Raw genomic sequence first — 44,062 nt, forward strand, 5'->3', positions numbered from 1 at the left:
ACGACAGATTGCGCGCAAATACGTCACTTGACGACTCAGTTCTGTATCGCATTCAGGGATTATTTCAAGGATTAAAACATAAATTATCTCTTCAGAATGAGAAATATACTTCCGCACCGAAATAGTCAGTAAGCTGGTCAGAATCGGAGTGCTCACTAATATTTCAGCACAAGATCCAACTCGATTCGCCGAGAAATCGGGATTTCGGCAGGTGTATCAAACTATCTATGAAAAACCTTCCAAGCGGAGGGGCGATCCCGACCCCCTTGCTCAACTATTGATATTCTGTGTAACAACGCCGGGGTGATGGCAATCCCACGGCAGGAGACTGAAGACGGCTTCGAGAAACAGCTTGGAGTGGATCACCTCGGCCATTTTGCACTGACCGGTCACTTGCTGGAGCTGCTCGTTAATAACGACGACAAAAGCTGTATTGTCACCCACTCCAGTGGCGCACCTGAGGCCGGCGAAATAGATTTTGATAATCTCCACGGTAAAGAATCACAGTAAGTGGGCGGCCTATGGGCAGAGTAAACTGGCTAACCTACTGTCTGCCTACGAATTACAGCGACGGTTTGAGCCAGCAGATATTACCGATATCATTAGTGTTGCCTGCCATCTCGGCTACGCGGCCACGAACCTGCAGTATCGTGGTTCGGAGCAATCGGGCTCACGACTTCGGTTGGCGATAATAAGGATCGCCAACGCTGTCGTCGCTCAGTCACCCGCAAAGGGTGTGTTGCCACTACTGTATTCAGCGACAGCTGCCGAGGTAACCGGTAGAGAGTACTACGGTTCGGACGGGTTCAAGAATATACGAGGCTATCCTACCGAGCAGACTTCTAACGATGCTTCATATGACGAAAAAACGCCGAAACGTTGTGGGAGACCAGTGTGGAATTGACTGACGTGAGCTACGCAAACACGCTTTGAGGTTTGCACCGAAGTCGGCGAGCGGACAACGATGCTGGTGGTATCTCGATGATCGATTAGCTTGCTTTCTTTGACTGATCGTCACATTGAGTCAGCCGGGATTATAGAATGGCAAGGTGAGTACACCCGGTTTTCGGTGAGGAACGAGTGTTCCGGGCGGTTCGGTCGGAATCGGGTGACGAACACGTAAATGATGAAACCGACATGGACGAGTGCATTCACGACACAATAGCATGGCCAGATATTCAACGTACTGGTGGGTTTCCGCTCCTCGACGTGGACGATGAACGAATGCTGTGTTTCTGCTTACTGGAGTACCGAACCCCATTGGCGGTGTTGTGGTCGGCGTTCACTTCATATCTATATTTCTATTAAGATGTAGTAGGACTGCTTCACTATCTTCGGCAAGTCTGAAGGAGATAACAGAGATGTCGCTCGGAAGTGTTTTTTATATCAGTGGCTTCATCATTCATATGTCATCCTCCATTGTTGCTGACCTACATTCACATACCACAGCCTCTGATGGTGCGCTCACAATTGAGGAAATCCCTACGGCTGCCACTGAGGCAGGCGTCAGCTGGGTTGCTACCACTGATCATGATTGTATCCACTCTGGAGTGGACAGCCCAATCACGACTATTGAGGGGGTCACTATCATCCGAGGGATCGAACTTCGTGTCCAGACGGATACCCAGCAAATCGACCTCTTGGGATATCGTGTTGAATCTACAGAAGAGCTCACAAACGAGATCGCGCGACTGCAAGAAAACCGAGTTAACCGTGCTCGAAAGATAATCACCCGTGTCGAGGCAGAGATTGAACTTTCGCTAGATATCGACCCAAGCTCTGGAATTGGACGACCGCACATTGCAACTGCCATTGCTGAAAGCGATGCGCCATACGATTACACAACGGCATTTGAGGAGCTCATTGGCGATGATTGCGACTGCTATTTTGCTAGAGATGTCACCGCGGTTGATCAGGGCATCAGACTCCTCAAAGACGCTTGTCCTGTCGTTGGATTAGCGCACCCGTTGCGGTACGATGATCCTGAATCCGCACTTGCGGTTACGGACAAACTTGATGCAGTCGAACGATACTATCCATACGGAACCGAGGTTAATACAAGCATAGTTGATCGTGCCATCGAGCGTAATAATCTACTCGTAACCGGTGGCAGTGATGCACACAACAAACGTCTTGGACAAGCTGGGCTATCCGAGTCACAGTTTGAGGAATTCAAGACGGAGCTCTACTCATGATCAACGCTGTTTGAACCCAGAGTGTCACAGCGCGTTCTGCTCTCGGTTCCCCCGGCCACAACGCTACACGATCAAAGCCAGCGGGAGGGTGTTTCGAGACAGTCGTACAGGCCGACGGTCTCGGTGAAATCGGTGACAGCTGAGATAGCGGGTTCGGACGGTCGCCGTTGGGGAAGTTCTGAAACAGCCGGGTTACACGCGAATACCCGTATGAACATTAAACACAGTCGTTCATAATACCGTTCATAGAAAGCGATTTACCACGCGAGTGAAACCCACAACTGTATGCCCCGCAACAGGCGATCGGCGAATCGGCGAACATTTGTTAAAACAGCGGGAGCGGCTGGCATCGTTGGCCTCGCAGGGTGTATGGGCGATAGCGAGGGCGGAGACGGCTCCAGTAATGATGTGGACGGCAACGGCGGGACGGTAGGCGATTCGGACGGCGGTCCGACCGAGGTCAGTTGGGTTATGAACCCCGCCGAAGAGGAGATCGATATTCAGGTTCAGTATCAGCCCCTCTTCGAGTACATCGAGTCCGAAGTCGATGTGGAGATCGTCGGTCAGCCGACAGCGAGCTATTCTGCGACGGTACAGGAGCTCCGGCGCGCGGCGGAAGGCGACCGGGTTCTCGCTGACACCTCCCCGGGCGCAGTAGCACAAATCGGCGACGAGATCGATGTCACCGGAATGCGGGTCGCGTTCGGCGCCGAGCAGTACTTCTCGCTCATCACTACAACGCCGGACAGTGAGATTGAGTCGCTGAGCGACCTCAAAGACGAGACTATCGCCTCCGGCGCGCCAACGTCCGTTTCGGGAACGTTGTTCCCGCTGTTGATGCTCAGAAATGCCGGCCTCGATATCGGTGGCGCACCAGGTACCAGTCCGGAGGACTTCGATCTCCGAACGTCTGACCATACGACCGCACGCGAACAGATGATCGGAAACGACTTGATCGCCGCGGCAGCGACCGGCGCGTTCTCGACAGCGGCACATGTTCCCCAAGAACAGTTCGACGAGATGTCACAGGACTTCGTTGATATTTCGGCGGAGTACGCTGGGGCCGGCGAGCGCGACCCTGAGCTCCAACTGCTCAGTGTTTCCAATCCGATCCCACGTGCCCCGATCGTGGACAACGCAGACTGGGACGAACCACTCAAAACGGAGATACGCGAGACAATAATCAACGCGCCTGACGAGGCGTACGCGTACGAATCCGAGGCCGACATTGCGGAGGCGCTCAACATCGATCCGGAGCTACTTGAGCGGGACGAGGAGAACCTCTCCGACAGCGAGCTCTCAGATGTCCAGCTGGTTCAGGATCACGGCCTCTGGTTCAGTGGCGTTGTTGAGGCGACCCGCGAGGACTACGACCCCGTGGTTGAGCTCGGTCAGGCACTTGGACTCGACTGGGGCGACCTGTAAGCGGCTTCGGTCCTTCGTTACTCCTCATGAGCTATCTCAAAGTAGACGGTATTACGAAGCGATTCGGCGATGTTGTCGCGCTAAACGACGTGTCATTCGAGGTTCCAGCCGGTGAGTTCGTCATCGTCCTCGGCGTCTCTGGCTCCGGGAAGTCGACGCTTCTCCGGACGATGAGCGGACTGCTCTCGCCGACGGAGGGAGAAATTCAGATCGACGGCCAGCCGATGATCACACCCCGACCGGAAGTGGCGATGATCTTTCAACAACACAACATCATCGACGACATGTCCGCGTATTCGAACGCCCTCTCGGGCGGCATCAACGAGTTTGGATTCCTCTCAAGCGTGCTCCAGCTACAGGACGAATCCGAGAAACATCGCGCCCTCGACGCGTTGGACACGGTTGGACTGCTCAGCGAAGCCGAACAGAAGGCTCGCCGAATGAGCGGCGGGCAACAGCAGCGCGTCGGGATTGCCCGCGCGTTAGTTCAGCGACCGAACGTGCTTCTCGCCGACGAGCCGGTCGCAAGCCTTGACCCGGGAAGCGCACAGGACGTGATGGGATATCTCCGTAGCGCATCCAAGGAACGCGATCTGACGACATTTTGTAGCCTCCATCAAGTGAACATCGCACGAAAGTTCGGACACCGATTTATCGGGCTGAGAAACGGAAAAAAGGTGTTCGACGGCTACCGGGACGAACTGACGATCGATGTGATCGACGACCTCTACGGCGACATCGATACCGAGGGGATGTTTGTGAGCGGCAGCGGCGACACCAGAGGCACGGTCGACGATGCGCCGACAACCCAACCCGAACAGAGCTGATCTATACGTGACAACAGACACGACTGAATCCGACAAAACACGTGGTTCTGATCCGGCCCCTGAAGTAACTAATGTTTCGGATCGAATCGTCGAACAGTTCGAGAGCATCAAGCGAACGCGGCGACGACGAGCATTGGGGTGGACCGGCCTCCTCGGTTTCATCATATTTGTGACGATCCAGGCGTTCGCCGCAACCGAGCTTCTCGACCCTGACGCGCGGATCGGGACGCTTCTTGCGTCGCTAAACGAGTTCTTCCCGATCACGTACTATTTTGATGTCATCCCGTTTCTTGACTTCGGACGGTACATCTCGTTCATCCGCGACGCGAACCTGCTGTACGACCCCGAGATCGGCAGGCTTCTCTTCCAGTTGCCGCCGAGCGCGACCGACGTGTACGCGTTCTTCTTTACCGAGTTCGGGATCTTTCAGATCTTCGGCGAGGCGGGTATAACGCTCGCGATGGGGTTTGTCGGAACCGTCGTCGGTTTCCCGTTCGCGCTGGTGTTTGGTACCCTCGGCTCGGGACGCGTCACCCCGTTCCCGTTCAATTTTATTTTCCGCGGGACGATGTCGTTCATCCGAGCGGTTCCGGCGATCGTCTGGACGCTTATTTTCATCCCGTTTCTCGGGCTCGGTCCCGCCTCCGCGGCGCTGGCGATCGCGTTTGACACGATAGGAAACCTTGGGCGGTTGTTCGTCGACGAGCTTGAAGAAATTGAAGAGGGTCCGGTGGAGGCGATACGGACGACCGGTGCGAACAAACCGCAGATCGTGTTCTTCGGCATGTTGAGTCAGGTCCGAACCGCGTTCATCGGCTGGACGCTGTACGTTCTTGAGATTAATGTCCGAATCGCCGTCACCGTCGGGGTCATCGGCGCAGGTGGGCTTGGGTTTGTTGTGACCGCTCAACAAAATCTGCTTCAATTCACAAATATGATGGCGACGCTCATATCTATTTTCCTCCTCATCATCTCCGTTGAACTGTTCAGCCAGCGGCTCCGGTCGCGGCTCCGTTCCGACGACGTGAAGATGGGACTCTGGGAACTCATCACCGGGTTCCCGCGCCGCATGGCCACATCCGCGTTAAAATAGTGGTGTTGACCGCTGGAAACAGGCAAACGGACAAACAACCCAGAGTTCACCTCGGGGAGTATAGTCTATCACAGGGGGAGTACCACGTTCTACCGGAACAAAATCTCGCTTCCAACGGTCAACGGACAAGTTGAATGTGATCGTGAACGTCCAGCAGACAGTCCAACGCCATACGAGGAATCCGTTCTTCTGTGCGCCCACGAGTTTTGAACGAGTACACTCCAGTACGACCACGCAATCGGCGAGTTCTGCGTCCACCTCAAAACACCGAAAGAATGCATAGCCGGTGAAGCTGTTGGAATCGAAGGTTTAGATCACACCGAATACCAGACGCTCTTCGGGATCAACCTCGGTGTGAACGGTCTTGCCGTTTCGGCAACGGGCACGTTCTGGAGTGGCGACGAGTGCGGCCACCGGATCTATGAGTTCGAGAAGCGTCAGATGGGGATACAACAGCGTGGCACACAAGCCGCTGATAATGCTGTGTTTCGACCTCGGAAATAAAAACGAGCACGGCGAAAACAGTATCTCCACACAGTCGCCAGCGAGACCGCTGGGGGGTGGCTGCCCACAAATGCGACGTGACTGTATTCAAAGATTCAGTCGATCACATCGAGAGGTCGTAGTTGGAAAGCAGGTTGCTAATCACCAGACAGCGGAGGGTTGGACATTATGTGTCAGATATCATAGTTGGTCGAATGTAAGATAGTATTTCCCATATCGTGTTTAAATTGAACAAACTACAATTTAGACGGTATAATTACACCTCAGAGATTGTGATTTAAACTTCGAATTAATTTATATAATTTGTCGTATGAAAAATGTCGGAGTAGAGTGATTCAGACTGCTGTTTTCGAATGAGAGAACTGCTATCCAACTACGGAGAGGTCCACCACTGTCGATAGCGGATGTTGAATCGGTGGGTTCGGTGACTATCTGATCGTCGGGATGTCGTGAACAAGATCTTTTATCCTCGACAGTCGCTGTCGGCGGCGATCTGCCGCCGACGCGACAGTGTCGCCACTCAATAGGGTCGCCGATTCTGGCGACAGCTATCGGAAGAACCGCTCGTCCAGTGCTTGATTCGCTGGAACGGATCGACGAGCGCCAAGCACTGTCCACGCTGCGCGGAGTACCATCTCGCAGAATTCGATGAACGACCACTCCCAGAGGTGGCGGCCGCCGCGTCGCGGCGCCGCCACGTACTTCCAGTGAAGATATCGCCAGCTGTTCTGATAATGTCTAAGATAAATCTTTACCGGTTAAATACGTCCAGATATTCGGTTCGTCAATTGTAGCTAACCCACGTCGGAGATAATCTTTCAGCGTAGAAGTAGTTGGATAGCAGGTTACTAATCGCCAGACAGCGAAGGGACACATTTTATTTGTCAGATATCATAGCTGGCCGAATGTAAGATAGTATTACCAATATTGAGTTAAGATTGAACGAACATCAATTTAGGTGGTATAATTACACCTCAGAGATCATGATTTAAACAACGAATATAGTTATATAATTTATCGAATGAAAAATGCCGAACTAGAGCGGCTCAAGCTGCTGTTTTCGAATGAGAGAACTGCTATCCAACTACCAGCGTAGAAAGGTCAGGGACAAGACGGTACTTGAACCACTCAAGCAGTTGATCCCAGCAACCCTCAACGGCGTTTAATTCGGGAAGCTTTGGCGGAAAATACCAAACTTCGACTTCATCTCCATGGACACACGAGACCGAACTGTCTCCGACAGTTTCGGTCTCTCTTGTACCACTGACGTGTTCCCAGAGATCCTTCGTGTAGAAGTAGGTTGCTCGATCCAGAAACACGACTAATTCCTCGCCAAAACGTTCCTTCAACGCTTCTAACAATCGAATACCGTGATCCGCGTTAAGATTTTCCTCTGTCCAGCAAAAGAAGCTGTCACCGTCGTTGGTGACAGCACCCAGTACTGTCACAGACTTCCAAGATGTGCTGACCTCAATTGTCGGATTTGAGCCAATCGGATACCACCCATTGCGCTGTACGGTTCCAACGCGCTTTGTAAACTGATCGACGACAGCAACGGTCTTTTCACTCAATTCAGGGTGTTTTTTTCGACTGTGTTTTCAAATTCAGCCTTCTTTTCTGGATCAGCTTCATGATGTTGCGGCCGTGCTGTCCGCAAGGACAGCCCGGCCTGTTTTAGCAGCTCGTACGCGTACATTTCGTGGTACTCAACGCCATATTCTTCTTTGATATGATGGAGCAGCAATTTGCGTGACCATGCTTGATGATCATAACCGAGTTCAGTCGGTGCTTGCTGCAGTTCTTCAAACAGCTGCTCACGCTCTTCACCCCCAATTTTTGCTGGGCCTCCTGGTCGAGGTTCGTCGTAAGGTGCCTCGTGTAACGGCTGTTCTTTGAACCGATCTAGCCAATTGCGGATCGTTTTCTCAACGACACCGTGCCGAGAGGCGAGCGTATGCAGGTAATCGCCCTGCCTGCGACCAATTGCCGCGAGAACGCGTTCTCGCGGCTTCCCATCGGCCGTTTGCTCCTTCAATTCGTGGAGCTCGTCAAGCGTGATACCATCAAGCCGACCCATGGCCTATGTAACGCCATTTATTGGTAAATAACTTGCTTAAACATTATGAAGGACGAGACTCACAACAAACAGCAGCAGCCGCAACCCAGCGTCACGAGAACTGGTCATAGCGAGGCTCTGCTTGGCTAATCGATAGCTCGATTCGATGCCAAACCGCTTGCTGTAGTGGTGTCTGGCATCGCGTGGTGTATCGATGAACGGCGCGTCAGCGGCGTAGCCGTGACGCGCCACTCCATTTTCGTCGTATCGTCCTCGCTGGTAGACACAGTCAATGAACACAGGGAACGTTACCTTCCCGGTGAGTCCGTGCTCAATCTCACGGCTCCAGCCGCTGTTAAGCTCATCTTGAATCGTTTCGCCCCACTTGATGATCGGAACGACATAGGCGTAGTTGTAGGCGTACAGCAGATTGAGACAAGTGCTGTTGTAGAAGCCCCGGTCGAGATAGACGGCCTTGACGCTGAGGTCAAGGCCATCAAGCAGTTCAAGGAACTCACCGAGTGCATCACCGGTGGTTTCGCCAGCGGTCAGCTGGCGAACCGCCAGGGTATAGCGTTTGTTTCGAACTCGGACGTAGAGGGTCGCATAGGCGTGAAATGACGTGGTACCGCGTTTCGCTTGTGAGGAGTACAGCGTCTCTGTTTCCTCCTCGTTACCGTAGTAGGGATCAAGGTGGAGGTCGGCACAGACCTCCACCGGTCGATCAGGCAGCGTCTCAACCGTATCTCGCTGGAGGAGTGTATCTCCAACCGATTCAACAGCGTTAAGATCGAATTGATCGGTGAGATATCCACGGACGGTATTGGCGTGGGGCGATTCATCGGTCTTCTCGCAGATGTGGTTGATCGAGGTTCCGCCGGTGCTGGCGCCGGCGAGAACCTCGTAGAGTTCCTCCGTCGTGGTATCAACGTTCTCTCCGAGATCAATCGGAAGTTCCTCTTCGAGGTTGTTGATCATAAAATTAAGCAGATGTTCTTCCTTTAGCTCGTTGTCAGCTCGGGGTGTTTGCACAGCTTCTCCGAGCGGACACTTCTACTAACCCGATGTGATCGACTGAGATTTGATTACCATCCGAGAGCGGCTATCCCACGCTGACTGGGCTCATATCCGGGCACTTTGCCGTCTTGTCGAGTACGTCAGATCCAAACGACCAGATCATAATGTAACTACTGAACAGGTTGCCCCCGGCTACACCAGCCAGCGGTGTTCTCACATTGACTGTTGATTTAGACACGAAAACAACCGGGATAGCGAGCAGTTCCGGTGTCCCAACTGTAGGTATGAGGTGCACGCGAAGCACAGTAGCGGAAAAACGTTGGATTACGGACGTACACAAGGAGAAACCCTCGCGCTTTAGCGCGGGGAAAGTCTCAACGTACCTGTGACGGCGATAACACAGCCTGTGTTCCTTGTCCACGTCTGGGAGCGCAAACGCACCAGTAAGCGTGAATATAACTGGTGGAATGCTGAACGGCGACCGCTGTCGGCCACCTCTGGAGAACCGATCACCTGTAGTCTGGGTTTGCTGACGGCTGATTGAATCAAGTTAGGATCAGGGAGGACACACCCTAAAAAATGTAGTTATCTATCTTTAATCAAAGAAATCCGGCTAAACGGGACAAAATTGCTCTGGGGGCAACAACAAAACCGAGCCCGTGTCAGCTCCTGCAGTCGAAGTTATTTTGCCTTGGTGATCCGACGTACTGACAGGTCCCAGTGGGCCGGAACCAAGCATGACTGGAGATCACGGCGACATCGACAGGCGAGACCAGCCGGTCATGACCGAGCGGGCCGACGCCACGAAAACTACCGAGCCCTGGCTGGTCGTCCTCTGTGGACTTCCGGGTGTAGGGAAATCCACCGTCGCGGAGTTCGTCGCCAAACGGTTGGGCGCAAAACGGCTTCGAACCGATGTGATCCGCAAAGATCTGTACGACGATCCCCAGTACACCGACAGAGAGATCGAACGGGTCTACCGCGAACTATTTGACCGCACTGAATCCGCGCTCAAAGCGGGTGACCCCATCGTTCTTGACGGCACGTTCGCCAAACGGGGGCACCGACGCACAGCTAAAGCGATTGCTACGGGGGTAGGTGCAGGGTTTCGCTTGCTCGAAGTCGTCTGTGAGCGCCCGGTTGCCGAAGCGCGGATCGCCGACCGCAGGGATGGAATGAGCGACGCTGACATCGAGGTCTACCGTGAGTTCCGCGAAGAGTTTCACCCGATCGAAATGTACCACGTCGCGATCGACAACTCCGGCTCGCAGGCGGAGACACGCGAACAGGTCGCACGGACGTTTTTCGATCGCTAGACGATCCCCAGCACGCCACGGGCAGCCTGCCCGACCGACTCGGTCTGTTCGTCAGGACAGTAGACGCCAAGTCGCCAGCGGGCACGTTCTGCCAGCCGGATTCCTCCAACCAGCTCGGAGGCGTCCTCGAGCCGTTGGACGCCATCCCCGGCGACGACACTGGTCGATGACTCCTTGAGCCGTGGCCGATCCGGAATGTCGACGATCACGTCGGTCGGATCAACCCCTGCCGCGTCAGCGATCTCCCGTTCCGCCCGCCGTTGTTCCTCGTAGCCCACATCGACAGTGCCCGGTGGGACATCCTCGATTCCCGTCCAGACCGCACGCTTGTACAGATCGCGGTGTTCCAAACGGTGTCCAAACACGGAGACATGCTCGGCCAGTGCAACGAGCAGGTCGTGGTCAGCCATCCGGCGGAACGACTCAATACCCACATCGGTTCGGTTCAGATATCGCTCACAGGCGCGGTCTAGCATTGCCCCGGCGATCCGGGAGACGTGGTGTCGGTAGACAACGGCGTTCATTAACGCGCGTGAGAACAGCATCGATTCAGCTGTCGCGACGTTGCCCTCACTAAGGACGAGTTGGTCGTTCTCCAGACGGAGTTCACGAATAAGCCGACTGTGATCGATCGCCCCATACGGCACGCCGGTATGATGAGCGTCGCGGGTGAGATAATCCATCCGGTCGACATCGAGTTCACCCGAGACGAGTGCGCCGAGCCGTCCCTCGCCTGCGACGAGGTCGGCGACACGCCCGGGGTCGAGTCCGAACTGTTCCAGGGTCTGACAGACTGGTCGATTGGGATCGGTCAGCAGCCAGTGGATCTCATCGTGATCGGTGCCTGTCCGCCGGTAAATCACATCCTCAGTCTGGTGGCCGTATGGCCCATGCCCAGCGTCGTGGAGGAGTGCGGCGGCCCGGAGGTGTGCCGCGGTGGAGGTGTCGATGTCGAGATGGTTGACAGCAGTGTCAGCAAGATGGTAGACGCCGAGGCTGTGTTCAAACCGGGTATGATTGGCAGCGGGGTATACCAGTCGGACTGTTGAGAGTTGTTTGACGTTGCGAAGCCGCTGGACGGTCGGTGTGTCGATCAGGGCTTCGGCAGCTCGATTAAGCGCGATGTAATCGTGAACGCTGTCCTTAATCGGTTTCATTATATCGGAGACGGCCCCCCGGCGCAACTCGGTTTCGATCGGGTTCGAGTTGTTACACTCCGGTCTGTGTTCAAGCCAACCCGTTGGTCTGGCAGTTGAGTCTACAGGCGATCAGGGGCTTTCGCCGCTAAAGCGAGTCACGTCGATATCAGTAGGAAATGAGTCAAAATATTGTCTCTGTCAGGGATAAGCGTGCCATCGGCAGGTGAACTGCCGCGGTATCGTGTTTGTGACTGATGGCAGGCTCGTTGCCGACTGGGTCACAGAGAGCGACATCCAGTTTCTTCCAGAAGCCCTTGATGGAGATTTTCGGTTCCTTCAACCAGTTCGGGCTTACGCTGCTGGGGTTCGGAAAAATGAACAGCAGGCTCAATACTGCTAGCAAGACAGTATATATCCGAATTTTACTAAATCTGCTGGTAGAGACCTTCTAATCAAGAAATGATTCAAGCAGCAGCTCGTGAATTTCGGGTATTTACCGGCTGACACGGCGAATACCACGGGGATTGACCCCGAGGCGGTTCACCACGGTCAACGTTGGCGACATGCTCACGATCGGTTCCAACGCGGAAGAGTAATTCAATTTTTGATTATATAAAATTTCATGTTCTTACATTACAGAAATATACTTGTTTCACAAGTTCCTTGGGTAAATATGGGAAATTCTAGGACAGATAGAAAAAATATTATAGAAAACATATATAATTACATCCTTGCGAATAACTGCACCACTGGTGACCAGATAATAATAAACAGTAGGGTATATCGTTGTGAGTGAGCCGTTGTTGACGATAGCGGCCGGACTACCGCTCATCGCTGCGGTGGTGCTTCTTGTTGGTGCGCTCTGGCCAGCAACAAAGGCGATGCCGGTTGTGTGGGTGATTGCTGTGGTCATAGCGGCTACAGCTTGGCAGCTTCCGGTTCGGTGGATCGCGGCAGCGACGATGTGGGGAGTGTTGCTCGCCACTGAAATACTCTGGATCGTATTCGGGGCGTTGGTGTTGCTGTATACGCTGCAACGAGCTGGCGCAATAGCACATATCGCCTCAGGGTTTGCTTCGATTAGCAGCGATCACCGCGTTCAGACGATTCTTATTGGTTTCTTTTTGACAACGTTTCTTACGGGCGTTGCCGGATTTGGTACCCCTGCAGCCATCGTTGCACCACTGCTTGTCAGTCTTGGTTTTCCGGCGCTGGCAGCTGTCATCGTTGCGCTCCTAGGACACGCGATCGCAACAACATTTGGTGCTGTCGGCGTTCCGATCCGGCCGGGGGTAGCCGACGCGATCGGGTCTATCACAGGGGTTTCTGCTACCGAGGCGACAGCATTTGCTGCCGATGTTAGCGGTCTTGCTGCCGCTTACCATCTTCTCCCGGGATTGTGTATTCCGCTTGTTACGGTCTCTATGCTCGTGTACTTTTTCGGTGATGTCACTGACCGGTCGCTTGCGGCAGTACGACCAATTATGCCGCTCGCGTTATTTGCTGGAGTAGCATTTATTATTCCGTTTGTCGCAGCGGCAGTACTCATCGGCCCGGAGTTTCCGTCTATCATTGCACCAATGATCGGCGGCGGTGTGACTGTTGCGGCGCTTAGACGTGGGATGTTCCATCCTGAAGACGAATGGCGACTTCCTGAGCCGGAGGCATGGCCAGATGCGTGGAAGACTTCAGTAGATAGCGGTCGCCCGGCTGCTTCCGGTTCAGGCGTTGCTACTGATGGCGGCGCGTCTATGTCGCTGGTGCGCGCATGGCTTCCATACCTGATCCTTGTCGTTCTTCTTATTGTAACGCGTACTTTCACTCCAATCGGAGCGATTCTTACAGATATCACACTGTTTGCGCCGGTTTGGAGTGACATATTCGGAACGACGATCACAAACGGTGTTGAGTGGGCGTTTGCTCCGGGTACATGGCTTATACTCACCGCACTCGCTGCGATTCCATTGTACGGACTCTCTGGTGGCGATGTCAGACAAGCGTTGGGCGACGCCAAGACCACCGTTGCCGACCCTGCCGTGGCACTCGTGTTTATTATCGGTACCGTTGGTATCCTGCTTCACTCAGGCCAGTATCCAGGTGCGCCCGGTGAAACAAGCATGATGCTTACTCTCGCCAACGGAATAGGAGGCACGCTCAATGGGGTATATAGCTTAGTAGTCGCGCCAATCGGCGTAATTGGAACATTTGTCACCGGTTCTGTTATGGTCTCGAACGTTACGTTCAGTGCCTTACAGTACGAGTTAGCTGGTGAACTGTCACTCAGCCAGACACACGTGATCGCCGCACAGGCTGCTGCGGGAGGCATGGGCAATGCCATTTCGGTTCACAATGTAATCGCAGCACTCGCCACTGTCGGCCTTGTTGGCGAGGAAGGGAAGGTAATTAGACTGAATCTAATCCCGGTCGTAGCATACACGCTCGTCGTTGCTATCTTACTTACAATTACTGCTACAATCGGATAACATCAGTTGTTGCTAATATAATAATTTCTATCGAAAAGCCAACTGTGACCGATCAACCGTTGCTAGTTTCGATTTCTGATAGATCATCGAAGCTGAACGCTGATGGCTCAGTTGATTGCGTTACTTCGCCGCTGGGATGCTGAGCGACAGCAATTGAGCCTGCTTCGTGAGCGAGAGCAAACCGCCGGATAGGATCGGCATCAGTGTAGTTGTCCGGAGCGTCGATATTGACACGGTCGGCCATGCTGCTGGTTTGGAGACAGACCCATCCGGCCAAAACAAGAGCTACTTTTGTGGCATGTTCATCTTAGTCGGAGGATGTCATCAGGGGCAATGGCGACCTATCGGGCGCAGAGTTCGCCGTCGACCGACGGGAATGGAACGGTTATGACTCTACAAGCTGATATTGATCGTTTTGGTCTGGGTGTAGTGGTCAACAGCCTCTTTACCGATCTCGCGACCGATCCCTGACTGTTTGTACCCACCGAACGGCTGGCCCGCAGGGAAGTCGTTGTACGTGTTGACCCAGATATGGCCCGCCTCGATATCCTTCGCACACTGATGAGCCCTCGTGAGATCCTCAGTAAGGATTCCGGCAGCAAGGCCGTAATCGACATCGTTGGCCAACTCAATCATCGTCTCGTACTCACTCCAAGTGAAGACCTCCTGAACGGGTCCAAAGATCTCCTCCTGAACCGGCTTGGAGTCGTGATCGATTTCGTCGATCAGCGTCGGCGCAACAAAACAGCCGTCCGAGAGTGCCTCGTCGTCGGGTTGACTCCCACCGGTAACGAAGGCCGCACCCTCTTGATCGGCCTCCTCAATGTAGCTCATCGTTCGTTCGACTTGTTCGGTGGTCACCTTCGGGCCGAGGTCTGTTGAGTCAAGCAGGGGGTCATCGACATTCAATGCCTCGGCTGCAGCGGCCAGTTCGTCAAGGAACTCAGCTTTGATGTCTTCGTGGACGAAGAGCCGTGATCCAGCACAACAGCACTCGCCGGTATTGAAGAAAATCGCTGTGATTGTCGTTTCGACGGCTTGTTCGAGGTTGGCGTCAGGGAACACGACAAGCGGGCTTTTACCGCCAAGTTCAAGCGTAACATCGGTAATATTGTCAGCCGCGCTTTTCATCACCTTGCTTCCAACCGCGGTCGATCCAGTAAATGCCAACTTCCGAATCTGGCCATGTTCTGACAGGGGTTCGCCAGCGTCTGAACCAAACCCGGTGACGATGTTGACGACACCATCAGGGATCACGTCGTTGGTCTCTTCCAGCAGCTTGAGAATCGACAGCGGCGTTTCCTCAGCCGGTTTGAGAACGACACTGTTTCCGGCCGACAGCGCAGGGCCAAGCTTCCATGCAGCCATCAAGAGTGGAAAGTTCCATGGAATTATCTGGCCGACGACACCGTAGGGCTCCTCGATTGTCTGGCCGTGGCGGCTGTCGTCGGTGTCGACCGTCCGACCATCATGTGAGCGGGCGATTCCCGCAAAATAACGGAAGTGGTCGATGACAAGCTCAATGTCGATACGCGCCTCAGTAATCGGTTTTCCGTTATCAAGAGATTCCAGTCGGGCAAACTCTTCATCTTTGGCCTCAATGCGGTCGGCGATGGCCTCAAGCATCGCCTGCCGTTCAGCGGCCGAGAAGCCACTATATCTCTCGTCATAGGCCTCCCACGCTGCGTCAATAGCACGATCGATATCGTCAGCGACGCCGGCCTGCACCTCAGCAAGCCTCTCACCGGTGGTTGGGTCGGTTGTCTCAAAGGTCTCACCAGAAGCACTCGGCACCCACTCGCCGCCGATATACAGTTCCCGATGTTCTGGGAGAACTTCGCTTGCAGCCTGTTCGTGCCGCTTTTTGATCGCAGATTTACGTTCGGAGGGAGTCTGTGGTGTGTCATCTACTGACATAGCAACAACTGCTACACATTAATTATGATTAAACGTTAGGATTATTCAACAGTCAGTAGCCAAGAGTATCACAGGCCAGTTGCTCGGGTCTGAATCACCCGACGAGCCTAATGGGCTTCGGTGATGTAGTTCATGATTGTAGTTCATACACCCGCACTGGCCGACCACCGTCGTCAACGGTCTGGACGCCACTGCCGTCAGGTGGAATAATCCGAGACGTGGCTAACCAACTCCCTACAGCGTACTGTAGAATTGTTGGTTAGCTCACTACAGATGGTTCTGAGTCCTCTGAGTGAGCAACTCAGCTGTCAGAGCATCGAAATTGATACTAGTTGCCATGCAAGATAGAAGGCACAGGTCGGTTACTCAACGATGGTTCGGAGCGTCTCCTCAGTTAGCAGCGTCGTAACGCTGAGTGCCTCGATTGTCATCCAGCCGAGAAAACCCACGTACATCGCGAGGAGTACGTATCCCTCCTTGGTGGAGAGTTCGAAGTCCGTCGCAGCTAAGACCACAACGACGAGGGTGGTGTAAAACAAGAATAACAACAACGGCACGGATGTTAGAAAGCCGATGGAGACACCGCCGGCGAGGATGATACCGATGGGCAATGCCGCGACAAGATTGAACGTGTTCGTCCCGAAGACGTTCGCAACCGCCGCCCGCTGGTCGCCGGCCTCACCCATCTTCACGCCGACAAGCAGGTCGGGAAACGAACTCATTGCCGACAACACAGTCACGGAGATCAGGAAGGGCGGCGCGTTGAGCGCGTCCGAGATCTGTACCGTCATACTGACCATTGACTCAACACCGACAAGCACAATCACCAACCCGGCCGCGAACAGTCCCACCTGCTTTGGAACATTTGTCGACTCTGTTTTCCTTTGCGCTGATGTGCCGCTCTTGCCACCGACCAATAAGACGACGTACACGCCGTACAACACCAGCAGGCCGACACCCATCTGCGGGGTGATCTGTGCGCGTTGCTGTCCGGCGGTTCCGAGAACGCCGAGCGCGATCACGCCGAAGAGGGCGAGAACGGCGACTGTATAGAAGATGGCGTCGCGATAGACGATCCCCTGTGTCGTCGTTGTGTCGCCGCTAGTAATAGTGACGGCACTCGGGATAACCAGGATATTGAACACCGCCGTCCCAATGAGTGCGCCGGCACCGACGCCAAAATCGTCGAGTACAAGCACTGAAATAACGATAATGGCGAGTTCAGGGAATGATGTCGCGGCCGCGACGATAAGTCCACCCTGGACGGCTTGGGAGACGCCGAGGTGGTCGCTGATCTTTGAGGTCGTCGACTCGACGATATTTGCGCCCCTCCAAGTCAGCAGGAACCCAATCGTGCCAATCACGATCCAAACGGCTAGCGACTGATCCCCGATGAGTTCCTGAACTATTGTCACGTCATGGTTCTGTGTCTGGGGGTGATTATTGCTTTCGAAGGGCGAGAGCACATCGCTGCCGATTCAGGATGCTCCGTTCTCTCATCGGAATTCATATACTAAAATTAAAACGCAAGTCTAACACATCAGGTAGCAGACTTACCGGTATTCGGCCGTTGAGTCCGTTCATAGTAATCTGCGATGAAGATCATTCCGAGCATCAAAAATCCGACTGACGTGACTATCTCTGTTGGCGAATATCCATCTATCAAAACCACCAATAGGCTCATACAGCCTGCAAATGTGTTGATAATAGCCAACGCCAATAATAGCTGGTTGGAAATCGCCATTATACTATGACTGAGAGTACAACCCCGGCATATAGAAAATTGACGTTTGTGATAGCTCAATATTAACCAATATAACCTCTGTGTCTTGCACAGGTTGATAGCATCATTTTGAGGCAGATACCCCTGTTTTACCATCCTCAGTAAGCATCGAGTTCGGTTGTCTCGACACTGTGGGCGTTGAGTTTGTTTTCGATGTGAATCTTCAATTCTACCAGAATTGAACCATTTTGACACAGTGAATTTATTCAGGCCAGAGCCGATTTACAGCCAAGTGTGGGAAAACTTGAGCGGCCAGCCGTTCGGTGGGTGATTGCGTGTGTGTTTCTTGCTGTCGAGCTGTTGCTGTTCGTTGTCATTCCTGACCCAGGGGAAGGGGGCAGATATGTGGTCACTCCCGCCACCCAAGCGATGTGGACAGTACTCTCGTTTGTATTATTCTTCGTGCTGTTGTCGGCGTTGAAAGATCTCGGCGAAAGAGACAGGCCGCTCGCCTATGCTGCCGAGCAGGTTGAGAGTACCCAGCAACGACGGGCTATGTATATTCACAAGATAGCCCAGTTGGTGCGGGTTGAGACGACTGGGCCGCTCGCATCGTGGTTCGCTGCCAGCTTCTTGATTCTTCTGGCGGTTGGGGTGGCAACAGAAAGCGTCTCCGGACAGCCAGTTCGACTCATCTGCACGACAAGCATATATGCACTGTTGGCAGCCTTTGCAGCCCCTCCTGTCCGTGGCTACATCACCCGGAAGCTGCGAGTGACGATCCCACGGCCGATTGTGGTCATCATTCTCGTTGTGGGGGCCATCCTGAACCAGGCGGCGGTAGCCCCACCACTAACGACCTAAACTAGTTAGGACTGCTTCGTTCAGGGATCAAGGTCGCTGACTACACCCTCTACACCGGTCACTTGGCGACCTATCAGCTACTGAATGGAATGATACGCCAACTGCTGAATGCAGCGCGCGTATCTCATATATGAGTATCTCTAATCTCAGTCGGGGCAACACAGCCGAACTACTCGATCACTAGTTGTACTTCTCATGATGTGTGAGCGTATACACCCACACGCAACGGAATAGATGCAAGGCACATGGATAGCAACGTAAGTGCTGTCCATGTAGGGGCGTCACCAAGCAAGACTTGGACGCCAAACATGAGTACAAAGAGTCCGGTGAATCGGATTCGAGCATCTGCCCAAAGCCGCTGGAATCGCTCACTTATGAACGAGCCATACGTCAGAGCAGTGGCGAGACTGATACCGAGAGTTGTTGGGCCAACGAGTGATTGTGGCGTAACTGAGAGGGTGAGTGAGCCCGGTTGCCAGTATATCGTTGCGCCAATCAGAAGCGATAGCAAGCCATACAAACAAACATACAGATAAACGCCTGAGCGAGAATCTGGTTCGCTCAACGTCGTTGGAAACACCTGCATATAACTGGACGACACGCTGTACAATAATAACTGTTCAACCACGATCTCAGCGCCAACAGCACTTGGAGGTTGATAGGTTGGCCGCTCTATAAGTGTAAGTATATTGCTACTCATGGTAAATCAGCCCTGTTTGCTGAATCGTTTGGGAGGTAAACTCAGCGTAAAATCGAGACGGTTGCTGTGCTGAACTGAATCTCTATATCCTTCACTCATATTCAACCATATGACATATCTGCCAGCTTTTTTCACCGGATTAGGCAAGGGCCTCAGAAAATAGCGGGCTGTTTCAGTGGGTTTAAGCCCCAATCAGGCCGGATAACTGTATGGAACGCGTAGATGTCGCCATCGTCGGTGGCGGTCCGGCTGGGGCGGCCGCGGCCCACGCTGCCGCCGACGAGAACGCCGAGGCGGTCGTCCTCGAAAAAGGCGTCCCCCGAGCCGACCGCGACGTTCTTGGCCCGGATTCGACAGATGCCGCCGGGATCCTCGACTACTGGGTTGACGTTATGGGGGTTCACCCGGATGAGTTTCCCGATGATGTCATCTGTCAGGAACTCGACCGCGCGGAGTTTGTCGGCCCGACGGAGGATTGCACGCTGACGAGTACGGGTATCGACTCCTCATATGACCATTTCGGGTACACCTTCCAGCGTGCGCGATTCGACGACTGGCTTCGGGAACGGGCTGAGGCCGCCGGTGCGAGTTATCGGGTCGGCGTGCGGGTCAGAGATGTCGAGAGCGATCTTGCGACCACCGGCGACGAGCCTCGCCACCGGGTCGTGGTCGCTGACGGTGAGGCTATCGGTGCCGATGCCGTGGTTCTCGCTGACGGGCCACAGCGAACCGTCACAAACCAGGTGCTCGACGACTACCTTCCTGAAGACACACCGGCCTCTGAGCGGTTGGCCGCTCCGAAAGCCAACCACATCGCCTACCAGGAGTACCGTCGGGTGCCCGATGCTGTCTTTGAGGAGCTCAAAACGGCGATCACCTTCTGGTGGGGGCATATGCCCGGCCACACCGCCTACCCGTGGGTGTTCCCGAACGATGACGGCGTCTGTCGGATCGGGTTGACGATGCCGATCGGGCTCGACATCGACGCGGTTGCGGATCGCGACGCCTACCCGCTGCTCGAAGCTGACGACGAGACGATCCCGAACGGGGCAACCTACATCCGCCGCCTGCTTGAACTGGAATGGGGCGATACATACGATATCGAGACGGACTTCCCGATCGTCGAGGATCGCGGCAAACGCGACGGCACCGAAACCTACAGTATCTCCTCGACGCAGCCGATCGAATCACCAGCCGACGCCGGGATCGCCGTCGTCGGCGGGGCGATGGGAACCACGTCAGCATTCCATGAGGGCGGCGACCACGTCGCCGTTCGAACCGGCGCCATCGCTGGTGAGCTGGCGGCCACCGGTGAGCTGGCGGCGTACAACGACCGCTGGCGATCGGCGATCGGCGACGAGTTGCTTCGGAATGTGACGTTTGCGGAGCTGTGTCGGGACTACGGCCCGGACGACTGGGATCGCACGTTTAAATCGGTACGAGGGATGCTTACCGCCGAGGGGGTGAATCTCTTCGAGATGAACACGCTCCGCTCCGGGCTCTCAGGAGCGAAGATCCTCTATCAGTATAAAAAACAGAAACGCCGGCTGCGGAAGCAGGGATACACGCAGTTGACCGAGAACGACTACGTCTACTGAGCGACGTGGCGACTACGGTCGCTACACGATGGGCTGTGACACGCGCTTGCGGGGACAACGTCGTCAAAAGATCCGATTAGACTTTCGCGGCTTTCTTCCGGGTGATGTAGCCGGCGACACGGTTGCGAACACCCTTTGATTCGACGGTGGTGAGCTTGCTGACGTGTTCCTTGTTCGTCTCAAAATCCGTATTGAACGCCTCCGGATAGTCCTCAAGCAGTGTGCGACCGAGCTGCTTGACGTACTTCGGTTTGATTGCCATACACGAAGTTATCCGGAACACCACTAAAACGATTCGTTCCGCGACAGTCGTCGTTCAGTCCGCATCACCGGTCAGCGACCGCCAGTCGGTCGCTTCACTAAGCGTTTCAAACGCCGCCCGCTCCCGAGGCCCCCCACATTTTTCTACCGTTTCCGCAAAGTACGTTAGTCGATCGAGCAACGTTTCGGTGTCGTAGCTCGGCACATCCAACCGCGAGGCGGCGACGGTCGCATCGATAACGGCCCCGAAGCCACGGTTGATCGTGTGTGGTCGCTCGGCGGCGACAGTCCCCGCGTCGGTTGGCCGAAGCGCCCACCGCTCCCACTCGGTGCCGCCATCCGTGCCGGTTGCGACGGATTCAACTACAACCTCTACCCATGCGTCGGCACTCGGCAATACGGGATGCTCCTCCTCCCGGATCGTCACCGCGGCGTCGACAAACGCTCGTGGATCAGGGGTGAACTGGACGACACCACCGCCCTGTCGATGAAAGTTGCGCTTGGTGCGGGTGTTGCCCCACGTTGTCGCTTCAACGGGTTCGCCCGATTTCTCGGGGGCGTGTAACCCAAGCGCAGCCATGTTCCAGCGATCGTTCGGGCCGAGGGTGGCGACGATCGACTCGGTGACGCCCCGGAGCGCAACCGGCCAATCGCTGGCGACGTCTTCGCCGGAGGGCCCGTCGTCGCTGGTCATACAGATAATCCGCGTTCAAGCGCAATAAACAGCGCGGCGGCGGCCAGATCCGCCGTCGTACCGGGGTTGTAGCCGGCATCAACGAACTCCCCGGCGAGCTCCTCGGCGGCTGTGAGGTCGCCGTCGGCAGCAATGCGCTCGGCAACTGTGGCGGCCCGTTGGGAGACCTCGCGGGCGGTAGCCGCGTCGTGGGTAGTCGCTACGAGCGTATCCGGCTGCGCAGCCAGCAAGTCGAGAAAGAGTCGCGCCGTGCGATCGCCGACCGGCCCACTGTCGGCCAGCAATTTGTCGGCTGCTGTGAACGCGCGGTCGAAGCCGGTGACCCACTCGCGGGCGTTGCCGTCAGGAACCCCCTCGGCGGGGTCGGCCGCCAGTTCCATGATCGCAGCCAGTGGTAGTTCTCGCTCCCGCAACGTCGATTCAGCCGCGGCCCCCCGGCGGACGTCAAGTGCGTCAGCATCCGGCGGCGGGTCGCCGACGGCGACATCGACGTGCTCGAAGGCGCGATAGAACTGCACCGCGTCGTCGACGGTCGTTGCCGCAACGATCTCGCTAACGCCGGCCGGTGAGAGATCATCCGTCGCAGCAGCCCGAACCAGTGGGACGAGCAACAGCAGGCAGCCAAACTGCGTGTTGCCGCCCTGTTGGGTCGCCATGCCGGCGACCGCCTCCTCGAAGGCGACGCCGACCGGATCGCCGGCTTCCGCCCGGCGGAGCCCCGCGGCCGCGCCGACCGCACCGGCCATGAAGTGCTCAAAGCGGAGCCCATCGAGATCGCGGTGGCGGTCGACATTCCCTGGCTTTGGGGTGCCACTAACTTCGAGCAGCAGGGCGAGTTGCGCGTTTTCGGCTGGGGTTCGGTCTCGATCGCTCTCAGCCGGCGGCCGGGTGTTGTCGCTCATGGGTTCGCCTCCGGGGTGTGCTGTGTAACGGCGTCGGCGACACGGCGCAATACCTGGCCGTCTGGATCGCGGCTCGGTCGCCCGACGCTGACGGCGTCGGCTCCGAGGCGACGATACTCGCGAACGCTGTCGGCGTCTCTGACCCCGTTGTTCGCGATCACGAACAGCTCGGTCGCGTCGGCAACCGCACCGACAACGGGTTCGGCGTCCATCGCATCGATATGGATCGCATCGCCACCGGCCGCCTCGATCGCCTCGGCGACCGCGAGGAGATCAACGCCGTCGACCTCGGCTCTGACCTTGACGCTGACAGCTGCCCCTTCCTCGGCGGCGACGGCGACGTAGTCGGCCAGCCGGCCGCTATCGGCCAACAGGGACTCGCCACAGCCGACCGCACGGAGTTCCGCTTGGCGACAGTGAGCATTGATCTCTAAGATCGCATCGTGGTCGGCACAGATCGCTGCCGCCGCTCTGATCGGGTCGGCGGTCGTGGTTCTGACGTTGATGGCTGGGCGAATCGACGCGGTATCGGTGGCGACCGCTCGGAGTTGGTCGTCGATGAACGCCAGTGGCTCAGCCGGGAGGAACTCATTGCGGTCGCGGGCGACAAGCTGACCGGCGGCCTTGCGGGTGGGTGCATCGAGGGCGATCCCACCGAGAAACGCCGCGCCCGCGTGATCGGCGGCAGCCAGTGCCCACTCGGCGTCGGCTTCGCCGCTCAGGCTGGCCAACGCGAGCGGTGGCTCAAACACGCGCCAACGCCTCCCGGATCGCCGCGAACACGCGCTCGCTGTCGGCGACCGTCTCGATCGCGGTGTCGGTGCGGACGACCGGCCGATCTAGCTCGGTGTCGTCGTCGGTATCAAGCACGAAGGCGTCGACGAACGGGTAGGCGTCGGCAACACCCTGTGTACTCGGTTCTCGGCCGGTCGCGGCCATGAGATCGGCCGCCGGCCCTGAAAAGACACGATCGTTAATAAATGGCGAGACAGCGACGACCTCGGTCTCGTCGAGGGCGGCTTCGACGCCGTCGAGGGCGAGCATCGGGCCGATGCTCGTCACCGGGTTTGAGGGGCCGATGATGACCGGGTTGTCGAGAGCGTCGAGCACGGCGTCGGTTGGTTCAGCGTTGTCGGCTCCGCGGAACTCCACATCGTCGACAACAACGTCGCCACGGTGGCCAACCCAGTATGCCTGGAAATGCAGCAGTCCCGAATCGGTGTGGATGAGCGACGCGACCGGATCGTCACTCATCGGGAGCAGCGTCACCTCGACATCGAACGCATCGGCGAGAACCGCGGTTGTCTCGGTGAGCGAGTACCCCTCGTCGAGCAGGCTCGTTCGTGTGATGTGGACGGCCCGATCGCGGTCGCCGATGGTCATGAACTCCGCGATTCCAGAAAAGCGTCGCCAGCGGGCGAGTTCGCGGCCGGTGGTCTGGTTGTCGTCGGGGAGAAATCGCGGGCCATCGTCGAGGCCGGCGGCGTCGGCCAGCCGGTGGAGTTCCGCGGTTGTTTCGTGGCTGTCGCCGTCGATCCCCCACCAGCGGTCGGTGTCGAGTACCCCGCCTTCGTGGAACAGCACCGTATCGAGATCCGGACAGACGAGCAATCCGCCGAGTTCGACATCATCGCCGGTGTTGCCGACAACGGCCACCCCGGCGGGATCGACGTGAGCTTTTGCGCCGGCCAGCAGCTTTGGCGTTCCTGTCCCGCCGGCGAGCAGCGTATGCATACCGCTAGTTCGGCTCCAGGCTGTTTGTATCCGACGGCTCTTTGCCAGCCCACACCAAGCCGGTCATATGAACGAAACACGACGAACACTGTTGTCGGCCTTGGAAACGGGAGCGGCAACAGGCCCAGCACTCGCCGACGAGTTGGGTGTCTCGCGGGCCGCCGTCTGGAAACAGGTCGACGCGTTGCGTGAGGCCGGCTTCGAGATCGAGAGCACACCGGACGGCTACGCTGTCACGAGCGTCCCGGCCTACGGCGCGGCCGCAATCGAGTACGAACTTGAGGCGCCCTATACGGTCGAATACCACGAGTCGATCGGAAGTACGAACGACCGTGCCCGCGAGCGTGCGGCCGACGGCGACCGGGATATCGTTGTCGTTGCGGATGAACAGACCGGCGGCCGGGGGCGACTTGAGCGCTCGTGGGACTCGCCGCCCGGTGGGATCTGGGCCTCGACGGTGCTCGATCCGACGTTGCCGGCCGCCCACGTTCCGCTTGTCACGTTAGCCGCTGGGGTTGCTGTCGTCGATGCCTGCCGTGCCGTTGGCGTTGAGGCGACGCTCAAATGGCCCAATGACGTACTCGTTGGCGATGCCCCCGACAGCAGGCGCGGCGATGCTGACGCAACTACCGATGCCGCCCGCGGCGGTCAGAAGCTCGCCGGCATTCTCACCGAGATGGAGGGGGAGGCCGATCGCGTCTCCTGGCTGTTAGTGGGGGTTGGGCTCAACGCAAACATCGCACCCGAAGCGTTGCCGAACGACGCGACAAGCCTACAAGAGCAGATCGGCGCGGTCGATCGCCGGGCGGTGCTGCAGACGATTCTTGAATCGCTGTCGGCGCTGGTGGCTGCCCCGGAGACGATCATCGAGCAGTGGCGGGCCTACAGCAGCACGCTCGGCCGGACAGTCCGTGTCGACACGGGTCGAAACGAGATCGAGGGGAAGGCCGTCGACGTCCAGTTTCCCGGCGCGCTCGTCGTCGATACCGACAGCGGCGAGGAAGTCGTCCATGCCGGCGATTGTGAGCATCTTCGGCCGGTGTAACCAGCTTAGAGGTAGCCGAGATCGCTGAGCCGGTCTTCGAGTTCGGGGTGATCTGCGATAGCCTCCCTGAGCGTTGAGACCTCCACCTTACTGGCTTCCAGTATCTGAAGTGCCGATCGCAGTTTGTAATGTACCTCCTGGTCGTCGGTGTCCTCGATCACCGATTCAAGCAGCGTCTGTACCGTCTCCAATGGATCCTCGCTCATGGTCTGTTTGGGGGCTGGATGAGTATAATCGGTCTGCTTCCGGCTCTGAGTCGCCAGCGGTGAGTCTCACTCGCCGTGGCGATACGTTTCGATAATATCGTCGAGAACCATCGCCCGCGGGTCGGTCGCGGGATACTGCGTATCGATCAGCTCGCGGGCGGTATCGACCTCACCGCGGAGGGCAAACTGCCGGACGCGGGCGGCGGCCTGATAGAACTCGCCGTCGCCGTCACCCTCGGGCTGCTCGCGACCTACGGCGTGATCGGGAAACACCTCATCGCGGACAGCCTCGAAATCCAGCATTTCGGGCTCGTAGTCATCGACCTCGGAAAGAACGTATTCGACGGCAAACCGCTGGAACTCCGATTTACTGGAAAACTGGTCGCCGGAGACCAGCTCCTCGACCCGATCCATCACCGTCTCGGAGAACCTGACTGTGGATTTGACCATTTGTCTTCGGTGTTGGGTGGCAGCTACGTAAGCCTATCCCAGCGTCAGACGCCCGTCAGCCGCCGATGTGGTGGAAGCGACTCCAAGCGAACGGTCGGCGATCAGCCCCGCCGATCGCGGACGACATCGATGGCCTTCCCCGGCGCGCCGAGAACGTTGAACCCGACGCCAACAAGCACAAACAGGGTATAGAGGCCAAGCGTCGACAGAAAGATGATCAGCATAGCGAGGATCGCTAGCCAGTCACTCTGGAGCCAATAAAATGCCCCGAGGGTCATGACGGTACCGTACAACAAGACCAGATATGGCCCCCAGCCGCGGGCGTGGCCGCGGCGGCGCTTTCGGCGAATGTAGCGTTCGAGGTCAGCTTTGAGGGCTGGCTTATCGACGGTTCGATCCTCGATATCGGCCTCGAAGTCGTCAAACTCCGCGCGAAGCTCCGCAAGGCGGGCGTCGAGATCGCTGATATCCGGGGCCCCACGCGGCTCGACGCGACCGCCGTCGCTGGCGGTCGGTTTGTCGGCACCGGGGGTGTCGCCGCCACGTTCCCCATCGTCAGCGGTCGACTCCTCGGCGGTTCGCTCAGGCGACATGTATCCGACACCTCGGCTGGGAGGGTGTTGTAACCACCGATCCGGAACCGCGATCGGTCGGCGGGTACTGTCTCAGGTTGGGTCGCCACGCTGTCGATGTCGGCCAGTATCGGGCTGATGATCGCGCCCAAGGTCGCGATGTCCGCTGCGAGATACAGTCATGTCATCAGCAACAGGGTGCCGCGAACAAACCGCATACGCTGTGTACTGAGTTGTGCTCATGCTTCCGCCGCCCGTCGCCACAACCGGCTTGATCGTCGAGACGGCCGCCCGAATTCGAGCGTGCACGGATTGCTGGTGTGGGGAGTCGCCGAACGGTAGTTGGTTGGGTTCGGGCTCCGCTGTCGGTGCTCAACGTGTATTCTCGTTTCACAGGTTGCTGAACAGCCACATTCCTCATTACCACCGTCTCGGTCGGCTTTAGCTCAACTGAGCAAAGTCGATTGGTGTAACGACAGAGATAGCGGGCGTGCAGTATGGATCGCCCACACAGTGCAGCCGTTGGATCCCTCAATCGAAGGGTGATCACTTCTGGGATGTAGTCGGGCTCGAAAAAAGTATATTGGCTGTCACACCTACATAGAGATAGTATGGCAATACAAACGTCGGGCGTCGCGGAGACGCTCCTCGATGAGCCACACGTCGAGGGGCGGCGAATCTCGGTGCTCCAGCTCCGCGACCGTGTCGAGGAAATCGGCGACACACCGCCGGCGACCGCTGCGGACTATGACCTCGACCTCGCGGCCGTCTATCAGGCGCTCGCGTACCACCACACGCACCCGGAGAAGATGGCGGCCGTCCGCGAGGCGCGGCAAACACAAACCGACGCCCGCCGCGAAGAGATCGACGCGAACCGACCGGATGGCGTCACACCGCCGTAGATGGCTGGTGCTGAGTGAGGCTTTTTGATTGGTGAGAACGTCGGGCGGGAGGCCGCTCACCACTCACCCAGCGTGGGTATCACGCCGATCTCGTCATCGATGTTCTCGAACCCGGTGTCGCAGACCGCAGCGAGATCCTTCCATACGCCCGCAAGCACGGTCTCGTTGTCGTGACCAAGGATTGTTCGGATTTTAGCGCGCTGCCACCGTCCGAACATGAGGGATTGATTCTCGTTGCGAACCACACTCATTCGCCGATCGATTTGGCGGCCGCCATCGGCACGCTCGTCGATACCTATCCGTCGCGTGCGGCGTTCCGTGGGCAAGAGGAATTTATCGATGACTGGGTTGCTCACTGAGAGATCCCCCCAACGTTTGGTACCAACCCAGCCAGCAGTTCAGTTGTCGGCACCGGGAGCCGCCGCCTCGCGGATTTCTGTGACATCCGCGTCTGTTTTGAACGCCGTCCCGCTGTATTGGGCGTGAGTCGCCTCGTAGCCCGCCGCGCGCAGATCCTCAAGAAACTCGTCCATCGCGTTGGCCGGCACGCCCCACTGTTTGCAGAGGCGATGTTGATCGTAGTGAGTCGGCGTATCGAGTTCAGCAGCGACCGTCGCCAGCAGTTTGTCAGCCTGTTTTCGTTCGCCCAATTCTGGGCTGAGTTGCTGGCGAACCAGTTCGGTAAACTCGCTGTCGGCGACCCCGCCGAGCCAGATTGGGCCGGCGGTGACGACGCGGTTGCTCCCACAGTTCGGACACGTCTCGGGCACCGACTCGGGATACCACCCAAACGCATGCTCGCGGGCGAGACAGTCCTCGCAGTGGTGGACAAACCCCAGCGATTCGAGCAGGTCGTCGGCGCGGCTCGCGCTGTGATCGAGTTCCAGATACGTGCGGGCGTAGTGGCGGCTGACGTGTGAGCAGATCGGTTCGGCGGCTACATCGTAGCGGGCAGCCGTCCGAACTAACGCGGAGATCAGCGTTCGCAGCCCCATCTCAGGGTGGTAGTCGGTGTTGCGCGGCACCGCGCTGTACTTGCGTTTCCCGCTGTTGAGATGCGCTCCACAGATCGGTGCGGTGTCGGTCGCCGTCACACAGACCATATTGCGGGTTTGAGCGAAGGCAGCGTCAGCGAAGGGGATCGGCGTCCCAAATGGATCGAGATCGACGATATCAAACATCTCCTCATGCAGGAGGGCGTTGACGTTGCGTTCGGTGGCTGTCCCATCAAGATCGTTGCGAGCGAGGTTCTCGCGGGCGAGGGCGACGGCCTCGCTGTCGGTATCACAGCAGGTCACGTCGTACCCCTCGTTTGCGGCTCGTACGCCCCGAATCCCGGAGGCGGCCATCCCATCGAGATAGGTGGCAACACGCGGTTCGCGCTCTTGGTAGGCCCGCAGCACGGCAACCGTGATATCCCGATTGAGTTCCATTGTCGGATTGAAGAACACGCCGTCGCCGCTGCCCTCCCGGGTACCGTCTCGTGGCTGCTCGACGTCGATCTCGACGCCGCCTTCGCTGAGTTCCATAGCGACCGTGGGTACCGCCGCCCGAAAAAGGACACCGAACCTCATTAGGCCCGGTGTGCTGTAAGCCCGCTGTGAGCGAGGTCGACGACTGGCGGGCGGCACTCGATGCGGCCGGTGAGCTACAGCCGGCGATCGTCACCGCCATCCTCTCGGCCCACGGCGACCGCGGCGGCAAGGCTATCGATGCGGTGGCCGAACAACGGGTGAAGCGGTACCGTGATTTCACCGTCGTCGTCGGCTACGAATCCGAATACGTGATCGAAGACGGCGGCTGCACCTGCAAGGACAGCCAGTACAATCTCGACGCCCATGAACAGTGTTGGCACGCGCTGGCCGTCGAGATCGCCGAGCGTATCGGTGCGATTGATCACCACGACATGTGGTACTCCGACGTACGGGAGTTCATGTAGGCTGTGGCGACCTCACCGCGGAGCTGTCGTCAACACATAACCAAATAGTGGCCCGAAGGCGGCGACCAACGCCGCGGCGACAAGCGGCTCAGCTAGCCCAGTCGTGCCCCCGGCGATGACAACCAAGCCGGCAGCTACAGCGAGGCCACCGAGCAGTGTGTTTCGGCGTTGTCGCTGTGTCGGCTGTACGCCGCCGACGTAGAATAGCCAACCGGCGAGGAAAACGAACAACGCGCTGATCGCCGCCGGGCCGGTGGCAGCGACCGTTCCGACAGCAAGTAGCCCAGCCGCACCGAGCGTCGTTACGACGACAACAGCACGCGGCTTGAGGCTCGCTGGTGGGGTGCCGTAGCTGGTGGCGTAGCCCGCAACCGGCAGAAAGACCACGAGCGCCAACAGCCAACCGAAGACAACCGTGTCGATGGTTGGTGGCTGTTGGCGAACGATCTCGCCCCAAACAACAAGTGACGCACCGCCGGCAACGGCCGTGAGGAGTCGCGGCGGTAAGACGCCAGTCGGTGAATCGCTGGTACGTACCGCGTAGGCCCCGAAGGGGTACCAGCAGACGACGGTGGCGACGATCGCCGCGGCCGGATCGCCAAGCGAAACGAGGACGAACCCGCCGACCCCGCCCCCGAGGATCCCCCCGGCGATTAGGGCCAACTCGGGCGCATACCGGTTCATACAGCCACCTGATGGCGGGTGCCAAAGAGTCACGCGGTTTGCGATCCCGGCAGCGGAAGCGTTTAGACGGGGGATTCGCTACGACAGTGTATGGCGAACTGTCCACTGGCGGAGGACTGTCCGAGCTTCTCCGAGCGGATGCAAGGCATGGGGTGTCAACACTACGAGGAGAACCGCGGCGGCGCGGAGTGGTGTCAACACTACGGGATGCCGATCACCGAGCTCAAACAGCAGCCGGTCACCCCTGGCGAGGAGGTCATCGTCGACATCGACGATATCCACGAAAGCGGGGCCGGCGTCGGCAGCACCGAGGATGGCTTCATCGTGTTTGTCGATGGGCTGCTCCCCCCGGCCCGTGCGAAGGTGCGAATCGATCGTGTCAAAGGCAGCCACGCCCGCGCAAAGAAGGTCGTCGAACGGCTCCCCCTAGAGGACGACGAGGAAACAGCGGAAGACGCCGATTCGGATGATGACGAGACCGACGATACCGATGCCGACGACAGCGATACTGCGGAATCGGCCGATGAGGAGGACGACCCAGACAACAGCGACGACAGTCCGAATCGCCCCGACCGCGACCGCCTCGGCAGCCGCGAGAACTTCTGGGGTGGCTGAGGCCCCCCATCGAGCGATGCCGCCGTGGACAGCAAAGTCTGTAGCTTTTTGCGATCCCCCGACAATAGCTGAGCAATGACTGACAGCGATGGCACGCCAACCGCGACGCCACCGGATGAGGACGGCGCGTCACTCGATGTGGACGCACTCCTCGACCGGATCGGGTTCGATCCCGAGACCAATGTGTTGACCCAGCGGCAAGCCGAGGTGCTTGCGCTCCGGGAACACGGCCTCCGCCAGCGGGATATCGCCGACCGACTCGGCACCTCCCGGGCCAACGTCTCAAACATCGAGAGCAGTGCCCGCAAAAATGTGCAGAAAGCGACCGAGACCGTTGGGTTTGCCGAAGCGTTGTCGGCACCCGTGCGCGTCGAAATCCCTGCCGAGACGGATCTCTATGACGTGCCGAACCTGATCTTCGATGCGGCCGACGAGGCGAACCTGAAGGTTACCTACACCGCCCCCGACCTGATGAAGTTGATCAGCGATGAGGCTTCGACGGCGATCAAAGGCCGGAACGTCAGAACCAGACTGTTCGTTAGTGTCACCTCGGAAGGTGCGATCCGGGTTCGACAGACGACGCACTAGCTGTCGGTATTTTCGTCTCCGTTGGCGTCCCAGGTTTCGATCCGCCCGGCGTCGATATCCTCAACACAGCCACGGCAGTCGACGTGTTCGGCGTCGAAACAGGCAGGGCGGCCTTCGTTGTCGACCTTGGCGGCGCGCTTCACCCCATGGCGGCGGCACACGAGCTGCGCACGGCCGGCATCGTCGGTTGGCAACGCCGTACTCGCGTCGTCGTCAGTTTCGGCTTTGCCCTCGCTGAAAGCGGCACGCGTGCGTTCGACGTTCCGGCCGGCTGCGCGGAGTCGCTCCCGCAGGAACGTTTCAAGCCGGTCGTCCATAGTTATCCATCGATGGCTGTCGGTATAGACTCGTTGCTGGTGGCGTTCCGGGCTTGCGTTACCGTAGTGTCACTGAAGATGTCTGATGTGCTATCGTTCAACCCCGCGGCTTGCTGTCGGATTTCACTTTCAGCCTGCTCCCGATATCTTTTATACGATGCGACACCAACCGACATATGTCTCCCATTGAAAACACCGCGGAGGCAACCACCATGACCGAACTGCGAACACACGCAGCTGAGATCGCCGAACAGTTCTCAGACCACGTCGATGTCACCGAAGACGAGGTCGAATCCAAGCTCCAACAGCTCGTTGAGGAGTACCAAGTCCCCCTTGATGAGGCCACCCGGAGTGTCAGAAACAGCTACCTCGAAGCGGCCGGCATCGAACGCGAGGAGATCAGCCAGGGCGGCAGCGACCAAGTGCTGGTCAACGAGATCAACCAAGACGAGCAGTGGGTCGACCTCCGCGTCAAACTGGTCGACCTTTGGGATCCCCGTAGTGACTCCATCTCCCAAGTTGGTTTGCTGGGCGACGAATCGGGGACGATCAAGTTCGTCGCGTTCAAAACCTCCGAACTGGAGAAACTGACGGAAGGCAAATGCTACGAGCTCTCGAATGTCGTCACCGACGAGTACGAGGGTACCTACTCGGTTAAACTCAACCGCACGACGACGATCACCGAGATCGACGAGGCGGTCGAGGTTGGCGACAACAGCGACACCGTCGAGGGTGCGTTGGTCGATGTCCAATCTGGTAGCGGCTTGGTCAAACGGTGCCCCGAGGACGACTGTACGCGCGTCCTCCAGAACGGACGGTGTGCCGAACACGGCGAGGTCGACGGCGAGTTCGATCTCCGTATCAAGGCTGTCCTCGATGATGGCCATGAGGTGCAGGACGTGATCTTCAACCGCGAGGCAACCGAGGCACTGACCGGAATCGAACTGGACGAAGCCAAACAGCTTGCAAAAGATGCCCTCGATACGACGGTCGTTGCCGACGAGATGCGCGCCGACATCCTCGGCCGGTATTTCACCGTCACGGGCCCGACGCTCGGCCGCTACGTGCTGGCCAACGAGTTCGACCAACACGACGGGCCAGCCGATGCCGAGAGCGTGCTAATCAAAGCGAGGTCGATCTAAGATGAGCGAATCGGACGCCGAATCCGTCAGCCGCGAGGTCGCACAGCGTGTGTTCGCCGCCGAGTTCAACGACGCCAGCTACACATTCAAGGAAAGCGATGACGACCGCGCGCCGGTGTACCTGCTGTTGCCGACCGGCGAGCGCGCCAACCGGATTTTCGTCGTCGGCACACTCACCGAAACCGAGGATGTCGGCGAGGACAACGAATACTGGCGCGGCCGGATCGTCGATCCGACGGGGACGTTCTTTGTCTACGCCGGTCAGTATCAGCCCGATGCCGCAACCGCGCTACGAGAGCTTGAACCGCCAGCCTACGTTGCGGTCGTCGGCAAACCCCGCACCTACGAAACCGACGAGGGCGGGATCAACGTCTCTGTGCGCCCCGAGTCGATCACCGAGGTCGATGCCGCAACGCGGGATCAGTGGGTCGTCGAAACCGCTGACCGAACACTCGACCGGATCGACGCCTTCGATGCGGCTGGCAACGAGTACGCCCGCATGGCAGGCGAGGAGTACGGCGATGTTGGCTCGAACTACACTGAGACCGTCGTTGAGGGGCTGGAGAGCCTCGAAACAACGGATGAACTCGGTGCGGATGTGGCTGCCGACACTGACGGTGATCGTTCGGATTCAACTGACGATGACATCGAAAGCGACGCAGTCGATACGGCTGATCCGAGCCCACAGCCGTAGTTGCACTCGCCGCCGTTAGCGATCCGGTTTCGCGCTTGTGTTAGCCTGAGTTCCGCGTCGACACGCCGCGTCTGACGAATTATTAAGTATTCGCACCCGTCATGTGTGAGCAACCGAGCGTACACCATGGGAAACAAAAACAAGACCATCTCGTTCCGTGTCAACGAGGATTCCTTCGAGAAACTGGGCGAGATCGCTGAACAGCGTGATATCTCCCTGTCGGCTGTGTTCCGAGAGTACGTCGAAACTCTCGTCGCCCACGATGGCCACGTCGAGGTCGTTCCCGAGGCGCGCATCGACGATGCTGACGACAGCGATGCGTTCCCACCGAAAGTTGAGGTGCCGAAGAGCTTCGTCCGCGAACACGAACGGCTCGAACTTGAGGCCGACCACCTCCGCGAACAGCTCGAAGAGCACAAGCAGTACGTAACGTATCTGCATGACCGCCTTGATGAGCAAACTGAAGACGAAGAGGAGGTCGTCCGGCTGGAGGATCTCGATGCGGAGGTCGACACGGGCGAAGAAGACGAGCCGACCTTCCGGCTCGGGTAGGTTACCCTGTCAGATCCCGTTTTGCGGTGCGAATCGCTTCGCTCCGGCCTGTGTCCTCAATGTCGGCCAGTGCCTCAGCAGCCTCCAGTGTGCGGACTGATTGATCGAGAAATGAGAGGATATCCCCGGAGTACGCATACAGCATGTAGTCGTCGCCCATCACATCGACGATGGCGTCAGGGCCGAACCCTTGGGCGCGAAGCTCCAGCAGGTAGTCGATAAATTTCCGTTCGGCACAGCCACAGTACGGGTGAGACTCACAGCTACAGTCGAGGAAATCCTCCGAGAAATCGAGGACGCGATCGCGAGTCGTAGTGTCGAGTTTGGCGAGGCTATCGCCGGTAAACAGCATATCAAGCGTTGCCCCCGCAAACGCGCTTTTCGGGAAGCTGGTGTCCAACTGCGAGGCGAGCTGGCGATGATTTTTAACGTAGATTTTGTCCGTGATGGCCACAGCTATTCGTTCATAGCGGCGGCGACGACAAAAGCGTCGCGCTCGGCGGCCAGTGGTTGGATGGCAGGTGTTCCCGCGGAGTCCCCGAGTCGTAACGTATATCTTCCCGAACGGAATACGATAGAATGCGTGTCCGGGGTAGGGTAGTGGACTATCCTTCAGCCTTGTGGAGGCTGAGACGCGGGTTCGATTCTCGCCCCTGGACCTTCTCCGAACCTCACCTTATGAGCGTGTGCTCCGCATGGAGCACCGCGAATAGAACACTGTGAGGAGAAGGTCAAAGAAAAGAGAATCGAAGCAGGGAGTGAAGCGAACGTAGTGAGCGAAACGACTGAGGTTCGATTCTCGCCCCTGGACCTTTTTGCTCCGAGAACTTACGCGAGGAGCTACAAGTCCATCTGAAGAGATCGAACCCTGCCAGTCGCGCGCAGCGTCAGCGAGCACGTCTGGCTTCGGTTCGATTCTCGCCCCTGGACCTTTTTGCTCCGAGAACTTACGCGAGGAGCTACAAGTCCATCTGAAGAGATCAAGCCCTGCCAGTCGCGCGCAGCGTCAGCGAGCACGTCTGGCTTCGGTTCGATTACTTGCCTCTGGATCTTCTTGTTCTGATTTGTGATCCCAATAGCTTTGAGCGTGCTATCGGCATACTGATCTAATGACGCCTCGTGGTCGCCGACTACTCGCCGTCGCACTCCTCGTTGGGCTGTTGGCCGGTCTCTCAGTGTGGCATGGCACGCTTGTGCCACATGCGACAGACGGGCGATATCCCGGCCCAGAAGCTATCGTGATCAATGAGGATGTACCTACGGGTGACGCGGTAACAGTCTGGGGGACGGTCGTTGCAGCTGATCCTGTCGTCATCGAAACCGAACCCCGCGGACAATCCGTTCGATTCACGCTAACCGGTGAGCCGGTCGCTGATGTATCGGTTGACACGACCGTGGGTGTGCATGGAACGCTGGCGTCTCCTAACAATGTCGCTGTCGACCATGCGCTGTTGCAAGAATCGTGGGAACTGCAATATCTCTACGGGATCTCAGCTATCGCCGGACTGTGGGTGCTCGGCCGATTTCTCCGTGGCTGGTACCTGGACGGCTCGACACTTTCGTTTCAGCCGCGATCACAAGACGACTGATATGGACACCGCAATCGCCACTATCACTACCGAAACATGATGAGCAACCATTATATACTCGCCCAGTAACGTACCGCTATGACCCAGCGGGCGATCGTCGTCGATGACTCCTCGTTTCAACGAAATATCGTCTCGAATACAATCGGGAACTGGTTTGATGTCGTCGGGACGGCAAAAAACGGCACAGAGGCCATCGAGGTCTTTGAAGCGAAGCGACCGGATGTCATCACCATGGACATCATGATGCCGGAGCTCAACGGCATCGAATCCCTTCGCCGAATCAAATCCCGATCCCCGGAAACGACGATCGTGATGGTGACAAGCGTCTCACAAAACGAGAAGATGCGGGAAGCCGCCCGCGCCGGTGCCGATGGCTACGTGACAAAGCCGGTTGACACCGAAGCCCTCCGCGAGGAGTTCGACGACGTGCTTGATTTTCCGGTGACCCGCTAATCCACCTCGTTATCGCAGTGCTGCAACCAGTTTTTCCATCCCCGCGAGGCCCTTTTCCACGCCTGTTTTTAGGAGCGATCCGCTCTTGAGCGTCCCAAATCTGGCATAGGAGGCCGTCTGTAGCGTGCCAACCTTCGCGTAGTAGCCGCTTTTTCTGGCTGCACCGATCGCGTAATGTTTGGCCGCCATCGGCACCGGTGCCCGTCGCCCCTGGACTGCTGTTGAGCCGTTGCGGATCGCCGTGAGCACATCCTCGCGTGCGACCGCCTCGCGGTCGATCTCCGGGATCGTAATCTCGGTGTAGGCTCGCCCGACGTACGGCAGCGTGTGGGCGTCGCTGGCGGCGACCGTCGGGTAGCCGTAGGCCTCGGCGTACCGCCGAGCGCGTTGGTTCTTGTAGCCGGTGAACAGCCAGGCGTTGAACGTCTCGATCGCGTCCACATCGGGGATATTCCTCTTGCGGACGCCGTGGCGGGTTCGCTGGAATGGATGGGGGACGATGGCGACGCCGCCGCGGTCGCGGATCCAGGTGACTGTTTCGTCGTACGGCGCACGGCGTGGCGGCATCTCATCGATGCCGATCGCAAGCAGGTGGCCGTGGGCGGTTGAGATTTCGACGCCGGGGATCCCGATAAGCCCGTAGTCAGCCGCGAGTTCGGCTGCACGCTTGGATTCATAGATCACGTCGTGGTCGGTGATAACGACGCCATCGAGACCAATGTCGGCGGCGTGTTCAAGAATGAGATCGACCGGCTCGTGGCCGTCGTAGGAGCCCTCCGAGTGGACGTGAAAGTCGAGCTGGAGGGTTGACATACCACTCAAAACACCCTACACGAACAAAAAGCTCGGCACTCGGTGATCGATTACACTGTCGCCGCCAGCCGCTCGCCAACGTCGACACCACACCACAGGGCCTCATGGGCTCGCCCCTCGCCGACAACCCAGTCGCCGGCGAGATAGAGGCCGTGTGTTTCCAGCGGCTCGACAGCGTCACTGTCGACGCCAGCATCCGGCAACGCGTACCGCCACCCCTGATCGTCGACCCAGTCCGGTTCCGTGAGGCGGTCGTCATCGAGCAGCTGAGCGGCCTTCATAGCAGCCTCGCTTGCGGCGTCGTCGAGCGGCATATCATAGTTTGCTGTCGACCAGTCGGGTGCCATCTGGACGACGAGTAGCTCCTCGCCGGCCGGGATGTGGCCGGGCTTGCAGGATTCCCGAGCCAGCCAGCCGATATCGTGGCCGCGGTCATCGTTGACCAGAGCGTAGTATGGGGGATCGATCTCGAAGGGGTAGTGAAGCATGAGCGACCGGATCGTTCGGTACGGCACCTGATCAACGGCGTCGGTAGCGGCCGCGAGGTCGTCGTCGCCGTCGAGGAGTTCGGTCGCCCGCAGGAGGTCGGCCGTCTGGGGGGCCGGCGGTGTCAACACGACGGCGTCAAACGGGCCGTGGGTCGCTCCGTCGGTATCACTGATCGTCCAGCCTGACTGGCCTTCTTCGAGTGTGTCGACGCGAGTTTCTTTCCTGATGTCAGCATCCGTTCGGTCAAACAGCCGCTTTGCGAGTTGGGTGATCCCGGCCTCCCACGTCCATTTGTGGGATTCTGGCCGCTGGCTCTTCGAGATCGTTCCCTCGGCGTCGAAGGGCCATACCGGCGCGTCGATGTCGACAAGCCCGTCGGCCCCAAGCGACTGCAGCAGTTCACGGGTTCGCTCGTCGCTGTCTTTGATATAGTTCGCGCCGTGGTCGTACCGACAGCCGTCTCGACGACGGGTCGCGGCACGGCCGCCGACGCCGCGGCTCTTTTCGAGCACCGTGACCGACACTGATCTGTCGCTGAGTGCGTCGGCTATCCCCGCTGCGGCGAGTCCGGCACCCACGATACAGAGGCGACTCTCGTCGTCTGTGGACATACAGATCGATAGCGCGCCAGCCGGTAAAACCTCTCGCCGGCTGCCGTTTCAGCGATCGAACGAACGGTTCGCTTCCAGCGTCCGAACCCGCGTTGCCAACGCCCACAACAGCGGTAGTATGGTGAGGACGACCGCAGCCCACGCCGCCAGTTGAAACGCCGTTGCCGCCAGTGCGATCGGTGTCTCGCGGGCCAGCGGGATCGCTGTATGGTGTGGCTCACCGACAAGGGGGATAAAGTAGTCAACCGTGAGATCAACTGTATACCACAGTACTGCGAGGCTGACCGCCCGAACCGGAAAGTCGGTTATTCGGTGGAGGACGAACGCTTGGACGACCATGGCGAGATGGCTGACGAGGAGGAAGGCATACAGCGGGAGCGGTGTGAACGCGAGGAACTCCTCGGCGAAGACAACCAACACCCACGGCGTCCACAAGCCGAGTTTGATGTTGCTAAAAAAGGCCAACGTCGTCAGCGTGTCGTTGGCTCGCCCAACAGCCCACAGCGCGAACGCACCCGCAATAAATAGCGTTGCCATCGGGCTGTCAGGGACAAAGAGCCACATTTCTGTGGGCGTCGCGGCAAATTGGGCGCGGTAGTACCAGAACCCAAAGGCGGTGCCTACGAGATTGATGGCGACAACGAGCCAGACGAGCCGGAAGCCGAGATTCTCTATGGTGGTTGGCACCGGCGACAGCCACCACGGCAGCTCATCACGAGCGGGCAGTGACTGTCGATCACGCAGCAGCCGGGGCATACCGGCGGTGGGCCGGCGAGTTCAATAAGTGACCCGATGCTGCTCAGGCACCGGTCTTCTCAACGTGGTACCATGTGCCGTCCCAGCTGACGGCGTACTCAAGAATCGATTTGAGCATGAGGACGCCAAACACCGGGTAGACAAACGGTGCGATGAGCGTAATCGAGGCGACCGAGTCGATGTCACCGGCTCTGGCGTCCGCCCAGCCGACGCCAGCGGCGATAAGCGCGGTGGCGAAAATCGGGAGCAGATAAAACAGTGTGGCGTCGAACAACACCAACACCGAGAGCTTCGAGAGCAACACCAACAGGAAGATGCTGCCGCCGATGCTTGTGACCATCCGCGACATCGAGATCCAGCGGCGGTGTTGGATCCCGTCGGTGAGCCGACCCATCAACGTCGCATGCAGCACTTCGACCTGTCCAATGCGCCATCGCTTGCGCTGTCCCCAGAAATCCGTGAGCGTATGTGGGGCCTCCATCAGGCTGGTGTAGTTTCTGGCCTGTCGCACCGACAGATCATGGCGATAACATTTGTGGGCGAAGGCGAGGTCTTCGGTCAAGAGGTCGTCGTAGCCGCCGACCGTTTCGTACGCCGCTCGGGTAAAGACCGTCGACGAACTCCGGCAGTTGCGGAACCCGGTCAACTCAACCAGCTTGTAGCTGGCATGGAATGTCACGCGCTCACAGTAAGCCAACGTTTCGACGAAGCCGGTTGGCTCGGGGATCCGACGACCTTGGAACACGTCGTGGCCCTCGATGTGAACTGCGCCCATGCCGCTGGCGAGGAACGACTCGTCGACAACCTCGTCGGCGTCGAAGACGGCGAAGACGTCGCTTTCGGATCGCTCGACAACTGTTTGGATTGCTCCGGCCTTCGAGCCTGGATGCTCGTTGATCATCACCGACACGGTATCGTCGGTCATGGACTCGGCAGCCATGATCGTCGATTCGTCGTCGGGTTCGCAGGCGATGATGATCTCAAGATTCTCGTAGGTCGACGCCCGCAAGCTGTCGACGCTTCGATGGAGGACATTCGCGTCCCGATAGACCGGAATAATCGCCGTCAGCTCTGGGCCGTCGGTGAGTTCGGGCACATTGCTCGCAGGTGTCGAGACCTCATGGATCAGCAACAGCCCGGTACACAGAAGGAAGCCGGTAAAAACGAGGCTGGCCGAGATGGCATCAAGCCAGACGATCTCTAAGGAGAGCCACAGCAGCTTGACAGTGAGCACCTGTTGTTGGAGCCCCTGATAGAGGCCAAAGAGCACCAACAACAGGGCGGTTCCAGTCCACCCGACAGTTTCAAACGCACGCCGGAGACGGGCTTTCATAGCGGGGTAGTATCGTCGTTTTATATCGCTGTCTAATAAAAGCTCCCGAAAACGACCCGTAGCGTGGCAGATACCCACCATCTAGCATGGGGGACATCAACAATCGAGACTGTCGATCGGTCTGGTGCACATCAGGGTCAATGGTTTAGTTCCTAGCCGACAGATGAGATGTATGCTATCCGCAGCACTCCCGCAGTTGGGGGCTCAATGAGCGAGTCAGTCCGTTCCCGTGGTCGTCGACGTCCGAACGCACGAGCCCAGCAGTCGCTTTGCCGCCCGACGCGGGAAGCGTATTCGATCCGTACTATCGAGTTCGATAGCGACAACACGGATTGTGTCGGGACGCTGTACCTACCCGCCGAGACCGACACGCCACCGGTCGTTGTGATGGCACCCGGGCTCGGCATGTGGCGATCGTCTGTCCTCCCGGCGGTCGCCGAGCGGTTCGCGGCCGCTGGCTTTGCTGCCTTCGTTTTCGACTTCCGACACCACGGTGACAGCGAGGGTGAGCCCCGGCAACTCGCCGAGCCAGCGAAACAGATCGCTGATTACGAAGCCGCAATCGAGGCGATGATCGACACTGACGCCGTCGACAGCAACCGGCTCGTTCTCTGGGGGTACTCCTTTTCAGGTGGCCATGTTCTTTCAGTCGCTGCCGACGACTTCCGCGTCGCCGGCGTGATCGCAACGGCGCCCTTCGTTGACGGCCGGCAGGAACTTCGTCGGTCGCTGCGACAGCCAACACGGTTCCTGCGATCGACGCTGGCTGGCTTGCGGGACGCGCTCGGCTCGAAGGTGGGCCGCGGCCATGAGGTACGACTCGTCGACGAGCCCGGCGAGTTCGCGGTGCTCACCGCTCCCGGCGCGAGACGGGCGATCCTCGATGCCGTCGACCGCGATTCCGACTGGGTCAACCGGCTGCCGGCCCGTGTCTTCCTCGCGCTGCCGTCGTACCGACCGATCACGACTGTTGAAGAGATTCGCTGTCCCACACTCATCATTGGGGGCAGTCGCGATCAGATCGTTCCCACCGAGGGCCCCGAGGCCGCGGCCGGCCGCATCCCGAAGTCGACGTATATCGAACTCCCGGCCGACCATATGAGCGTCTTCGATGCTGACTTCGAGACGGTTGTCGGCCACCAACTCACCTTTCTCCGGGCGACAGTTCACCATCGGCGGTGATCGCGCGACGACTGGCTGCTGCCGTCGACAGCGACAACCGACAACCCTTAGCAACCGCCGCCCGCAGGCCTCCCTATGACCGCAGACGCCGACCGCGTGGCCGCCCTCGTCGAGCGCGTCGAGGCCGGCGAGCTCCGCCTTCATGAACTGACTGATCACACTGATTCCGACACCGCCGCCGTCGTCCGCCGGCAGGTCGTCGAAGCCGAAAGCGACGCCAACTGTGAGGCGATCGGCGACTACGGCTTCCCAGCGGAGGTCGCTGAACCCAACATCGAGAACATGATCGGCACCGTGCAGGTACCGCTTGGCGTTGTCGGCCCGGTCGATATCAACGGAGCCGCGTTAGATGACGAGCGATACCTCCCGCTGGCGACCACCGAGGGCGCGCTGTTGGCCTCGGTCAATCGTGGCTGCTCGGTCATCAACACAGCCGGCGGTGCGACCGCCCGTGTGACGAAAGCCGGGATGACCCGCGCGCCGGTGTTCAGCGTCACCGACGTGGCCGAAGCCCTCGCGCTTGTCGAGTGGGTTCGGGACAACGAAGCTGCGCTGAGAGATGCCGCCGAGGAGACGACGAACCACGGCGAGCTACAGGACGTGACGCCCTATGTCGTCGGCAACAACGTCTATCTGCGGTTCCAGTATGACACGAAGGACGCGATGGGGATGAACATGGTCACCATTGCCACGAAAGCGGCCTGCGAGGTCGTCGAATCGGAGACGGCCGCCTCCTTGGTCGCGCTGTCGGGGAACCTCTGTACCGATAAGAAGCCTGCGGCGATCAACGCCGTTGAGGGACGGGGCCGCTCGGTGACCGCGGATGTCGTCGTCCCCAGCGAGGTTGTCGCCGAAACGCTTGAGACGACGCCCGAGGCGATCGCCGAGATCAACACCCGAAAGAATCTGCTTGGCTCGGCGAAAGCCGGCGCGCTCGGATTTAACGCCCACGTCGCCAACCCGGTCGCGGCGATGTTCCTCGCCACCGGACAGGACGAAGCCCAAGTCGTCGAGGGGGCAAACGCGATTACGACCGCCGAGGAAACCGACGCTGGTGACCTCTACATGTCGGTGTCGCTTGCGAGTCTTGAGGTTGGCACCGTTGGCGGCGGGACAAAGCTCCCCACCCAGTCAGAAGCCCTCGACATCCTCAGTGTCGGCGGCGGCGGCGACCCTGCCGGGAGCAACGCTGACGCGCTGGCGGAGGCGATCGCGGTCGGGGCGTTGGCCGGCGAGCTCTCCTTGCTTGCCGCACTCGGCTCACAACATCTGTCGAGTGCCCACGAATCGCTCGGTCGCTGAGGTCGGGTCGCTGCTGTCGGCTCACAGCAGCCGATACCGACCGCGACTTTCGGAGGCATCGCCAACCCGACAAAGCTTTTCGAGGAGGTTGCTCGTTTTTTTGTTCGGAACGCCACGGTCGGCAGCGTAGGCGACGATCTCATCTTCAGTTGGTTTGTCGCCGCCACCAGCCTCCCGGACGGCTTCGCGGACGATCTGGTCATGGGAACCTGCTGATTCGCGTGTTGTCTCGCCTGCGGCGGCGATGTTGTCGGCGTCAAGTCCGGCCGCTTCTAGGTACTCTCGGTCGTCGATGCCGGCGTTCTCGACCCGCTGTTCGAGCTCGGAGACGTGAGCAACATCCGCAAAGGTCTCCGAATCGCCCTGCTTTTTCGCCAACAACGCAGATCGGGCCTCCTTCGCTGCTGATCGATCCTCGGATTCGAACAACCGTTTCAGCTTGCTGGTTTGGTGCGTCCGCTCACATCGCGGGCACGTCGCGGAGTCCGCACTGTCGGGATCGGTAAGCAGCCACAGCATGCTGCAGTTGTTGCAGCCAACGACTGCGTACATACCTCTGTCGTCGTGCTGTACTGTGTTGAGTGTGTGGGTCGCGCTGCGGCAGCGTTCGGTTACCCACCGCTGACAGGCGGAAACAGCGCGAGCTCGTCGTCGTCGCTGACGGGCGTGGCGAGGCCGGCATCGGTGATGTTCTCGCCGTTCCGCAGCAGATTGAGATGGGATTCAAGATCGCCGTCGGCTGTGAACACCCGCTCTTCCAACTCGGGATGGTCGGCCAGCAACGCCGCAAGCGCGTCGCCGGCGGTCGGCTCGTTGTCGTCGACAGAGACATCGATCTCGTCGTCGCCGGCGCGTTCGGCGAGATCCGCAAACAGCTTCCAGCGCATACCTGACGGTCGACACGCTGCTGTATGAGCGTTTCGTCGACGCTGCAACAAAAAATAACGAAGCTCGGAACGACTTACTCGTCTTGGGCCCAGTCTTCGGATCGCTCGACGGCGTCTTTCCAGCGGTCGTAGTTGACCTCGATGTCGGCGTCCTCGTCGACAGGGAAGCGTCGGTCGACCTGCCAGTTGTCCCGTAGTTCGTCAACCGTATCCCAGTAGCCAACAGCCAGTCCCGCGGCGTAGGCCGCGCCAAGCGCGGTCGTCTCGTCGACGACCGGCCGGACGATTTCCGTGCCGATAATGTTGGATTGGAGCTGACAGAGGAAGTTGTTTTTGACCGCACCACCGTCGACACGTAGACTTGAGAGGTCGATGTCGGCGTCCGAGACCATCGCCTCGGCGACGTCTTTGGTCTGGTAGGCGATCGATTCCAGCGTCGCGCGAACGATGTGTTCGCGGCGCGTTCCTCGGGTCATACCGACGATCGTCCCGC

45 protein-coding genes, 1 tRNA gene and 3 pseudogenes are annotated in these 44,062 nt (G+C 58.4%); 23 read left to right on the top strand and 26 right to left on the bottom strand.

All coding sequences use genetic code 11. The features are described from left to right. Positions 1-258: 258 nt before the first annotated feature. The 5 genes and pseudogenes from DP106_RS16565 to phnE form a co-directional block, all read left to right on the top strand. A pseudogene (locus DP106_RS16565) lies at positions 259-933 on the top strand (short-chain dehydrogenase); the annotation flags it as partial. A gap of 473 nt (positions 934-1,406) precedes the next feature. Then, a complete protein-coding gene (locus tag DP106_RS11840; protein WP_120085632.1) occupies positions 1,407-2,195 on the top strand; it encodes a PHP domain-containing protein in 789 nt (262 codons plus the stop codon). 285 nt (positions 2,196-2,480) lie between these two features. After that, positions 2,481-3,620, top strand: a complete 1,140-nt coding sequence (locus DP106_RS11845; protein ID WP_120085553.1) for a PhnD/SsuA/transferrin family substrate-binding protein — start codon at positions 2,481-2,483, stop codon at positions 3,618-3,620. Positions 3,621-3,646: 26 nt separating this feature from the next. Then, positions 3,647-4,447, top strand: coding sequence for a phosphonate ABC transporter ATP-binding protein (locus DP106_RS11850; RefSeq protein ID WP_120085555.1), 801 nt, complete (start codon positions 3,647-3,649; stop codon positions 4,445-4,447). A 7-nt stretch (positions 4,448-4,454) separates the two neighbouring features. Then, entirely contained in the window at positions 4,455-5,540 is a 1,086-nt protein-coding gene (gene phnE / locus DP106_RS11855) for a phosphonate ABC transporter, permease protein PhnE (RefSeq protein ID WP_205738935.1), read from the top strand. A 1,052-nt stretch (positions 5,541-6,592) separates the two neighbouring features. On the opposite strand, the pseudogene DP106_RS11860 reads toward phnE, so the two are convergent. The 4 genes and pseudogenes from DP106_RS11860 to DP106_RS11875 form a co-directional block, all read right to left on the bottom strand. Next, positions 6,593-6,775 (bottom strand): annotated as a pseudogene (locus DP106_RS11860) (ISH3 family transposase); the annotation flags it as partial. 345 nt (positions 6,776-7,120) lie between these two features. Continuing rightward, positions 7,121-7,615: a transposase gene (locus DP106_RS11865; protein WP_120085558.1), complete on the bottom strand. Its 495-nt coding sequence runs from the start codon at positions 7,613-7,615 to the stop codon at positions 7,121-7,123. Continuing rightward, entirely contained in the window at positions 7,612-8,121 is a 510-nt protein-coding gene (locus DP106_RS11870) for a winged helix-turn-helix domain-containing protein (protein WP_120085560.1), read from the bottom strand. Before DP106_RS11870 ends, DP106_RS11865 begins: the two co-directional genes overlap by 4 nt. A 39-nt stretch (positions 8,122-8,160) precedes the next feature. Further along, a pseudogene (locus DP106_RS11875) lies at positions 8,161-9,078 on the bottom strand (ISH3 family transposase); the annotation flags it as partial. A 776-nt stretch (positions 9,079-9,854) separates the two neighbouring features. Between DP106_RS11875 and DP106_RS11880 the strand changes: the two are divergent. Beyond that, positions 9,855-10,433, top strand: coding sequence for an AAA family ATPase (locus DP106_RS11880; protein WP_120085562.1), 579 nt, complete (start codon positions 9,855-9,857; stop codon positions 10,431-10,433). On the opposite strand, the gene DP106_RS11885 is transcribed toward DP106_RS11880, so the two are convergent. Then, positions 10,430-11,590 (bottom strand): HD domain-containing protein, encoded by a 1,161-nt coding sequence (locus tag DP106_RS11885; RefSeq protein WP_120085564.1) that lies wholly within the window; start codon positions 11,588-11,590, stop codon positions 10,430-10,432. The two genes, DP106_RS11880 and DP106_RS11885, sit on opposite strands and share 4 nt — an antisense overlap. A 770-nt stretch (positions 11,591-12,360) precedes the next feature. Between DP106_RS11885 and DP106_RS11895 the strand changes: the two genes are divergently transcribed. Continuing rightward, entirely contained in the window at positions 12,361-14,055 is a 1,695-nt protein-coding gene (locus tag DP106_RS11895; RefSeq protein WP_120085568.1) for an L-lactate permease, read from the top strand. A 393-nt stretch (positions 14,056-14,448) separates the two neighbouring features. On the opposite strand, the gene DP106_RS11905 is transcribed toward DP106_RS11895, so the two are convergent. Together DP106_RS11905 and DP106_RS11910 are read right to left on the bottom strand one after the other, a co-directional pair. Next, positions 14,449-15,972 carry an aldehyde dehydrogenase family protein gene (locus DP106_RS11905; protein ID WP_120085570.1) on the bottom strand — a complete coding sequence of 508 codons (1,524 nt, stop codon included), beginning with the start codon at positions 15,970-15,972 and terminating at the stop codon, positions 14,449-14,451. A gap of 362 nt (positions 15,973-16,334) precedes the next feature. Beyond that, entirely contained in the window at positions 16,335-17,387 is a 1,053-nt protein-coding gene (locus DP106_RS11910; RefSeq protein WP_120085634.1) for a sodium:calcium antiporter, read from the bottom strand. Between the two features lie 647 nt (positions 17,388-18,034). Between DP106_RS11910 and DP106_RS11915 the strand changes: the two genes are divergently transcribed. Then, positions 18,035-18,559, top strand: coding sequence for a hypothetical protein (locus tag DP106_RS11915; protein WP_240625416.1), 525 nt, complete (start codon positions 18,035-18,037; stop codon positions 18,557-18,559). A gap of 909 nt (positions 18,560-19,468) precedes the next feature. Then, positions 19,469-20,857 carry an NAD(P)/FAD-dependent oxidoreductase gene (locus DP106_RS11925; RefSeq protein ID WP_120085573.1) on the top strand — a complete coding sequence of 463 codons (1,389 nt, stop codon included), beginning with the start codon at positions 19,469-19,471 and terminating at the stop codon, positions 20,855-20,857. Between the two features lie 76 nt (positions 20,858-20,933). Here the strand turns inward: DP106_RS11925 and DP106_RS11930 are convergent, their stop codons facing one another. From DP106_RS11930 to cofD, 5 genes are read right to left on the bottom strand one after another with little or no spacing between them, the layout of a single operon-like run. Beyond that, a complete protein-coding gene (locus DP106_RS11930) occupies positions 20,934-21,119 on the bottom strand; it encodes a 30S ribosomal protein S17e (RefSeq protein ID WP_120085575.1) in 186 nt (61 codons plus the stop codon). Between the two features lie 54 nt (positions 21,120-21,173). Then, complete coding sequence (locus DP106_RS11935) at positions 21,174-21,812, bottom strand: DUF447 domain-containing protein (protein ID WP_120085577.1); 639 nt, start codon at positions 21,810-21,812, stop codon at positions 21,174-21,176. After that, positions 21,809-22,714, bottom strand: coding sequence for a triphosphoribosyl-dephospho-CoA synthase (locus tag DP106_RS11940; protein ID WP_120085579.1), 906 nt, complete (start codon positions 22,712-22,714; stop codon positions 21,809-21,811). The genes DP106_RS11935 and DP106_RS11940 overlap by 4 nt, the downstream gene beginning before the upstream one ends. Then, on the bottom strand, positions 22,711-23,466 hold the full coding sequence (locus tag DP106_RS11945) for a beta/alpha barrel domain-containing protein (protein WP_120085581.1): 756 nt from the start codon (positions 23,464-23,466) through the stop codon (positions 22,711-22,713). The genes DP106_RS11940 and DP106_RS11945 overlap by 4 nt, the downstream gene beginning before the upstream one ends. Next, complete coding sequence (gene cofD / locus DP106_RS11950; RefSeq protein ID WP_120085583.1) at positions 23,459-24,448, bottom strand: 2-phospho-L-lactate transferase; 990 nt, start codon at positions 24,446-24,448, stop codon at positions 23,459-23,461. The genes DP106_RS11945 and cofD overlap by 8 nt, the downstream gene beginning before the upstream one ends. Positions 24,449-24,515: 67 nt before the next feature. Here cofD and DP106_RS11955 point away from each other — a divergent pair, with 67 nt between their 5' ends. Continuing rightward, the gene (locus DP106_RS11955; protein ID WP_120085585.1) at positions 24,516-25,493 is read left to right on the top strand and encodes a biotin--[acetyl-CoA-carboxylase] ligase; all 978 of its coding nucleotides are present in this window, start codon (positions 24,516-24,518) and stop codon (positions 25,491-25,493) included. 5 nt (positions 25,494-25,498) lie between these two features. On the opposite strand, the gene DP106_RS11960 is transcribed toward DP106_RS11955, so the two are convergent. From DP106_RS11960 to DP106_RS11970, 3 genes are all read right to left on the bottom strand, one after another. Further along, a complete protein-coding gene (locus DP106_RS11960) occupies positions 25,499-25,699 on the bottom strand; it encodes a hypothetical protein (protein ID WP_120085586.1) in 201 nt (66 codons plus the stop codon). A 66-nt stretch (positions 25,700-25,765) separates the two neighbouring features. Further along, on the bottom strand, positions 25,766-26,149 hold the full coding sequence (locus tag DP106_RS11965; protein WP_120085588.1) for a transcriptional regulator: 384 nt from the start codon (positions 26,147-26,149) through the stop codon (positions 25,766-25,768). 101 nt (positions 26,150-26,250) lie between these two features. Continuing rightward, on the bottom strand, positions 26,251-26,742 hold the full coding sequence (locus DP106_RS11970; protein WP_120085590.1) for a hypothetical protein: 492 nt from the start codon (positions 26,740-26,742) through the stop codon (positions 26,251-26,253). A 590-nt stretch (positions 26,743-27,332) separates the two neighbouring features. On the opposite strand from DP106_RS11970, the gene DP106_RS11975 reads away from it, so the two are divergent. Then, positions 27,333-27,623 carry a DUF433 domain-containing protein gene (locus DP106_RS11975; protein WP_120085592.1) on the top strand — a complete coding sequence of 97 codons (291 nt, stop codon included), beginning with the start codon at positions 27,333-27,335 and terminating at the stop codon, positions 27,621-27,623. Between the two features lie 95 nt (positions 27,624-27,718). Next, positions 27,719-27,982: a DUF5615 family PIN-like protein gene (locus tag DP106_RS16570; protein ID WP_165857885.1), complete on the top strand. Its 264-nt coding sequence runs from the start codon at positions 27,719-27,721 to the stop codon at positions 27,980-27,982. Between the two features lie 39 nt (positions 27,983-28,021). Here the strand turns inward: DP106_RS16570 and DP106_RS11985 are convergent, their stop codons facing one another. Beyond that, positions 28,022-29,152 (bottom strand): tRNA (guanine(26)-N(2))-dimethyltransferase, encoded by a 1,131-nt coding sequence (locus DP106_RS11985; protein WP_120085595.1) that lies wholly within the window; start codon positions 29,150-29,152, stop codon positions 28,022-28,024. A gap of 71 nt (positions 29,153-29,223) precedes the next feature. Here DP106_RS11985 and DP106_RS11990 point away from each other — a divergent pair, with 71 nt between their 5' ends. Continuing rightward, positions 29,224-29,562 (top strand): SWIM zinc finger family protein, encoded by a 339-nt coding sequence (locus DP106_RS11990; RefSeq protein WP_120085597.1) that lies wholly within the window; start codon positions 29,224-29,226, stop codon positions 29,560-29,562. A 12-nt stretch (positions 29,563-29,574) separates the two neighbouring features. Here the strand turns inward: DP106_RS11990 and DP106_RS11995 are convergent, their stop codons facing one another. Further along, positions 29,575-30,246, bottom strand: a complete 672-nt coding sequence (locus DP106_RS11995; RefSeq protein WP_120085599.1) for a hypothetical protein — start codon at positions 30,244-30,246, stop codon at positions 29,575-29,577. A gap of 90 nt (positions 30,247-30,336) precedes the next feature. Between DP106_RS11995 and DP106_RS12000 the strand changes: the two genes are divergently transcribed. Together DP106_RS12000 and DP106_RS12005 are read left to right on the top strand one after the other, a co-directional pair. Beyond that, positions 30,337-30,861 (top strand): TRAM domain-containing protein, encoded by a 525-nt coding sequence (locus DP106_RS12000; RefSeq protein WP_120085601.1) that lies wholly within the window; start codon positions 30,337-30,339, stop codon positions 30,859-30,861. A 75-nt stretch (positions 30,862-30,936) separates the two neighbouring features. Further along, positions 30,937-31,449 (top strand): Tfx family DNA-binding protein, encoded by a 513-nt coding sequence (locus tag DP106_RS12005; protein ID WP_120085603.1) that lies wholly within the window; start codon positions 30,937-30,939, stop codon positions 31,447-31,449. Here DP106_RS12005 and DP106_RS12010 read toward each other — a convergent pair. Continuing rightward, entirely contained in the window at positions 31,446-31,766 is a 321-nt protein-coding gene (locus tag DP106_RS12010) for a DUF7091 family protein (protein WP_120085605.1), read from the bottom strand. The genes DP106_RS12005 and DP106_RS12010 overlap by 4 nt on opposite strands. A 212-nt stretch (positions 31,767-31,978) precedes the next feature. Between DP106_RS12010 and DP106_RS12015 the strand changes: the two genes are divergently transcribed. The 3 genes from DP106_RS12015 (at position 31,979) to DP106_RS12025 (ending at position 34,154) form a co-directional block, all read left to right on the top strand. Further along, positions 31,979-32,908, top strand: coding sequence for a replication factor A (locus tag DP106_RS12015; protein ID WP_120085638.1), 930 nt, complete (start codon positions 31,979-31,981; stop codon positions 32,906-32,908). Between the two features lies 1 nt (position 32,909). Beyond that, positions 32,910-33,602, top strand: a complete 693-nt coding sequence (locus DP106_RS12020; RefSeq protein WP_120085607.1) for an RPA family protein — start codon at positions 32,910-32,912, stop codon at positions 33,600-33,602. Between the two features lie 126 nt (positions 33,603-33,728). Further along, positions 33,729-34,154: a ribbon-helix-helix protein, CopG family gene (locus DP106_RS12025; protein ID WP_120085608.1), complete on the top strand. Its 426-nt coding sequence runs from the start codon at positions 33,729-33,731 to the stop codon at positions 34,152-34,154. Position 34,155: 1 nt separating this feature from the next. Here DP106_RS12025 and DP106_RS12030 read toward each other — a convergent pair whose 3' ends face one another. Further along, the gene (locus DP106_RS12030; RefSeq protein ID WP_120085610.1) at positions 34,156-34,608 is read right to left on the bottom strand and encodes a DUF5814 domain-containing protein; all 453 of its coding nucleotides are present in this window, start codon (positions 34,606-34,608) and stop codon (positions 34,156-34,158) included. A gap of 132 nt (positions 34,609-34,740) precedes the next feature. Here DP106_RS12030 and DP106_RS12035 point away from each other — a divergent pair. The 3 genes from DP106_RS12035 (at position 34,741) to DP106_RS12045 (ending at position 36,196) form a co-directional block, all read left to right on the top strand. Continuing rightward, positions 34,741-34,813, top strand: a tRNA-His gene (locus DP106_RS12035). A 450-nt stretch (positions 34,814-35,263) separates the two neighbouring features. Next, the gene (locus tag DP106_RS12040; protein WP_120085612.1) at positions 35,264-35,743 is read left to right on the top strand and encodes a hypothetical protein; all 480 of its coding nucleotides are present in this window, start codon (positions 35,264-35,266) and stop codon (positions 35,741-35,743) included. A gap of 78 nt (positions 35,744-35,821) precedes the next feature. Further along, positions 35,822-36,196, top strand: a complete 375-nt coding sequence (locus tag DP106_RS12045) for a response regulator (protein WP_120085614.1) — start codon at positions 35,822-35,824, stop codon at positions 36,194-36,196. A gap of 9 nt (positions 36,197-36,205) precedes the next feature. Here the strand turns inward: DP106_RS12045 and DP106_RS12050 are convergent, their stop codons facing one another. Genes DP106_RS12050 through DP106_RS12065 form a run of 4 tightly spaced genes read right to left on the bottom strand, consistent with a single transcriptional unit; the run spans position 36,206 to position 40,198 of the window. Continuing rightward, a complete protein-coding gene (locus tag DP106_RS12050) occupies positions 36,206-37,009 on the bottom strand; it encodes a CehA/McbA family metallohydrolase (protein ID WP_120085616.1) in 804 nt (267 codons plus the stop codon). Between the two features lie 50 nt (positions 37,010-37,059). After that, positions 37,060-38,109 (bottom strand): NAD(P)/FAD-dependent oxidoreductase, encoded by a 1,050-nt coding sequence (locus DP106_RS12055; RefSeq protein ID WP_120085618.1) that lies wholly within the window; start codon positions 38,107-38,109, stop codon positions 37,060-37,062. Positions 38,110-38,157: 48 nt separating this feature from the next. After that, positions 38,158-38,865, bottom strand: a complete 708-nt coding sequence (locus tag DP106_RS12060) for a DUF1405 domain-containing protein (protein WP_120085620.1) — start codon at positions 38,863-38,865, stop codon at positions 38,158-38,160. A 43-nt stretch (positions 38,866-38,908) separates the two neighbouring features. Then, positions 38,909-40,198: a glycosyltransferase gene (locus tag DP106_RS12065; RefSeq protein ID WP_120085622.1), complete on the bottom strand. Its 1,290-nt coding sequence runs from the start codon at positions 40,196-40,198 to the stop codon at positions 38,909-38,911. A gap of 207 nt (positions 40,199-40,405) precedes the next feature. Between DP106_RS12065 and DP106_RS12070 the strand changes: the two genes are divergently transcribed. Beyond that, positions 40,406-41,380: an alpha/beta hydrolase gene (locus DP106_RS12070; RefSeq protein ID WP_120085624.1), complete on the top strand. Its 975-nt coding sequence runs from the start codon at positions 40,406-40,408 to the stop codon at positions 41,378-41,380. Between the two features lie 75 nt (positions 41,381-41,455). Next, positions 41,456-42,682, top strand: coding sequence for a hydroxymethylglutaryl-CoA reductase (NADPH) (gene hmgA / locus DP106_RS12075; protein ID WP_120085626.1), 1,227 nt, complete (start codon positions 41,456-41,458; stop codon positions 42,680-42,682). A gap of 21 nt (positions 42,683-42,703) precedes the next feature. Here the strand turns inward: hmgA and DP106_RS12080 are convergent, their stop codons facing one another. The 3 genes from DP106_RS12080 to DP106_RS12090 form a co-directional block, all read right to left on the bottom strand. Further along, on the bottom strand, positions 42,704-43,234 hold the full coding sequence (locus DP106_RS12080; protein WP_120085628.1) for a DUF5817 domain-containing protein: 531 nt from the start codon (positions 43,232-43,234) through the stop codon (positions 42,704-42,706). 59 nt (positions 43,235-43,293) lie between these two features. Further along, positions 43,294-43,569 carry a ubiquitin-like small modifier protein 1 gene (locus tag DP106_RS12085; RefSeq protein WP_120085630.1) on the bottom strand — a complete coding sequence of 92 codons (276 nt, stop codon included), beginning with the start codon at positions 43,567-43,569 and terminating at the stop codon, positions 43,294-43,296. Positions 43,570-43,643: 74 nt separating this feature from the next. Then, on the bottom strand, positions 43,644-44,062 hold a 419-nt coding region (locus tag DP106_RS12090), incomplete at its 5' end, for an FGGY-family carbohydrate kinase (protein WP_240625418.1).

The sequence above is a fragment of the Halonotius pteroides genome (assembly GCF_003605635.1).
GTDB lineage: Archaea > Halobacteriota > Halobacteria > Halobacteriales > Haloferacaceae > Halonotius > Halonotius pteroides.

Excerpts from the sequence above, each read along its gene's own strand:
- DP106_RS12045 (WP_120085614.1), top strand. The coding sequence starts at position 35,822 with ATGACCCAGCGGGCGATCGTCGTCGATGACTCCTCGTTTCAACGAAAT.
- DP106_RS12005 (WP_120085603.1), top strand. The coding sequence starts at position 30,937 with ATGACTGACAGCGATGGCACGCCAACCGCGACGCCACCGGATGAGGAC.
- DP106_RS12065 (WP_120085622.1), bottom strand. The coding sequence starts at position 40,198 with ATGAAAGCCCGTCTCCGGCGTGCGTTTGAAACTGTCGGGTGGACTGGA.
- DP106_RS12010 (WP_120085605.1), bottom strand. The coding sequence starts at position 31,766 with ATGGACGACCGGCTTGAAACGTTCCTGCGGGAGCGACTCCGCGCAGCC.
- DP106_RS11925 (WP_120085573.1), top strand. The coding sequence starts at position 19,469 with ATGGAACGCGTAGATGTCGCCATCGTCGGTGGCGGTCCGGCTGGGGCG.
- DP106_RS12070 (WP_120085624.1), top strand. The coding sequence starts at position 40,406 with ATGAGCGAGTCAGTCCGTTCCCGTGGTCGTCGACGTCCGAACGCACGA.
- DP106_RS12025 (WP_120085608.1), top strand. The coding sequence starts at position 33,729 with ATGGGAAACAAAAACAAGACCATCTCGTTCCGTGTCAACGAGGATTCC.
- DP106_RS11975 (WP_120085592.1), top strand. The coding sequence starts at position 27,333 with ATGGCAATACAAACGTCGGGCGTCGCGGAGACGCTCCTCGATGAGCCA.
- DP106_RS12040 (WP_120085612.1), top strand. The coding sequence starts at position 35,264 with ATGACGCCTCGTGGTCGCCGACTACTCGCCGTCGCACTCCTCGTTGGG.
- DP106_RS11985 (WP_120085595.1), bottom strand. The coding sequence starts at position 29,152 with ATGGAACTCAGCGAAGGCGGCGTCGAGATCGACGTCGAGCAGCCACGA.
- DP106_RS11930 (WP_120085575.1), bottom strand. The coding sequence starts at position 21,119 with ATGGCAATCAAACCGAAGTACGTCAAGCAGCTCGGTCGCACACTGCTT.
- DP106_RS11965 (WP_120085588.1), bottom strand. The coding sequence starts at position 26,149 with ATGGTCAAATCCACAGTCAGGTTCTCCGAGACGGTGATGGATCGGGTC.
- DP106_RS11970 (WP_120085590.1), bottom strand. The coding sequence starts at position 26,742 with ATGTCGCCTGAGCGAACCGCCGAGGAGTCGACCGCTGACGATGGGGAA.
- DP106_RS11845 (WP_120085553.1), top strand. The coding sequence starts at position 2,481 with ATGCCCCGCAACAGGCGATCGGCGAATCGGCGAACATTTGTTAAAACA.
- DP106_RS12000 (WP_120085601.1), top strand. The coding sequence starts at position 30,337 with ATGGCGAACTGTCCACTGGCGGAGGACTGTCCGAGCTTCTCCGAGCGG.
- DP106_RS11905 (WP_120085570.1), bottom strand. The coding sequence starts at position 15,972 with ATGTCAGTAGATGACACACCACAGACTCCCTCCGAACGTAAATCTGCG.
- DP106_RS11870 (WP_120085560.1), bottom strand. The coding sequence starts at position 8,121 with ATGGGTCGGCTTGATGGTATCACGCTTGACGAGCTCCACGAATTGAAG.
- DP106_RS12080 (WP_120085628.1), bottom strand. The coding sequence starts at position 43,234 with ATGTACGCAGTCGTTGGCTGCAACAACTGCAGCATGCTGTGGCTGCTT.
- hmgA (WP_120085626.1), top strand. The coding sequence starts at position 41,456 with ATGACCGCAGACGCCGACCGCGTGGCCGCCCTCGTCGAGCGCGTCGAG.
- DP106_RS11935 (WP_120085577.1), bottom strand. The coding sequence starts at position 21,812 with ATGACCAGCGACGACGGGCCCTCCGGCGAAGACGTCGCCAGCGATTGG.
- DP106_RS11850 (WP_120085555.1), top strand. The coding sequence starts at position 3,647 with ATGAGCTATCTCAAAGTAGACGGTATTACGAAGCGATTCGGCGATGTT.
- DP106_RS12055 (WP_120085618.1), bottom strand. The coding sequence starts at position 38,109 with ATGTCCACAGACGACGAGAGTCGCCTCTGTATCGTGGGTGCCGGACTC.
- DP106_RS11940 (WP_120085579.1), bottom strand. The coding sequence starts at position 22,714 with ATGAGCGACAACACCCGGCCGCCGGCTGAGAGCGATCGAGACCGAACC.
- DP106_RS11885 (WP_120085564.1), bottom strand. The coding sequence starts at position 11,590 with ATGAAACCGATTAAGGACAGCGTTCACGATTACATCGCGCTTAATCGA.
- DP106_RS12085 (WP_120085630.1), bottom strand. The coding sequence starts at position 43,569 with ATGCGCTGGAAGCTGTTTGCGGATCTCGCCGAACGCGCCGGCGACGAC.
- cofD (WP_120085583.1), bottom strand. The coding sequence starts at position 24,448 with ATGCATACGCTGCTCGCCGGCGGGACAGGAACGCCAAAGCTGCTGGCC.
- DP106_RS11880 (WP_120085562.1), top strand. The coding sequence starts at position 9,855 with ATGACTGGAGATCACGGCGACATCGACAGGCGAGACCAGCCGGTCATG.
- DP106_RS11960 (WP_120085586.1), bottom strand. The coding sequence starts at position 25,699 with ATGAGCGAGGATCCATTGGAGACGGTACAGACGCTGCTTGAATCGGTG.
- DP106_RS12050 (WP_120085616.1), bottom strand. The coding sequence starts at position 37,009 with ATGTCAACCCTCCAGCTCGACTTTCACGTCCACTCGGAGGGCTCCTAC.
- DP106_RS11955 (WP_120085585.1), top strand. The coding sequence starts at position 24,516 with ATGAACGAAACACGACGAACACTGTTGTCGGCCTTGGAAACGGGAGCG.
- DP106_RS12060 (WP_120085620.1), bottom strand. The coding sequence starts at position 38,865 with ATGCCCCGGCTGCTGCGTGATCGACAGTCACTGCCCGCTCGTGATGAG.
- DP106_RS11840 (WP_120085632.1), top strand. The coding sequence starts at position 1,407 with ATGTCATCCTCCATTGTTGCTGACCTACATTCACATACCACAGCCTCT.
- DP106_RS12020 (WP_120085607.1), top strand. The coding sequence starts at position 32,910 with ATGAGCGAATCGGACGCCGAATCCGTCAGCCGCGAGGTCGCACAGCGT.
- DP106_RS11995 (WP_120085599.1), bottom strand. The coding sequence starts at position 30,246 with ATGAACCGGTATGCGCCCGAGTTGGCCCTAATCGCCGGGGGGATCCTC.
- DP106_RS12015 (WP_120085638.1), top strand. The coding sequence starts at position 31,979 with ATGACCGAACTGCGAACACACGCAGCTGAGATCGCCGAACAGTTCTCA.